The organism is Pseudomonas brassicacearum subsp. neoaurantiaca (assembly GCF_013608025.1).
Taxonomy (GTDB): Bacteria; Pseudomonadota; Gammaproteobacteria; order Pseudomonadales; family Pseudomonadaceae; genus Aquipseudomonas.
Genome location: NZ_VDLV01000010.1, coordinates 1 through 57,671, shown reverse-complemented (window position 1 = coordinate 57,671; position 57,671 = coordinate 1). Strand labels below are relative to the sequence as shown.

The following is a 57,671-nucleotide window of genomic DNA, read 5'->3' as shown; positions in this document are numbered from 1 at the left end:
CGAAAGTCATCATCAACTCGCGCACCGGCACCATCGTGATCGGCCAGAACGTCAAGGTTTCGCCGGCCGCCGTGACCCACGGCAGCCTGACCGTGACCATCACCGAAGACCCGATCGTCAGCCAGCCGGGCCCGTTGTCCAACGGCCAGACCGCCGTGGTCCCGCGTTCGCGGGTCAATGCCGAGCAGGAAGCCAAGCCGATGTTCAAGTTCGGCCCGGGCACCACCCTGGATGAAATCGTCCGGGCGGTGAACCAGGTCGGCGCGGCACCGGGCGACCTGATGGCGATCCTTGAAGCCTTGAAGCAGGCCGGCGCGTTGCAAGCCGACCTGATCGTGATTTAAGGAAAACGGTCATGGTGGATATGCGCAAAGGCGCCTTGGTCAGCGGGGATTCGGGTTCCTACTCGGACTTGAATCGCCTCAACCAGCTCAAGGTTGGCGACAAGAACAGCGACGGCAACCTGCGCAAGGTGGCGCAGGAATTCGAGTCGCTGTTCCTCGGCGAAATGCTCAAGTCCATGCGTTCGGCCACCGAGGCCCTGGGCAAGGACAATCCGATGAACACGCCGGAAGCCAAGCAGTACCAGGAAATGTACGACCAGCAGTTGGCCGTTTCCATGTCCCGCGAGGGCGGCGGTATCGGCCTGGCTGATGTGTTGCTGCGCCAGATGTCCAAGAACAAACCGTTGGCGCCCGGCGAAGCGGCGACGCTGTCGGCGGCCAAGCAGCAGGAAGCGCTGGACAAGGCCACCAAGGCTGCGGTGCCCACGCCTGTGGCGGCCGGAACGCTGCCCGACGGGCCTTTGTCGCGCAGCAATGGCCAGCGTCCGCTCTGGGCCTCGCGCGCCGTGAGCACGCCGCACGGGGCGGGCGAGGGCGAACACCGCAACGACATGGAATTGCTCAACCAGCGCCGCCTGGCCTTGCCGCCAAAATTGGCGGATCGCTTGCTCGCCGGCCTGGTGCCTTCGGCGTCGACTCATCTCGACGCCCCGGCGCAGAACATCTTGCCGGACCGCGCTGTCGCTGCCGTGAAGCCGGCCACCGGCGAACTGGCCAACGGCGATTGGCTGGCCGCACTCAAGGCTGCCGAGCCGAAAGGCGACATGCAGGTCTATGGCCGCGCCGTGGCCCAGCCGCCCCTGGCACCGGCCCGCAAGGCCTTCCGCGATGCCGACGAATTCGTCAACGCCATGCTGCCAATGGCCAAGGAAGCCGCCGACCGTATCGGCCTCGACCCACGCTACCTGGTGGCCCAGGCCGCCCTGGAAACCGGTTGGGGCAAATCGGTGATGCGCCAGCCCGATGGCAGCAGCAGCCACAACCTGTTCGGCATCAAGGCCAGCAAGAACTGGACGGGCGATTCGGCGCGGGCGATCACCAGCGAATTCCGCAATGGCGAGATGGTCAAGGAGACGGCCGAGTTCCGTTCCTACGCCTCGTATCGCGACAGCTTCCATGACTTGGTCAACCTGCTGCAAAGCAACAATCGCTATCAAGCTGTGCTCAAGTCTGCCGATAACCCGGAACAGTTTGTACGCGAGTTGCAGAAGGCCGGTTACGCCACCGACCCGAACTACGCCAGCAAGATTTCGAACATAGCCCGGCAGATGACGAGTTACCAAAACTACGCCTCGGCCGGTGCCACAACGACTTTATAAGGTCTGAACCATGAGTTTGCTCAATATCGGGATGTCGGGTCTGTCCGCAAGCCAGACCGCACTGGTGACCACGGGTAACAACATCGCCAACGTCGATACCGCTGGGTATTCGCGTCAGCAGACCGTGCAGACCACCAAGGCGTCGAACCAGTACGGCAACGTGTTCATCGGCTCCGGCACGACCCTGGCGGATGTGCGCCGGGTCTATAACTCGTACCTTGAAGCGCAACTGAAGACCACCACCTCGCTCAACAGCGATGCGGCGGCCTACCAAGGTCAGATCACCCCGCTCGATTCCCTGCTGTCGGACAGCGGCACCGGCCTCAACGGCGCGCTGACCAAGTTCTTCGCCTCGGTACAGAACGTCAACGCCAAGCCGGGCGACGACGCGTCCCGCCAGTTGCTGCTCAGCGATGCCCAGGCCTTGAGCAACCGTTTCAACTCGGTTGCCAGCCAGTTGACGGAGCAGAGCCAGAACATCAACGGCAACCTGTCGAACATGGTCGAGCAGATCAACAATCTGGCCACCACCGTCGCCCAGTTGAACAAGAAAATCGCCGAGGTCTCCAACGCCGGCGGCGCGCCGAACGACCTGCTCGACGCCCGCAGCGAGACCATTCGCCAACTGTCTACCTTCACCGGCACTCAGGTCGTCGAGAACGGCAGCAGCCTGGACATCTACCTGGGTTCCGGCCAGCCACTGGTGATGGGCAATATCACCAACAAACTCGAAGCGGTGCCGGACAAGAACGATCCCGGCCGCATTGGCATCCAGCTCAACAGCGGCTCCAGTGTCATGGACATCACCCAGGTCATGACCGGCGGTGAAATCGGCGGCCTGATGCGCTACCGCAGCACTGTGCTCGACCCGGCCATGAACGAGCTGGGCCGCGTGGCGCTGGTCGTCGCCGACCAGATGAACAGCATCCAGGCCTCGGGCATCGACAAGAACGGTGCGTTTGGTTCCAACCTGTTCAGCAGCATCAACAGCGCTGCCCAGATGAGCCAGCGCAGCGTCGCCTCGCTGGGTAACAGCGCAGGCTCCGGCAACTTCAACGTGTCCATCGAAGACACCGGCAAGTTGACCACCAACGACTACAAGATCACCTTCACCAGCGCCACCGACTACACCGTACAGCGCTTGCCGGATAACACCTCGATGGGGGCGTTCAACACCGCCACCACGCCGGCACCAGTGGTCGATGGCTTCTCGCTGACCTTCGCCAGCGGCACCGCGGCCGCGGGCGATTCATTCAAGATCACCCCGACCCGCAACGCGGCGGGCAGCATCAAGACCGAGATGACCGACTCCAAGCGCCTGGCCATCGCCGCGCCGCTGGGCGCTGCCCTTACACCAGGCGACAGTGGCACGCTGACCATCCCGTCCAGCGGCCAGCCGACGATGACCACCAAGCTGGACATCTACGACGAAGCCACCACCAGCATCATCCAGAACGGCATCAAGACTTCGATGCCGGTCAAGGTGGTGTTCGGGGCGATTTCTGCCGGTGGCAGCAGCCAGGCCTATCAATTACTTGACGCTAAGGGTGGCCTGATCAGCAGCGGCACGATCCAGCCCGGCCAGAGCAACACGCTGAGCCTGAGCGTTCCGCTCAAGGATGCCACCGGTGCCGCGATCATGGACTCGTCCGTACCGCCGGTGCAGCGCACCGTCACGTTCGACATGTCGATTGCCGGCGCGCCGTCCGATGGCGCGGGTATCAATATCAGCCTCAGCCAGCCCGGCAGCCTGGACAACCGCAACGGAACGGTATTGGCCGGCTTGCAGACCGCGAAGACCGTGGACACCAACACCGCCAGCAAAGGCATCTCCCTGAACGATGCCTACGGCAAACTGGTGGAAGGCGTCGGCGCCAAGGCCGCCCAAGGCAAGCTCGACAGCGCCGCCACCGGCGCGATCCTGGACAACGCCAAGACCGCTCGCGACTCGCTGTCGGGCGTGGACCTGGATGAAGAAACCGGCAACCTGGTCAAATTCCAGCAGTACTACACCGCGTCTTCGCAGATCATCAAGGCGGCGCAACAAATTTTCAGCACACTGATCAACAGTCTTTAAGGAGCCGTAGCCCATGCGCATTTCTACTTCTCAGTTCTACGAAAGCACGGCTGCGAACTACCAGAAAAACTTCGCCAAGGTGGTCAAGACCAGCGAAGAAGCCAGCAGCCTGGTGCGTGTGAACACCGCCGCTGATGACCCAGTGGGGGCTTCGCGTCTGCTGCAACTGGGTAACCAGGCCTCGATGCTGTCCCAGTACGAAGCCAACGTCACCACCATCAAGGCCACCCTCGGCACCACCGAAGCGGTGATGACCAGCATCGGCAACGTGCTGCAGCGCGCCAAGGAATTGGCCGTGAGTGCCGGTAACGCCGCGTACACCGACTCAGACCGCAAGGCAGTCGCTTCAGAACTGGGCTCGATCGAAGACCAATTGCTGAGCCTGATGAACACCAAGGATGAAAACGGCAAGTACATCTTCGCCGGCTCCAAGGGCGATGTCGTACCGTTCACCCGCAACGACGACGGCACCTACAGCTACAACGGCGACCAGGTCACCCTGGACCTGCCGATCGGCGACACCATGTCCATGGCCACCAACAGCACCGGCTGGGAAGCGTTCCAGCAAGCGGTCAACACCAGCCGAACCCAGGTCACCATGACCGCGCCGGCGGTGGATGATGGCCGCGTGGTGTTGACCAACGGCCAAGTGTCGTCCAGCGTTTCCTACAGCAGCCAGTTCCGCAGTGGCGAGCCGTACACGGTGGAATTCGCCAGCGGCACCCAGTTGAAAATCACTGATTCGGCCGGCAACGATGTGACCGCCGAAGCCAGCAAGGGCGGTGCCATCGACCCTAACAGCCAAGTCGGGCAGACCGTGAAGTTTCGCGGCGTCGACCTCACGCTGAACGTCAACCTGCACGCGGGCGACGTGGCTGGCACGGTGTTGCCCGGACATACGTTCACTCTGGCCGCCAAACCGGACAGCTTCACGCCGGCCCGCAGCCCGGGCAACGCCACCGTGACTCAAATCACGGGTAGCCAGATCACCGATCCGACGGCTTACCATGCCAGTTTCCCGGCGGGGTCGGCGGTGCTGAAGTTCACCAGTCCCACGGACTTCGACTTGTATGCCGCACCGCTGACTTCTGACAGCAAACCTGTATCCAGCGGTACCCTGGCAGGCAACGTCGCTACCGCATCCGGCGTGAGTTTCACACTCAACGGGGCGCCGGCCGCCAACGATCAGTTCAGCATCGCGGTCAACACCCACGAGACGCAAAACATCCTGGACACCGTGAACCAGTTGCGCACTGCGTTGAACACGCCGGCGGCGGGCGACAACATCGCTATCCAGAAACTGAACGCGGCATTGGCTTCAGGTATTGGTAACCTGGCCAGCGGCACTGACCAGTTGACCAGTGCGTTGAGTTCGGTCGGTGGACGTGGCCAGTCGCTCGACACCCAGAGCGACACCAACCAGAGCTTCGTCCTGGCTAACTCGCAGACCCAGTCGGCGATTCGTGATTCTGACCCGGCGGAAGTGATGACGCGCCTGACCTTGCAGCAGACTATGCTCCAAGCGTCGCAGTTGGCGTTCAGCAAAATCGCTCAACTGGGCTTGTTCAACAAAATCTGATCCAGGGCGGGGACCGTGACGCCAAGCGCGGTCCCTTGGCCCGTTCCTTAATATGATTCAGGACGTCCTGCTCTCGCCTGAGTTGGCGCCCACCGGTTGAGAGCCAAGCGTGTGAAATCAGCTCCTCTTGTCAGCATTGCCATCCCCGCGTACCACTCACGCTTTTTCCGCCTCGCCTTGCAAAGCGCGCTCGAGCAGACTTACGAGAACCTTGAAATCGTCATCTGCGACGATTGCCGCACCGATGAAATCGAGCTGATTGTCCGGGAGCTTCGCGCAAGCTCCAATGTTGCGGTGCGCTACCTGCACAACCCTGAGCGGCTGGGGTTCCAGCAGAACCTGTTGCGCTGCCTCGAGGAATCCCGGGGTGAGTACATCAAGTTTCTGTGCGATGACGATCAACTGCTGGCGTTCTGCGTCCGTCAACAGGCCGTCATCCTGCAGGAGCATGAACAGGTATCGCTGGTGATCAACAAGCATCATTTGATCGATGCAGACAATTACGCCTTGCCGATTCGCGTCGAGAACACTGGCATCACCCAGTTCGATGCGCTGTTCAACGGCAGCGACATGCTGGCATATTTTGAAAAGACCACCCGTAATATCCTGGGCGGTTTAAGTGGCGCAATGATGCGTCGCACCGATGTCGAGGCCTTGCTGCCAGCGTTGGCGCGGCCCGGTGAAGGCTTCGAGGCGGTCCTGGATTTTGCCTTGTTCATCTGCCTGCTGCGCCGGGGTCACCTGGTCCAGTTATACGCCGAGGGAAGTGGCCAACGGTTGCATCCGGAGCGCCTTGCGCGTCAGCACAAGATGCTTGAGGCGGCCACGGTCGAATTGAACTGGCTCAAGGAAATGCTCACCCAGCGCAGCGGCGAGCCGGCGCCAGCCAGTGGCTGGGTGCGTTACCAGGCGCTGGATCGAAGCCAGGACCAGGGGACGTCCGAATGGGAAGAAATCAACGTCTACTCGATCATCGCGACTCGGCAGGGCGTCATCGGCTCGCAAGTCGGCACTGACATCGAGAGCTACGCGGATCTCTATGTGCAGTGGTTGGCATGTCGGCGTTTCAGCCCATTGCGCAAGCAAGTCTTGTCCCGGCAGATCGCGCGCTGGGCTTATCGTCCGACGATCGTCCCCGTCATCATTGACGAGCAGGACGATCCTCATGCGTTGGGTATCACCCTGCAGAGCATCGCTGACCAGGCTTATGCCTGCGAATCGGTGCTGCTGTTGTCCAACGGTCGCCAGGTGATGGACAACCATGTCCTGCGTCTCGGCCTGCAGGCGGACTGGGTCCAGCAGCTCAATGGGCTGTTGCCGCAACTGGACGGGGCCGACTGGTTCTATCTGCTGCGTGCCGGCGATCGCTTGACGGAGTCAGCGCTCCTGGTCATGGCCGATCGGATTGTCAGCTCGCCGGGTGCGGCCTGTATCTATAGCGATGAAGGCGCGCTGGTGGACGAAAAATCGGCGGAGCCGATCTTCAAGCCCGACTTCAATCTCGATTTGATGCGCGGTTATCCCTACGTCGGCCGAACACTGGCTTTCGAGCGCGCTCGATTCCTGGTCTCGGGTGGATTTGATTCGAGCCTGGGGGAATTGGCGCCCCACGACTTGATCTGGCGATTGGTTGAAACGGATGGACCGCAGGCGATTGGACATGTTCCGGAGGTCCAGGTCGAGTCGGCGTTTTCGTTCGCCCAATGGCTGTCGCTGCCGGAAGTCATCGAGCAGAACGCCCGGCTGATCAGTGTTCATCTGCAGCGCATCGGCGTGCCGCACCGGCTTCACCCCGGGCCGCTCCTGGCGTTGATACCGCGTATCGAATACCTGTTCACCGAGCGGCCACTGGTGTCGATTATTATCAGCGTCAAGGATGATCTGAGCGCCTTGGAGCGTTGCGTCGACAGCCTGCTCAGTACGACGGCTTATCCGAACTACGAGATCATCATCGTCGACAACGCCAGTGAAAGCACCGAGTTGCAGCATTGGCTGCGGGCCATGGCCGAGCTGAGCAGTGAGAAGTTGCGAATATTCTTCCATCCGGGAAGCGCCAGCGAAGCCGTCATCCGCAATTTCGCCGCACAGCAGGCCCGTGGCGAATACCTGTTGCTGCTCAGTCCCAATTGCATCGTGCTGGAGGCCGCCTGGCTGGACGAACTGCTCAATCATGGGCAGCGTCCTGAGGTCGGTATCGTCGGGCCCCGCACACTCAACCTGCAGGGCCGGGTCATCGACTCCGGGATGATCATGGGGCTGGACGGGTTGGCGGGCAGGGCGTTCGTCAACGAATCGGTGACGTCTGGCGGCTATATGCAACGCTTGCAGACGGTGCAGAACTGGAGTGCCGTTGGCGACCATTGTCTGTTGGTGCGCAAGCAGGTTCTGGAGGAGGTCGGCGGGTTCGATGAATCGATCACAACGCAGCGCATCAATTCTCTGGAACTCTGCCAGCAAGTCGGAAAAAACGGTTACTTGATTGTTACGACACCTCACAGTGATGTGGTGCTGGCGCCCGGCTTGGAAGCCAGTCGTGATCCGTCGTGGAAGGCGCGCCTGGAGCATGAACAAGAGGCGTTCTATCAGCGCTGGTTGCCCCGGGTCGCCAACGATCCTGCCTACAACCGTAACCTGACCCTGACTGGGAAAAGCTTCAGTCTTGAGCCTGGGCCACGTACCGGCTGGAATCCGTTGATCACCCGCAACGTGCCGTCGATCCTGGGAATGGCGGTCAATACCTCGGCAGTGGGGCATTACCGAGTCAGCCAGCCGTTGTTCGAACTGGAAGCGGCGGGTCGAATCGTCGGGCGTGTGGCCTACGATACGCCCTCGATCATCGACATCGAGCGCCAGTCACCCGATGTGATTATCCTGCAAGGGCGCTATAACGTCGGTAAATTCAAGGACATTGCCCAGGTCAAGACTTACTCCAATGCCATGCGCATCTATGAATTGGATGACTACATCGCCAGGGTCCCCGAAAAAAACGAACACCGTCGCAATATGCCGGACAACCTCGAGGACTTGCTGCGCCAAGGGATCGCCCAGTGCGATCGGGTCGTGGTGTCCACCCATCCGCTGGCGGACGCCTTGTCCAGCATGCACCACGACATCCGCGTGGTGCCGAACATGCTGGCGGCCGGCCTGTGGCATCAGCTCCGCAGCCAGCGTGCAACCTCCGGCAAGCCGCGTATCGGTTGGGGAGGCGGCACCAGCCACCGTGGTGACCTGGAGCTTATCGCCGATGTCGTCCGGGAACTGGCTGACGAGGTGGAGTGGGTTTTCTTTGGCATGTGCCCGGATATGCTCAAGCCCTTTATCCATGAGTTCCATCCTGGCGTGAGCCTGGCGGCCTATCCGGCGAAGCTTGCCAGCCTGAACCTGGATCTGGCCTTGGCACCCTTGGAATTTCATATTTTCAACGACTGCAAAAGCAACCTCCGACTGCTGGAGTACGGTGCGTGCGGCTATCCGGTCATTTGTTCGGATACCGAGGCTTACCGAGGGCACTTGCCTTGCACCCGGGTCCTCAGCAACAGCACCGAAGAATGGCTGGAAGCGATCCGTATGCACCTGGCGGATCCGATTGCCAGTTACCGGATGGGCGATGAATTACGTGAAGTGGTGTTGCGCGACTTCGTCTTGCGCGGCGATAACCTGCAGTACTGGGCCAATGGTTGGTTGCCGGATTGACCAGGTTCAATCTCGAATTCCCGGTGTCGCTGATGCGGCCACCTACCCGTTAAGGAATGAATATGCAAAGCAATGTCCCAACAGGATCGACTGCACTGTTGAATGAACGGTTTACCCTGGTGCTGCTCGCTCACGACCAGTCGACTGCCTTGCGGCGGGCGTTGCATTATTACAGTGAGAGTTCATTCACCTTGCTGGTCGTCGACTCATCGAGCCGGGTCGACACTGGGATCACGGCAGCATTCTCGGACGTGCAATACCTACACGCGCCCACGGCGAGTGGCTTTGGTGACAAGGTTCGCCAGGCTGTCGAGCACGTCGTCACGCCTTACCTGGCTGTCGCCGATGCCGAGAGTTTCCTGCTGCCCCTGGCACTTGAACAGGCGATGGATTTCCTGGAAGCGCACGGCGAGTACGGGGCCTGCCAAGGCTACAGCGTGGCGTTCGAGGCCCATGCCGACCGTGTCGACTATTACTTGCTCGACCGCAAGGGCTGCGAAGATTACTCCGGCCCCTCGGCTGAAGCCCGGCTGAGCGCATTTGCCGAAGATTGCCCCGCACTGGTAAATGCCCTTACGCGCACCGAAACCCTGCGACGCAGCTACGCGTCGTTGCCCGCCGGTTTTGACTCGCAGTTACAGGAGGCCGGCCATTCCTATGGGGTGGTGGCGGATGCGAAGGTCCGCTTGCTGGACATTCCCTATGGCGTCCATGAACGCAGTCGCGTGAGGAAGCCGCAAAGCCAGGTCGCCATGACGCCGGGTACCCAGGACATGCGAGCGGTTGCCGAGCAGGAGCGTTTGGCCATAACGCTGGCCGCCGCCTTCGGCGCGGGTGCTTCGGTGCGAGAACATGCCCGGGGCATCGTCAAGAAGCTCGCTGAGCGTTCGGTGCCTCCGTCGGGAAAACTGTTCGAGTCGACCTGGGATTCCCGGCGTGCTGAGCCGGTTCGTCGTTTCGAACCCACGCAGTACGTTGAGTTGCCCTTTTATAACCAGGCTTTTTTCGACGTGCTCGCCACACTGGAATTCCTGCTTCATGCCGCGCCGAGCGGGCAGGTGCAGTTGAAGGAGCTGGAAGCGGCCATGCTCAAGCAAAAGGAGCTTTCCCGCCCCCAGCGCAACACCAGCGCCGAGCCGCTTGATGAACAGTTGGCGAGGGCATTCCTGAGCTATGCGTTCAACCAGGACCTGGTGAAGCAACTGCTGGGGCTCATGCAGGCCAAGGGTGACACGCGCTACGTGCAGATGCTCCAGGCCTGGGACCAACGGCTCAAGGCGGCAGCGTTCGAAAATACCGCGCGGTTGTTCGACGACACACGTTCCGGCCGATTGCTGCGCTGGCTCGAGGCGCGTGAGCCGAGCGCGCGTGAAGCCCAACAAGTGTCAAAATACCTGGCGGCTCGCAAGGGTGGACCTACGTTCGGCATTTTGATCCTCGACCTGGAAGCCGATATCTTCAAGATGCAGGCCACCTTCGACAGCATCATCAATGGCTACTGCCGGGCGTTCAAGATTGTGGTGTTCACGACCGGCGACCTGCCGGCCGAGACGACGCCGCAGAGCGTGCTGCATTTCGTCAAAGTCAACGAAAGCAACTACGTCGATAAGATTAACCAGGTCGTCAGCCAGAGCGATTGTGACTGGATGGTCATGGCCGAGGCCGGCGATGAATTGACGCCGGGTGGCCTGTTCCGCGCGGGTGTCGAGCTGCTGGACGCGCCATGCCAGGCCGTGGCTATGGACGAGTTCCAGCGTCAGCCTGACGGTACGCTGGCCGATGTCTTCCGACCAGGATTCAACCTTGACTTGCTGCAAAGCAACCCGGCAATGATGGGTCGTCATTGGTTGATACGTCGTGAGACGTTGGTAAAGCTCGGCGGTTATTCGCGCGAGTTCAAGAACGCGATGGAGTTCGACCTGCTGTTGCGCCTGATCGAGCAGGACGGCCTGGAGGGGCTTGCTCATCTGGATGAACCTCTGCTGATCTGCCAGGCGCCCGTGGTGGAAGACAACGCTGATGAGCGCAAGACATTGCTGCGTCATCTGGCGGTTCGTGGTTATCAAGCCGACGTGAGCGCAGTCGTGCCGGGGACCCATAAAATCGATTATCGCTTTGCCGAGCGCCCCATGGTGTCGATCATTGTCCACGGCGTCGATGATCTGACGGTGTTGCAACGTGGCTTGCTCAGCGTACTGCAACGCACCCGGTACCAGCGCTACGAAGTGCTGGTGCCCACCATGGCGGCAAACCATCCCGTACTGCGCACTTGGCTTGACGGCCAGGGGCACCAGGCCAGTCGCGTCCGGTTGCTGGATATTGATGCGGGCGTCGCAACGGGGTCTCTGATCAACGCTGCGAGTCAGGAAGCCAAGGGCGATTACCTGGTGGCGCTCGCGGCCGACAGCGAGGTGGTCAACGTCAACTGGATCGAATCACTGCTCAATCAAGCCTTGCGGCCGGAAGTCGGCGTTGTCGGTGCCAAGCTCGTCGAACGCGATGGACGAATCACCCAGGCCGGTCTGATCCTGGGCTTGAATGACAGCGTCGGCTCGGCCTTCGTTGGCGAGTCGAAGACCGCCCGGGGCTATATGAACAGGTTGGTGGTCGAGCAGAATTGTTCGGCAGTGTCTTTTGGCTGCCTGATGATTTCCAAGCAGTTGTTCGAAGCGGCTGATGGCATTGACACAGGATTGTTCGATGATGCCCTGGGTGACGTCGACCTCTGCCTCAGGGTTGGCCAGGCCGGTTATCTGACCGTATGGACGCCCCATGTGCAGTTGATCCAGCCCGGCGTGCTGGCAAGTACGCCGCAGGCGCTTGCGGCGCTGCGTGAGAAGTGGTCCGGGGCGTTCGCCCAGGATCGCTTCTACAATGGCAACCTGGCGCTGCAAGGCGCGGGTTTCGCCTTGGGGCCGGTGCGCAACGTACCTTGGACCGACTTGCTGAACTGACCGCCGCATAACACGCCTCTTGCGAGGCGTCCTCTTGGCGCCGACAGGTTGAACCTGTCGGCGCTCTCGCCGAAATCCTCCACTTTTCTCAAGATTCCGGGCCGGTGCCTGCACCCGTTGCAGCGAATGTCGCCGCTTCGCTTGTCATGAAAAAATGCCTCTTCAGGACAAAACGGCGTGACGCATAGGTCATAAAGTGCATCTTCACTGTATTGTATTCCCCGGAGTGGAGGCCCGTGCGTACGCCTGGCACGGCTTCTGCCCTTGGAAATCAACCATTTTGAAGCGCCCCTGAGCTTTTGGGGGTGAACCTAGTCGCAGTTTATGATCGGGAAGCCATGATGATTGGCATAAAAAGCATAGCGAGTTATGTGCCGACCGCTGGTGTGGATAACTACGCTCAGGGTGCCAAATTCGAGAAGGATGAAGAGTTCATCCTTGGCAAGATCGGTTCGGCGTTCCTGCCTCGCAAAGACGCAGACCAGGAAACTTCGGACCTGTGTGTCCAAGCAGTCAACGCATTGTTTGCCAACAACCCGCAGCTTTCGCGCGAATCCATCGACGCGCTGATCGTCGTCACCCAGAACGGTGATGAGGAAGGCCTGCCGCACACGGCTGCCATCGTGCAGGACAAGCTCGGGCTGCCGACCCACGTGGCGGCGTTCGATATCTCGCTGGGCTGCTCGGGCTACGTCTACGGCATCTATGCCTTGAAGGGCTTCATGGAGGCCGCAGGGCTGAAGAATGGGTTGCTGGTCACCGCCGATCCGTACTCGAAAATCGTCGACCCAGAAGACCGCAACACCACCATGCTGTTCGGCGATGCCGCCACGGCCACGTGGATGGCCGAGGGCGCCAACTGGCAATTGGGCAAATCCAAGTTCGGCACCGACGGTTCCGGTGCGCCGCACCTGAAGGTCAGCGACGGTGTGTTTTTCATGAACGGTCGCCAGGTCTTCAACTTTGCTTTGTTGAAAGTGCCCGCTCATTTGCATGAGCTGTTGGACGAGTCGTCGCTGCAAGCCAGCGACATCGACGCGTTCTGCATTCACCAGGGCAGCGCGGCGATCGTCGATGCCGTGGCACGGCGTTTCGAGGGCGAGCCTGAGAAATTCATCAAGGACATGGTCGAGACCGGCAATACCGTGTCGTCGAGCATTCCGCTGCTGCTGGAGAAGCACGTCCTGGATGCCGACTGGAAGCGCGTCGCGATCAGCGGTTTCGGTGTGGGCCTGTCGTGGGGATCGGCGATTCTTTATCGCGATTGATCGAATCCTGTTCATCCCAATAGCGCTTCAGGTTGACCTGAAGCGCTTTTTTTTGCCCGTGACGCTGCCCTGCGATTTATTGACGCCATTTTCCAAGCTTTTTTTGCCGCTAACCCCTTGTTTCTCAAGGGGTGGCAGTCTGCTAGTAAATTTTTTGAAAAAAGCCCTCAAGCAAGTTCCCAACCCGACGATAACTATTACGAAGGTTCTCTAGGCCACACCCCCGGCGGTTGCCAAGGGCCGGAAGCCGCAGTACCCAACCAACGAGGAATTCGTCATGGCTTTAACAGTAAACACCAACACAACTTCGCTGAACGTTCAGAAGAACTTGAACCGCGCTTCCGACGCTCTGTCCACTTCGATGACTCGCCTGTCTTCCGGCCTGAAAATCAACAGCGCCAAAGACGACGCCGCCGGCCTGCAGATCGCTACCCGTATGACCTCGCAAATCCGCGGTCAGACCATGGCGATCAAAAACGCCAACGACGGTATCTCCATGGCGCAGACCGCTGAAGGCGCGATGCAAGAGCAGACCAACATTCTGCAGCGTATGCGCGAACTGGCCATCCAGTCCCGTAACGACAGCAACAGTGCAACCGACCGTGTCGCTCTGAACAAAGAGTTCTCGCAGATGAGCGACGAACTGACCCGTATCGCCAACAGCACCAACCTGAACGGCAAGAATCTGCTCGACGGTACTGCTAGCACCATGACCTTCCAGGTCGGTTCGAACACCGGTTCTGACAACCAGATCTCCCTGACCTTGAGCGCCAGCTTCGACGCTGCAAGCCTGGGTGTTGACTCGGCAATCACCATCGTTGGTTCCGACAGCGCTACTGCTGAAACCAACTTCTCGGCCGCAATGGACGCAATCACCAGCGCGATCGACACCATCAACAGTGCTCGTGCTGACCTCGGTGCTGCTCAAAACCGTTTCGCCAGCACCATCTCCAACCTGCAGAACATCAACGAAAACGCCAGTGCTGCACTGGGTCGCGTACAAGACACCGACTTCGCTGCTGAAACTGCCCAGCTGACCAAGCAGCAGACTCTGCAACAGGCTTCCACTTCGGTTCTGGCCCAGGCCAACCAACTGCCATCCGCTGTACTGAAGCTGCTTCAGTAATAGCCGGATGAGTTTTAGCGGGGGAGTGCGCTTGCGTGCTCTCTCGCTTTTTCCGTTCAAGAGGTGATGGACATGGATATGAGCGTGAAGCTGAACTTGTCTTATCCAGCGGCGAAGCCGGCACCTACAGTGGCCGACAAGCCCGTGGAGAAGCCTCAAGCCGACGTTGCTCCCGTGACGCCGGTCAAGCAAGCGCCTAAAGACGCTGCGGCCGAGCAGGAAAAACTCAAAAAGGCCGTTCAGGAAATCGAGAAATTCGTCCAGTCGGTCAAGCGTAACCTGGAGTTCTCTATTGATGAGCCTTCAGGCAAAGTAGTGGTCAAAGTGATTGCCAGTGGTTCCGGTGAAGTGATTCGCCAGATCCCGAACGAAGAAGTCCTGAAACTGGCCAACAGTTTGAATGATGCAAACAGCTTGTTGTTCAGCGCCGAAGCCTGACAACCGGCACGAATTCTGTTGTTATGTTCTTTTGGGCGTTGTAAAGGTCAAAAGGCCGGCGACACACTGAAGGGAGTCCCACATGGCAAGTCCAATTCTACCTGGCTTGGGTCTAGGCTCGGGCCTGGATACCACTGCAATCGTCAAGGCGCTGGTCGATTCCGACAAGGCCGCCAAGCAAGGTCAGATCACTCGCGCGACGACGACGACTACCAACAGTATCTCCGGGGTCGGAACCCTGAAGTCATTGTTGGCAGCCTTCAATACCGCCATGAAGGACTTGGGCAGCACAACCAGCCCGCAGTTCGCGGGTTTTGCTGCGACCTCTTCGGTACCCGGTGTTCTCACGGCGACCGCCAGCAACTCGGCGGTGAATGGTACTTACTCGATCAAGATCACCAACCTCGCCACGGCCTCGAAGGTCACGTCGGCGGCGTTTGCCGGTGGGACGACCAGCGCCATTCCTACCGGGACGATGACCATCTCGCAGAAGGGGGTCGACTACAATCTCAATGTGCCGGATGGTTCGACCCTGCAATCGGTTCGCGACGCGATCAATGCCGACTCTTCGCTCAAGGCTGCCGGTGTCAGTGCGAACATCGTGACCGACTCTTTCGGATCGCGCCTGGTGCTGGGTTCAACTACCACCGGCGCAGGTTCCGATATCTCGGTGAGCGGTATAGCAGGGCTGGAGATCGACGGCACGAATGTCGTGGGTGCCGGCACTGATCCGTTGACCGCCACTTCGGCGGGCGCTATCGGTGCCTTGGCCCAGGATGCCAATTTCACCGTCGATGGCATGAAACTGACGAGCAAGAGCAACACTGTGAGCACGGCAATTTCGGGGCTGACCTTGAATTTGCTCGGCGTTGCGGGCGATGCCACCTCAACGGTTACCGTGGCGCCGAACAACGATGGCCTGAAAGCCTCGATCCAGAAGTTCGTCGATGCTTATAACGCCATTGCAAACAGCATCACCGCGCTGACCAAGCCGTCACTTGACGATGATGGGAAGCCGACGGTGCCGGCCAAATTGACGGGTGACGCGTTGCCTCGCTCGCTCCTGGCAGCGATTCGAACGCCCTTGTCTGAAACCGGCGCTGGAGACAAGTTGACCTCGCTGGCCCAGTTGGGTATCACCACTGATCAGAAGACGGGTGCGTTGAACTTCGATAGCGTCAAGTTCAGCGCAGCGATGAACGATAAAAAGCTCAGCGGTGAAGTCCAGACGTTGTTCACGGGCACCAACGGCCTGTTGGAGCGCATGGGCAAGGCGATCGAGCCCTTCAGCCAGACGGGTGGCATTCTCGACCAGCGGAACACAGCGCTGACCAGGACCCAGACCCGCTTGAAGGCCGATCAGGAGGCTCTGGATCGTCGGGTCGAGACCCTGACCGCAGTGCTGACTAAGAAGTACAACGACATGGATACCTTGGTCGGCAAGCTGAAGGCCACTGCGAGCAACATCACCTCGATGTTCGAGGCGCTGACGGCACAACAGAAAAATAGCTGATTTCGATCGACGAAAAAGCCCGGCAACGTTTTGACAACGTTCCGGGCTTTCGGCTTTTCGGTCTAAAGTTTTTTGACGCAGCGTCGATACGCTGTTTATACGAACCGAAGATTTTTGATGAGGTAGAACATGAATCCGATGTTGGCCCTTCGCCAATACCAGAAGATTGGCGCCCAGGCGCAAACCTCCGAAGCAAGTCCCCATCGTCTGGTGCAAATGCTCATGGAAGGCGGCTTGGATCGTATCGCCCAGGCCAAGGGTGCGATGGAGCGCAGGGATATTGCAAACAGAGGCATCCTGATCAGCAAGGCCATCGGCATTGTCGGCGGCTTGCGAGAAGGCCTGGACCTGGAAAATCGGGCCGAGTCGGTTGCTGAACTGGATACTCTTTACGCTTACATGATGAAGCGTTTGGCTGAGGCCAACGTCAAAGCCGATCCGAAGATCCTCGACGAAGTCGCTGATCTGCTTCGCACGGTCAAGGAAGGCTGGGATGCCATTGCCACGCCTGGACCGCAATTCTGAGGAATATGCTCATGAGTCTTGTCTTGCAGCGAATCGAACAAACCCGTGAGGCCCTGGTTGATGCCCTGGCTGAGCGGAACTGGGAGGCCATCGGTCAATTGGACCTGGCGTGCCGTTCCTGCATGGAAGACGTCTTGAGCGAGTCCGAGGTGGACGAGGCGGCGTTGCGTAACAACCTGGAAGAATTGCTGGGGGTGTACCGGCAGTTGCTGGAGGCGGCGACGGGAGAGCGTCAGGCAATCGTCGATGAAATGTCGCAGATTCATCAGGCACAGAACGCGGCGAAGGTTTACCACTTGTTCGGATGATTTAATTTTCATTTAATCCGAACAAAGTGCGCCATAAATTTGACTGTGCACGATTTTTTGACTTAACTAGTGGCTGTTTACAGATTTCAGGCGTCTACAGGCATGACAAGTCTGCAAGCGTCTAGCTTGCCCCCAAATTCGGGCACTGAGTTGACTAGGGAAGTTGCTATTGCATGTGGCGTGAAACCAAAATTCTCCTGATCGATGACGATAGCGTCCGCCGCCGCGACCTGGCGGTGATCCTGAATTTTCTTGGCGAAGAAAATTTACCCTGCGGTAGCCATGATTGGCAGCAGGCTGTCGGCTCTTTGTCGTCCAGTCGTGAAGTCATTTGTGTCCTTATTGGGACCGTAAATGCTCCCGCTTCGCTTTTGGGCTTGCTAAAGACACTCTCAACCTGGGATGAGTTCCTTCCAGTTTTGTTAATGGGCGAAAATTCTTCCCTTGACTTGCCTGAGGACCAGCGCCGCCGGGTACTTTCCACCTTGGAAATGCCGCCAAGCTACAGCAAATTGCTCGATTCGCTGCACCGTGCCCAGGTTTATCGCGAGATGTACGACCAGGCCCGCGAGCGCGGTCGGCACCGTGAACCCAATCTTTTCCGCAGCCTTGTCGGCACCAGCCGTGCGATCCAGCACGTGCGCCAGATGATGCAGCAGGTGGCCGACACCGACGCCAGCGTGCTGATCCTGGGCGAGTCCGGCACCGGCAAGGAAGTGGTCGCGCGCAACCTGCATTACCATTCCAAGCGCCGCGAAGCGCCGTTCGTGCCGGTCAACTGCGGTGCGATCCCGGCCGAGTTGCTGGAAAGCGAATTGTTCGGCCACGAGAAGGGCGCGTTTACCGGTGCAATCACCAGCCGCGCCGGGCGTTTCGAACTGGCCAATGGCGGCACGCTGTTCCTCGATGAGATCGGCGACATGCCGCTGCCGATGCAGGTCAAGCTGCTGCGCGTGCTGCAAGAGCGTACGTTCGAGCGCGTGGGCAGCAACAAGACCCAGAGCGTCGACGTGCGGATCATCGCCGCGACCCACAAGAATCTCGAGAGCATGATTGAGGTTGGCAGCTTCCGCGAAGACCTCTATTACCGTCTCAATGTATTCCCGATCGAAATGGCGCCGTTGCGCGAGCGGGTCGAAGACATCCCGCTGCTGATGAACGAATTGATCTCGCGCATGGAGCATGAGAAGCGCGGTTCGATCCGCTTCAACTCGGCGGCGATCATGTCCCTCTGCCGCCATGGCTGGCCGGGCAACGTTCGCGAGCTGGCGAACCTGGTGGAGCGCATGGCGATCATGCACCCCTACGGTGTGATCGGCGTCGCTGAGCTGCCGAAGAAATTCCGCTACGTCGATGACGAAGACGAGCAAATGGTCGACAGCCTGCGCAGCGACCTGGAAGAGCGCGTGGCGATCAACGGCCATACGCCGGATTTCACCAGCAACGCCTTGTTGCCGCCGGAAGGCCTGGACCTCAAGGACTACTTGGGCGGCCTGGAGCAAGGGCTTATCCAGCAGGCCCTCGACGATGCCAACGGTATCGTGGCCCGCGCGGCGGAGCGCTTGCGTATCCGCCGTACGACCCTGGTAGAAAAGATGCGCAAGTACGGCATGAGCCGGCGCGAAGGAGATGAACAGGCGGATGATTGACGCCTGTTTTGCAACCGCCTGATTTCCAGGCGGTTTTTTTTCGGCACGGGTATTGCTACAGCCCTCGCAACGTTCCGTTTAACTGACGGTCAGCCAAGCGAGAGAGCACGATGACCCAAGCCGCCCTGATGTCGCCTGTCCCCGAGCCGGGACACATGCCGTCCGCCGAACAGGCTAGCCGGCTTGGACTTGAACAGGCGTTTTCGCTGTTTAACCAGATGTCCAGCCAGTTGACCGATTCCTACAGCCTGCTTGAAGCCCGGGTGACCGAGCTCAAGGGTGAGCTGGCGGTGGTCAGTGCCCAGCGCATGCAGGAACTGGCGGAAAAAGAACGCCTGGCCAATCGGCTGCAAAACCTCCTCGACCTCTTGCCTGGCGGCGTCATCGTCATCGATGAGCACGGTTTCGTGCGCGAAGCCAACCCGGCGGCGTGCGAGCTGCTCGGCCTGCCATTGGAGGGCGAGCTTTGGCGGCACGTCATCGCCCGCTGCTTCGCCCCTCGCGAAGACGATGGCCACGAAATCTCCCTCAAGGACGGTCGCCGTCTCTCTATCTCGACCCGTTCGCTGGATGCCGAGCCAGGGCAGTTGGTGCTGCTCAATGACCTGACTGAAACCCGTCACCTGCAAGACCAGCTTGCGCGCCACGAGCGCTTGTCTTCCCTTGGGCGGATGGTGGCGTCGCTGGCCCATCAGATCCGCACGCCGCTGTCCGCCGCGTTGCTCTACGCCAGTCATCTGACCGAACAGCAATTGCCGATGGACACCCAGCAGCGCTTCGCCGGTCGCCTGAAGGAGCGCCTGCATGAGTTGGAGCATCAGGTGCGCGATATGTTGGTGTTCGCCCGGGGCGAGTTGCCGTTGACCGACCGCGTGACACCCAAGGCGTTACTGCAATCCTTGCAGGCCGCAGCGTTGACCCATGTGCAGGATCTGCCGATCCGCTGGCAGTGCGACAGCCATGTGGGCGAGGTCTTGTGCAACCGTGACACCTTGGTGGGCGCGGTATTGAACCTGATTGAAAATGCGATCCAGGCCAGTGGCGGCGACGTCCGGTTGAAGGTTCATCTGTACACCCGTGGCAGCACGTTGCGCCTGTGTGTCAGCGACAGCGGCAGTGGCATCGATCCAACCGTATTGACTCGCCTGGGCGAACCGTTTTTTACCACCAAGGCCACTGGGACGGGCTTGGGCCTGACCGTGGTCAAGGCTGTGGCGCGTGCCCATCAGGGAGAATTGCTGCTGCGCTCGCGGCTGGGGCGTGGCACTTGTGCGCTGATCGTCCTGCCGCTGTTTTCCAGTGCGCCAGGGGTGGAGTGAAGGCAATGGCGATCAAGGTTTTGCTGGTGGAGGACGATCGTGCGCTGCGCGAGGCGCTGGCCGATACGCTGCTGTTGGCCGGGCATGATCACGCCGCCGTCGGTTCGGCGGAGGAGGCGCTGCTGGCCGTTGCGCGCGAGCCGTTTAGCCTGGTGGTCAGCGACGTCAACATGCCGGGCATGGACGGTCACCAGTTGCTCGGATTGCTGCGTGCGCGCCAGCCTCAATTGCCAGTCCTGTTGATGACGGCCCACGGTGCGGTCGAGCGTGCGGTGGATGCCATGCGCCAGGGGGCGGCGGATTACTTGGTCAAGCCGTTCGAGCCCAAGGCGCTGCTGGACCTGGTGGCGCGTCATGCCCTGGGAATCCCGGCAGTCGAGGGTGAAGGGCCAGTGGCCATCGAGCCGGCCAGTGCTCAGTTGCTGGACTTGGCCGCGCGGGTGGCACGCAGTGACTCGACCGTGTTGATTTCCGGCGAGTCGGGTACGGGCAAGGAGGTGCTGGCTCGCTACATCCATCAGCAATCCCGTCGCGCCAACGAACCGTTCATTGCCATCAACTGCGCGGCGATTCCCGACAACATGCTCGAGGCAACGTTGTTCGGGCACGAGAAGGGCTCGTTCACCGGCGCCATCGCGGCCCAGGCCGGCAAGTTCGAACAGGCGGACGGCGGCACCATCCTGCTCGATGAGATTTCAGAAATGCCCCTGGGCCTGCAGGCCAAGCTGTTGCGGGTGTTGCAGGAGCGAGAAGTGGAACGGGTCGGCGCTCGCAAGCCCATCAGCCTGGACATTCGAGTCGTGGCAACCACCAACCGTGACTTGGCGGGCGAGGTCGCGGCGGGGCGTTTCCGGGAAGACCTTTATTATCGGCTGTCGGTTTTTCCGTTGGCCTGGCGTCCGTTGCGCGAGCGCACCGCCGATATCCTGCCGCTGGCCGAGCGCCTGCTGGCCAAGCACGTCAATAAAATGAAGCACGCCACGGCGCGACTGTCCGCCGAAGCCCAGGCTTGCCTGATCGCTTATCCCTGGCCTGGTAATGTCCGTGAGTTGGATAACGCCATCCAGCGGGCCTTGATCCTGCAGCAGGGCGGCTTGATCCAGCCTGAGGATTTTTGCCTGGCCGGTCCGGTGGCTTGCGCGCCGTTACCCGTCTTGCAGCCAGCACCAGCGGTGGTTCCACCAGTGGAAGTGGCGGAGTCCGCGGGTGCGCTGGAGGACGACCTGCGTCGGCGCGAATTCCAGATGATCATCGATACCCTGCGTGCCGAGCGCGGCCGTCGCAAGGAGGCGGCCGAACGCCTCGGGATCAGCCCTCGCACCCTGCGCTACAAGCTGGCGCAGATGCGTGACGCGGGGATGGATGTGGAGGCTTACCTTTTCGCCAGTTGAATAGTCGCCACCAATCCTTGTGGGAGCGAGCTTGCTCGCGATAGCGGTGGGTCAGTCAAAATTGATGGCGGATTTGATGGCATCGCGAGCAAGCTCGTTCCCACAGTGGAGCGGTGTGCGCAATTGTTTCTGCCGGCCATCGAGCTGGCACCCTTGTTGCTAATACCTACGTACCCGCTGAGTAAGTGTCAAAAAAACGCGGGCCGCCAGAGAGAATAGACCATGAGCCAAGGTATTGAATTTAATCGATTGATGTTGGACATGCGCTCCATGCAAATGGACGCCATGGCCCAGCCGAAATCGGTCGCGGTCCCCCAGGTGGGTGGCAGCAGCTTTTCCGACATGCTCGGTCAGGCCGTCAATAAAGTGAACGATACCCAGCAGGCTTCGAACCAGTTGGCCAGTGCTTTTGAAATTGGCAAAAGTGGCGTCGACCTGACGGACGTAATGATCTCTTCGCAGAAAGCCAGTGTCTCGTTTCAGGCGTTGACCCAGGTACGCAACAAACTGGTTCAAGCCTACCAAGACATCATGCAGATGCCGGTCTAAGGAAACTATTGAGTCATGGCAGAAGCAGCCGTTGATAACGTTCCAGCCAAGGCCACTCCGGTAGACGGCAAACCGCCGTTGTTCGGTCTGTCTTTCCTGGAAAACCTCTCCGAGATGACCATGCTGCGTCAGGTTGGCCTGTTGGTCGGCCTGGCTGCCAGCGTGGCGATTGGTTTCGCCGTCGTGTTGTGGTCCCAGCAGCCAGACTACCGTCCGTTGTACGGTAGCCTGGAAGGCATGGATGCCAAGCAAGTCATGGAAACCCTGGCTTCTGCCGACATTCCCTACACCGTCGAACCCAACTCTGGCGCCTTGCTGGTCAAGGCCGACGACGTGGCGCGCGCGCGTCTCAAGCTCGCTGCCGCGGGCGTGACACCCACCGATGGCAACATCGGTTTCGAGATTCTCGACAAGGACCAGGGCCTGGGCACCAGCCAGTTCATGGAAGCGACGCGTTATCGTCGCGGCCTGGAAGGCGAACTGGCGCGCACCATCTCCAGCCTCAACAACGTCAAGGGTGCCCGTGTGCACCTGGCGATCCCGAAAAGCTCGGTCTTCGTGCGCGATGAGCGCAAGCCGAGTGCGTCGGTCCTGGTTGAACTGTATTCCGGCCGCTCCCTGGAGCCAGGCCAGGTCCTGGCCATTATCAATCTGGTGGCGACCAGCGTTCCCGAGCTGAGCAAGTCGCAGATCACCGTGGTCGACCAGAAGGGCACCCTGCTCTCCGACCAGGCGGAAAATTCCGAACTGACCATGGCCGGCAAGCAATTCGACTACAGCCGCCGCATGGAAGGCATGCTGACCCAGCGTGTGCATAACATCCTGCAACCGGTCCTGGGCAATGGCCGCTACAAGGCCGAAGTCTCGGCGGATGTGGATTTCAGCGCGGTCGAATCGACCTCCGAGCAGTTCAACCCGGATCAGCCGGCGTTGCGCAGCGAGCAGTCGGTGAACGAACAGCGCACTGCCAGCAATGGCCCGCAAGGCGTGCCGGGTGCCCTGAGCAACCAGCCGCCATCGCCGGCCAGCGCGCCGCAAACCACCGGTGGCGCCACCGCCGCCGCGGGCATGGTGCAGCCAGGCCAACCGCTGATCGATGCCAACGGCCAACAGATCATGGACCCGGCCACCGGCCAGCCGATGCTCGCGCCGTACCCGGCCGACAAGCGTCAACAATCCACCAAGAACTTCGAGCTCGACCGTTCCATCAGCCACACCAAGCAGCAACAGGGTCGCTTGAATCGCCTGTCGGTCGCCGTGGTGGTGGACGATCAGGTCAAGATCAACCCGGCCAACGGCGAAACCAGCCGTGCGCCGTGGAGCGCCGACGAATTGGCGCGCTTCACTCGCCTGGTACAGGACGCCGTCGGTTTCGACGCCAGCCGTGGCGACAGCGTCAGCGTGATCAACGTGCCGTTCTCCCTGGAGCGCGGTGAAGAAATCGCCGACATTCCGTTTTATTCGCAACCCTGGTTCTGGGATGTGGTCAAGCAAGTATTGGGTGTGCTGTTCATCCTGATACTGGTATTCGGTGTGTTGCGTCCGGTGCTCAACAACATCACCGGTGGCGGCAAGAACAAGCAGTTGGCTGGCTTGGGTGATGTAGAGCTGGGAGGCATGGGCGGCCTGGATGGCGAATTGGCCAACGATCGCGTCAGCCTCGGCGGGCCGCAGAGCATCCTGCTGCCAAGCCCGAGCGAAGGCTATGACGCTCAGTTGAACGCCATCAAGAGTCTGGTGGCAGAAGATCCGGGTCGTGTGGCCCAGGTCGTGAAAGAGTGGATTAACGCAGATGAGTGATAATCGAGCCGCTGTTGCCAAATTGTCCCGGGTCGACAAAGCCGCGATCCTGTTGCTGTCCCTGGGTTCGACCGACGCCGCCCAAGTGCTGCGCCACATGGGGCCCAAGGAGGTCCAGCGCGTCGGCGTGGCCATGGCCCAGATGGGCAACGTGCACCGCGAGCAGGTCGAGCAGGTCATGAGCGAGTTCGTCGACATCGTTGGCGACCAGACCAGCCTGGGCGTCGGCTCCGACGACTATGTGCGCAAGATGCTCACCCAGGCCCTGGGCGAGGACAAGGCCAACGGCCTGATCGACCGGATCCTGCTGGGTGGCAACACCAGTGGCCTGGACAGCCTGAAGTGGATGGAGCCACGCGCAGTTGCTGACGTGATCCGTTACGAGCACCCCCAGATCCAGGCGATCGTGGTGGCGTACCTCGACCCGGACCAGGCAGGCGAAGTGCTGGGCAACTTCGACCATAAGGTGCGCCTCGACATCATCCTGCGCGTGTCGTCGCTGAACACCGTGCAGCCGGCGGCGCTGAAGGAATTGAACCAGATCCTCGAGAAGCAGTTCTCGGGCAACTCCAATGCTTCGCGCACCACCTTGGGCGGTATCAAGCGCGCGGCGGACATCATGAACTTCCTCGACAGTTCGATCGAAGGTCAATTGATGGACTCGATCCGCGAAGTCGACGAAGACCTGTCCGGTCAGATCGAAGACCTCATGTTCGTGTTCAACAACCTGGCCGATGTCGACGACCGCGGTATCCAGGCACTGTTGCGCGAAGTGTCCTCCGACGTCCTGGTGCTGGCCCTCAAGGGATCGGACGAAGGCGTCAAGGAAAAGATCTTCAAGAACATGTCCAAACGGGCGGCCGAACTGTTGCGCGACGACCTCGAGGCCAAGGGCCCGGTGCGTGTCAGCGACGTGGAAACTGCACAGAAGGAAATCCTCACCATCGCCCGCCGTATGGCCGAAGCCGGAGAAATCGTGCTCGGTGGCAAGGGCGGCGAAGAGATGATCTAAGGTCGTTATGTCTGCCAAGAGTGATGGTTCACCCAGCGACCTGATCCGCGCCCGTGACGTCGGTGGTTTCGACGTCTGGTCGCTGCCCAGCTTCGACCCTCATGTGCCCGAGCCCGAGCCGGAACCGGTGGAAGAACTGCCGGAGATGGAAGAGGTGCCGCTGGAGGAAGTCCAGCCGCTGACCCTCGAAGAGGTCGAAAGCATTCGCCAGGAGGCCTACAACGAAGGCTTCGCCATTGGCGAAAAAGAAGGTTTCCACAGCACCACGATCAAGGTTCGTCAGGAAGCCGACGTGGCGCTGACGGCCAAGCTGCGCGCATTGGAATCGCTGATGCTCAACCTGTTCGAGCCCATTGCCGAGCAGGACACGCAGATCGAAAAGTCATTGGTCGGGCTGGTGCAGCACATCGCCCGGCAAGTGATCCAGCGCGAGCTGGCCATCGATTCGAGCCAGATCGAACACGTCATGCGCGAAGCCCTCAAGCTGTTGCCGCTGGGCGTGGGCAACGTGCGGCTGTACATCAACCCCCAGGACTTCGAACTGGTCAAGGCTTTGCGCGAGCGCCACGAGGAAACCTGGCGCATCGTCGAGGATGAAACCTTGTTGCCGGGCGGTTGCCGCGTGGAAACCGAGCACAGCCGCATCGACGCTACCGTCGAGACCCGCATCAGCCAGATCATGGCCAAGCTGTTCGACCAACTGCACGAACAGGCTTTGCACCCGGCCCCCGCCGACTTGAGCCTGGAGTTGCCGGACGAACCCAAGCCGGCCGTCATTGTCGATCCCGACAGCGGCGAACCGATCACACCTGAAGTGGCAGGCCACGATGCGCCTTGAGCGAACCAGCTTCGGCAAGCGCCTGGGCAGCTACGCCGAGGCCACCGAACTGGCCGGCCAACCGATCCTGGAAGGTCGCCTGTTGCGCATGGTCGGCCTGACCCTCGAAGCCGAAGGATTGCGTGCGGCCATGGGCAGTCGCTGCCTGGTGATCAATGACGACAGCTATCACCCGGTGCAGGTGGAAGCCGAGGTCATGGGTTTTTCCGGTAGCAAGGTATTTCTGATGCCGGTCGGCAGTGTCGCCGGCATTGCCCCGGGTGCCCGTGTGGTGCCGTTGGCCGATACCGGCCGCCTGCCCATGGGCATGAGTATGCTCGGTCGCGTGCTGGACGGCGCTGGTCGGGCGCTGGACGGCAAGGGCGGCATGAAGGCCGAGGATTGGGTGCCGATGGACGGCCCGACGATCAACCCGCTCAAGCGCGACCCCATCAGCGTGCCGCTGGATGTGGGCATTCGTTGCATCAACGGCTTGTTGACCGTCGGCCGCGGCCAGCGCCTGGGCCTGTTCGCCGGTACCGGCGTGGGCAAGAGTGTGCTGCTGGGCATGATGACTCGCTTTACCGAGGCCGACATCATCGTGGTGGGGCTGATCGGCGAGCGGGGCCGCGAGGTGAAGGAATTTATCGAGCACATCCTCGGCGAGGAAGGGCTCAAGCGCTCCGTTGTCGTCGCTTCGCCGGCGGACGATGCGCCGCTGATGCGCCTGCGCGCTGCGATGTATTGCACGCGCATCGCCGAATATTTCCGCGACAAGGGCAAGAACGTCCTGTTGCTGATGGACTCGCTGACCCGCTTCGCCCAGGCCCAGCGGGAAATCGCCCTGGCCATCGGCGAGCCTCCGGCGACCAAGGGTTATCCGCCTTCAGTGTTCGCCAAGCTGCCGAAGCTGGTGGAGCGTGCCGGTAACGCGGAGAAGGGCGGCGGCTCCATCACCGCTTTCTACACCGTGCTGTCCGAGGGTGACGACCAACAAGACCCGATCGCCGACTCGGCCCGAGGCGTGCTCGACGGCCACATCGTGTTGTCCCGACGCCTGGCCGAGGAGGGGCATTACCCTGCCATCGACATCGAAGCGTCGATCAGCCGGGTCATGCCGTCGGTCATTAGCGCCGAGCACATGAAGCGCGCCCAACAATTCAAGCAGTATTGGTCCCGTTACCAGCAAAGTCGTGACCTGATCAGCGTCGGAGCGTATGTGCCTGGCGGGGATCGTGAAACCGACACGGCGATCAACCTGTATCCGTCCATGGCGGTGTATCTGCGCCAGGCGCTGAACGACAGCATCGGCATGGGCGCCAGCGAAGCGCACCTGCAAACCATTTTCGCCCCTGTTTCCGGCACGTAACCGGTCATGGCCACGAGTCGTGCGGCGCGCCTGGCGCCAGTGGTGGACATGGCGGAAAAGGCTGAGAAAACCGCTGTCCAGCGACTGGCCTATTTCCAGGGGCAAGTGGCCGTTGCCGAAAGCAAGCTGGCGGACCTGGAGAATTTTCGCCTCGAATACCAGGAGCAGTGGATCGCCCGAGGCAGCCACGGCGTTTCCGGGCAGTGGCTACTGGGCTACCAGGGATTCCTCGCGCAGTTGGGCACGGCCATCGACCAGCAGCGCCAGAGCCTGGTCTGGCACCAGAACAACCTGGAGAAGGCCCGCCAGAGCTGGCAAGAGGCGTTCGCCCGCGTCGAAGGGTTGCGCAAACTTGTACAGCGCTACATCGACGAGGCGCGGCAGTTGGAGGACAAGCGTGAGCAAAAACTGCTGGATGAATTGTCCCAGCGCTTGCCGCGCCAGGATCCATATTGATAACGGCGGTAGAGTTTTGTCGGGTGGGTGATTTGAAACCTTGCTCATACCTCTACCAAGTGCTAAACCTTGTACACGTATGTCCATGACAAGGAAGTGAATATGTCTGTCATTACCGAAGTATCCCCGGATGGGCAAAAGCTGACGATCTCGATCAAGGGCCGCTTCGATTTTGGCCGGCACCAGGAGTTTCGTGAGTCTTATGAAAAGCTCAACACGAAACCCGAGTCCATCGTTGTGGATCTGAAAGAAGCCACTTATCTCGACAGTTCTGCCTTGGGCATGCTCCTGCTGTTGCGTGATCATGCCGGCGGCGACGAATCGGATATCCGCGTCGTCAACAGCAGCAGCGACGTCAAGAAAATCCTCGCGATCTCCAATTTCGACAAGCTGTTCGACATCAGTTGATCGCCATGCAATCGTCGCCGGAGCCGCTGACGATCCTGATTGCCGAAGACAGTGCCGCTGATCGACTGCTGTTGTCGACCATTGTCCGTCGCCAGGGCCATCACGTGCTCACCGCGGCTGACGGTGCCGAGGCGGTCGAGGTCTATCTGCAACAGCGTCCGCACCTTGTGTTGATGGACGCGATGATGCCGGTCATGGATGGCTTTGAAGCGGCGCAGAAGATCAAGCAGTTGGCCGGGGATCAACTGGTCCCGATCATCTTCCTCACCTCGTTGACCGAAAGCGAAGGGTTGGCCCGTTGCCTGGAGGCCGGTGGCGATGACTTCCTGGCTAAACCCTATAACCAAGTCATCCTGGCCGCCAAGATCAAGGCGATGGACCGTTTGCGTCGGCTGCAGGCCACGGTGGTGGAGCAGCGTGACCAGATCGCCCGGCACCACGACTATCTGCTCAACGAGCAGCGGGTCGCCAAGGCGGTGTTCGACAAGATTGCCCACTCCGGTTGCCTGAGCGCGCCGAACATCCGTTACCTGCAATCGCCCTACGCCTTGTTCAACGGCGATCTGCTGTTGGCCGCGTTCAACCCGGCGGGCGACATGCATATCCTGCTCGGCGACTTCACCGGCCACGGACTGCCGGCGGCGGTGGGGGCGATGCCGCTGGCGGAGGTGTTCTACGGGATGACCGCCAAGGGCTATGGCCTGGCGCAGATTCTTCGGGAGATGAATGCCAAGCTAAAACGCATCCTGCCGGTGGACATGTTCTGTTGCGCGACGCTGCTGTGCCTGAGTTTCCAGCGTTGCACCGTGGAAATCTGGAACGGTGGCATGCCCGACGGTTATCTGCACGACAGCCTCACTGGCGTGCGCACACCATTACCGGCTCGGCATTTGCCGTTGGGTGTGCTGACGCCTCAGTTGTTCGACGACCGCACCGAAGTCCACCCGATGTCGGTGGGCGATCGGGTGTTCCTGCTGTCCGATGGCGTGATCGAGACCAGTGATCGCGACGACCAGCCGTTTGGCGTCGAGCGGTTGCAGCAGGTATTTTCGGCCAACCGTGAGCCCGACCGCCTGTTCGAAGATATCCAGCAAGCCCTGCAGGATTTTCGCGGCGAGGCCCGTGACGACTTCAGCATGATCGAGGTGCGTCTCGTCGCGCCGACGCAACTCAATCCGCCGCCTCCGGTCTATTCCGATAGTGGCCAATCCAGTCCGCTGGACTGGTCGGTGAGCTTCGAATTTCGGGCGCAGACGCTCAAACGGTTCAACCCGATGCCCTACCTTTTGCAGTTGCTGCTTGAGGTTCATGGGCTCAGGGCACACAGTGGCGCCCTTTACAGCGTGCTGTCGGAGCTGTATTCCAACGCCCTGGAACATGGGGTGCTGGGGTTGGACTCAAGCCTCAAGCGCGATGCGACCGGGTTTGCCCGGTATTACCGGGAGCGCAACGAGCGCCTGGATGCGTTGAGCGATGGTCATGTGCGAGTGCATTTGCATGTCACCCCTCATGGTGACGGTGGCTGTCTGGTGATTGAGGTCGAGGACAGCGGCAAGGGCTTCGATGTTGCGAAGGTCATGGCGCGACCACTGGACCGTGACCGATTATCGGGGCGTGGCGTGAGCCTGGTGCGCCAGCTATGCCAACGGGCCTCTTGGTCCGACGATGGTCGTAGTGCGCGCGTGGAGTTTTTCTGGGAGGCTCTGGCATAATCGGAGCCAATCTTGATCAGGGAGCGAGCAAGTGAGTGAAATTCATCTCGATCGCGACGTGCTCAGCACGTTGAGGGAAGTCATGGAGGACGGGTATCCGGAATTGCTGGACACCTTCCTCGAAGATTCCGAAGCACGCCTGCGTGTGCTGCATGAAGCCAGGGACGCCGAAAAGCTGAGCGCTACGGCCCACAGTTTCAAGGGCAGTAGCAGCAACATGGGCGCCCTGCGCCTGGCTGAGCTGTGTGGTGAACTGGAGCAACGTGCCAAACAGCCGTCGCTGGGAGGCATCGAAAGACTGGTCAATGAAATTGACAGCGAGTTTGCCTTCGTCCGCACGCTTTGCCGCGAAGAGCGTGAAGGCTTTCATTGCTGAAACGATGGCGTTCGACGCGTTGGCCCGCCCCTTGCATTGTCCTGTCTCGACTGCATCTATGATTCCAGTGCAGCGGAGACCATTTTATGCCTGTTACGCCCAATACACTCCTCCAGGCCACCGCCCCGGCCAAGCCGCAGGCCGCCGTCAATCCACTGGCAGCGGGCCCGGAAGCCGGGGATAAAGCCTCCAGCTTCGCCCAGGTCTTCGCCAAGCAGGCACCCGTCAAATCACCGGCGGTACCTGAACCTTCGGTGAAGCCGGGGCGCGACAAGACTTCCGATACCTCCGTCAAAAAGGATGCCGACAGCGACACCGCTGCCGCTCCGGAGCCGGTGGTTGCCGATAGCGGCAAACCCTTGCCCGCCGACAAGCCGGCCGCTGCCGACGACAAGGCCGCGCGGGATGACGATACCGAAGCGGCCGGGACGCCTGTAGCGGACGCCGCGCCTGTCGATCCAACCCTCGATCCTGCGTTGTTGCCGGTTGTTCCGGTGACCACTGCCGAGGTTCAGCCCGCCCCCGTGGTGATCGCGACCGATGCTCAAGTCACCGCTGCGGTTGCGGCTGCCGGTGTTCCGACGTTAGTGGCCAGCGCCCCGGCGCCCGTGACTGATCCGGAGTTCGACCCGCAGGCTGATCCGCTCGACGCGCTGCCAGCCTTGCGGTTGGCGATGGAGCAGGGCGGCCATGTGTCGGCTTCCAGCCAGGCGCAGCCCAAGGCTGCCCCGGCGGCTTCGCCCGATGGCGAGCCGACCTCGGCTCAGACTTTCGCGGCCGGCATGGCCAGCATGCTCACCGTGCAAGCCGACCAGGACAGCACCGGTGCCGGCAGCCAGGGCGGTGACAAGGCGTTCAGCGGCCTGATCAGCGAGGGCCTCAAGGATCTGACTTCCGCTTCCAGCGATACGCGCGTGGACGACTTTGCCAATCGCTTGGCGGCACTGACCCAGGCGGCCACGCCGAAAACCGCCAACGCGGTGCCGGTCAACCAGCCTATCGCCATGAACCAGAGCGGCTGGACCGAGGAAGTGGTCAACCGGGTGATGTACTTGTCGAGCGCCAATCTCAAGGCGGCCGACATCCAGTTGCAACCGGCCGAGCTCGGGCGCCTGGACATCCGAGTGAACATGGTTCCGGACCAGCAGACCCAAGTCACCTTCATGAGCGCCCACGCTGGCGTTCGCGAAGCCCTCGAAGGTCAGATGCATCGCTTGCGCGACAGCTTTGCCCAGCAGGGCATGGGGCAGGTCGACGTGAACGTGTCGGATCAATCCCGGGGTTCGCAGAACCCGGACCAGCAAGCCCAGCAGCAGGCCCAGGCTGGACGCGCCACGTCCTCCGGCGGACGCGTGGATTCGGTGGATGAAGCCGCTCCCACCAGCATCGCTGAAGTGGCTGCCAGCACGACCAGCGTCATTGGCACCAGCGCGGTGGACTACTACGCCTGATTCAACGCACTAGACCCTGTGGGAGCGAGCTTGCTCGCGATAGCGATGGATCAGTCACCCGCAACGGTGACTGAAAGTCCGCTATCGCGAGCAAGCTCGCTCCCACAATGGTTTAAGGTTGTCCTCGAAATTGCATCGACGTCATTTCTCTTCTGGCATAACACTTGCTCCTGCCTAGCCATGCAACAGTGAACCCCCCGATTAGTGACGGATTATTGGCATGGCGAAGAGTGAAGCAGCAGCTGTAAAAGACCCTGCAACCAAAGGCAAACTCAAGATGATCATCCTGATCGTGGTGGGCTTGCTGTTGGCGGTGGGTGTTTCCGTGGGGGCGACCTGGTATTTCATGCACAGCGCCCAAAGCAAGCCGGCACCCGCTGCAGAAGCCGCTCCGGTAGGCAAGCAACCTGCGATTTTCGAGCCCATGGCCCCGGCCTTCGTGGCCAACTACACCGTGAACGGTCGTCAACGCTACATGCAGGTCAGCATTACTTTGCAGGGTCGCAACCAGGCGGACCTGGAAGCATTGCGGGTGCACATGCCGTTGATCCGCAATAACCTGGTGATGCTGTTTTCCGGACAGAGTTTCGACACCCTGGCCACTCCGGTGGGCCAGGAAATGCTGCGTCAGAAAGCCACGGCCAGCGTGCAGGAAGTGGCCCAGAAAGAGCTTGGCAAAGTGGTGATCGAACAGTTGCTCTTCACTAACTTCGTATTGCAGTAGGAAACACGACATGGCCGTGCAGGACTTGTTGTCCCAGGACGAAATCGACGCGCTGTTGCACGGTGTCGACGACGGCCTGGTGCAAACCGAAAACGCTGCTGACCCGGGCAGCGTCAAAAGCTACGACCTGACCAGCCAGGACCGCATCGTTCGCGGACGCATGCCGACCCTGGAAATGATCAACGAGCGTTTCGCCCGCTACACCCGTATCAGCATGTTCAACATGCTGCGCCGCTCGGCCGACGTGGCTGTGGGTGGCGTGCAGGTGATGAAGTTCGGCGAATACGTGCACTCGCTGTACGTGCCCACCAGCCTCAACCTGGTGAAGATCAAGCCGCTGCGTGGTACGGCGCTGTTCATTCTCGACGCCAAACTGGTGTTCAAGCTGGTGGATAACTTCTTTGGTGGCGACGGTCGTCACGCCAAGATCGAAGGTCGCGAATTCACTCCGACAGAGCTGCGCGTCGTGCGCATGGTGCTGGAGCAGGCCTTCATCGACTTGAAGGAAGCCTGGCAGGCGATCATGGAAGTGAACTTCGAGTACATCAACTCGGAAGTGAACCCGGCCATGGCGAACATCGTCGGCCCCAGCGAAGCCATTGTGGTTTCGACATTCCACATCGAACTCGACGGTGGCGGCGGCGACTTGCACGTGACCATGCCCTATTCGATGATCGAGCCCGTGCGCGAAATGCTCGACGCCGGCTTCCAGTCGGACCTCGACGACCAGGACGAGCGCTGGATCAACGCCTTGCGCCAGGACGTGCTGGACGTCGACGTGCCGATCGGCGCGACGGTTGCCCGGCGCCAGCTGCGTCTGCGGGACATCCTGCACATGCAGCCGGGGGACATCATCCCTGTCGAGATGCCGGAAGACATGATCATGCGCGCCAATGGCGTGCCGGCCTTCAAGGTCAAGATGGGCTCTCACAAAGGCAACCTGGCGTTGCAGGTGATCGAGCCGATCGAACGCCGCTGAGCGGTGTCAACTTTTTAAGTTTTCGTTTTTAACCGATTTATGCCCGCCGAGGAAACATGATGGCTGACGATATGAATACCCAGGATGACCAGGCGCTGGCCGACGAGTGGGCTGCGGCCCTGGAAGAAACCGGCGACGCCGGGCAGGCCGACATCGATGCGTTGCTGGCAGCCGATACCGGCGCCCACGCGTCCAACCGCTTGCAGATGGAAGAGTTTGGCAGCGTGCCAAAAAGCAACGAGCAGGTGACGCTTGACGGTCCGAACCTGGACGTGATCCTCGACATTCCGGTGTCGATTTCCATGGAAGTGGGCAGCACCGACATCAACATCCGCAACCTGCTGCAACTCAACCAGGGCTCGGTAATCGAGCTCGATCGCCTGGCCGGTGAGCCGCTGGACGTATTGGTCAACGGCACCTTGATCGCCCACGGCGAAGTGGTGGTGGTCAACGAGAAGTTCGGCATTCGCCTGACGGACGTGATCAGCCCGAGCGAACGCATCAAGAAGCTGCGCTGAATGAAAGGCTTTTTCGCCGCAGCCTTGATGCTGCCGTTCAGCGTGCTGGCGGCCGAGCCGGTGGCCAACGCGGCCGTTACGCCGGCCAGTGGCAGCGGCATGGCCGGGCAATTGGCGCAACTGGTGCTGGGCCTGCTCCTGGTGCTCGGGGTGATTTTCTTCCTGGCGTGGATGCTACGGCGCGTGCAACAGGCGGGGCCCGCCGGCAAAGGTCAGGTCATCGACATCATCAGCTCCCGGGCGTTGGGCCCGCGGGACCGGTTGGTGCTGGTGCAGGTTGGCAACGAGCAGATCCTGTTGGGGTTGAGCCCCGGCACGATCACTGCGCTGCACGTCCTCAAGGAACCGGTCCAGGTGCCTTCCGCCGAGCAGGCCACCCCCGAATTTGCCCAGCGGCTCATGGAACTACTGGGTAAAGATCAGAAGGATAAGAAGTAATGCCGTTGCGCATTCTGTTGGCGTTGGGCCTGATGCTGGCCGCGCCGTTGGCGTTTGCCGCCGATCCGTTGTCGATCCCGGCGATTACCCTCGGCACCAATGCCGAAGGGGCACAGGAATACTCGGTCAGCCTGCAGATCCTGCTGATCATGACCGCGCTGAGTTTCATCCCGGCGTTCGTCATGCTGATGACCAGTTTCACCCGGATCATCATTGTCTTTTCGATCCTGCGCCAGGCGCTGGGGCTGCAACAGACGCCGTCGAACCAGATTCTCACCGGCATGGCGCTGTTCCTGACCATGTTCATCATGGCGCCAGTATTCGACCGGGTGAACCAGGACGCGCTGCAACCCTACCTGGCGGAAAAACTCAGTGCCCAGGACGCCGTGGCCAAGGCCCAGGTGCCGATCAAGGATTTCATGCTCGCCCAGACCCGCAGCAGCGACCTGGACCTGTTCATGCGCCTGTCCAAGCGCACCGATATCGCCAGCCCCGACCAGGCACCGCTGACTATCCTGGTGCCGGCGTTCGTGACGTCCGAGTTGAAGACTGCGTTCCAGATCGGTTTCATGATTTTCATCCCGTTCCTGATCATCGACCTGGTGGTCGCCAGTATCCTCATGGCCATGGGCATGATGATGCTGTCGCCGCTGATCATTTCCCTGCCGTTCAAGATCATGTTGTTTGTGCTGGTGGATGGCTGGGCGTTGATTATCGGCACCCTGGCGGGCAGTTTCGGCGGTGTCTAGACCACTTTTGCGGATAACACGATATGACGCCTGAAGTTGCGGTAGACCTGTTCCGCGAAGCCCTCTGGCTGACCACCACGATGGTTGCCATCCTGGTGATCCCGAGCCTGCTGGTGGGCTTGTTGGTGGCGATGTTCCAGGCCGCCACGCAGATCAACGAACAGACCCTGAGTTTCCTGCCGCGCCTGCTGGTGATGCTGGTAACGCTGATCGTCGCCGGCCCCTGGCTGGTGCAAACCTTCATGGAATACATCCTGCAGTTGTACGGCAGTATTCCCCAGTTGATCGGCTGACCCGATGTCGATGCTCGCGCTGACGGACACCCAGATCAGTAGCTGGGTGGCTTCGTTTGTCCTGCCGTTGTTTCGCGTCACCGCGGTGCTGATGAGCATGCCGGTCTTCGGCACGACCTTGGTGCCGCGCCGCGTGCGCCTGTATTTCGCCCTGGCGATCACCGTCGTGATTGCGCCCGGGCTGCCGCCGATGCCACCGGTCACTGCGCTGGACCTCAGTGCGCTGATGCTGGTCGCCGAGCAGATCCTCATCGGCGCCTTGCTGGGCTTTTCGCTGCAGTTGTTTTTCCAGGCGTTCGTGGTCGCCGGGCAAATCATTTCGATTCAGATGGGCATGGCGTTCGCCTCGATGGTCGACCCCACCAACGGTGTGAACACCGCCGTCATCGGGCAATTCCTGACGATGCTGGTGACCTTGCTCTTTCTCGCCATGAACGGGCACCTGGTGGTCTTCGAGGTGTTGACCGAGAGCTTCACCACATTGCCCGTGGGCAGTGCGATGCTGGTCAATCATTTCTGGGAAATCGCCGGCAAGCTCGGTTGGGTCCTCGGCGCGGCCATGGTGCTGGTGTTGCCGGCGATCACCGCGTTGCTGGTGGTCAACATCGCCTTCGGCGTGATGACCCGGGCGGCTCCGCAGTTGAACATCTTCTCCATTGGCTTCCCGCTGACCCTGGTGTTGGGCATGGTGATTTTCTGGGTCAGCCTCGGGGACATCCTCAACCAGTACCAGCCGCTGGCCACCCAGGCCTTGCAGTTGTTACGCGACATGGCACAGGCGCGCTGAACCATGGCCGAGAGCGAAAGCGGTCAGGACAAGACAGAAGACCCCACGGAGAAACGCAAAAGGGAATCCAGGGAAAAGGGCGAGATCGCCCGTTCCAAGGAGCTCAACACCCTGGCGATCATGTTGGCTGGCGCCGGTGGCTTGCTGATCTACGGTGGCGGGCTGGCGTTGGATCTGTTGGAAATCATGCGGCTGAATTTCTCCCTGCCACGAGACGTGTTGCTGACCCCCGGCGCGATGACGCAATACTTGCTGCATTCGGGCAAGATCGCGATCGTTTCGATTCAGCCGATTCTTGTGTTTTTGCTGTTGGCGGCGTTCATCGGTCCGATCTCCCTGGGCGGATGGTTGTTTGCTGCCGGTAGCCTGGCCCCTAAATTCAGTCGGATGAACCCGGCGGCCGGCATCAAGCGAATGTTTTCAACGTCGGCATTAATGGAGTTGCTGAAGGCGTTCGGGAAATTCCTCCTGGTGCTGTCCGTTGCGCTGACGGTATTGCAGGCCGACATCGATGATGTGCTGCGCATTGCCCATGAGCCGCTGGAACAAGCCATTATCCACAGCGTGCAGCTGGTGGGCTGGAGCACCTTGTGGATGGCGTGCGGGCTGATTCTGATCGCTGCCATCGACGTGCCGATCCAGCTCTACCAGAGCAAGCAGAAGTTGATGATGACCAAGCAGGAAGTGCGCGACGAGCACAAGGACTCGGAGGGCAAGCCGGAGGTCAAGCAGCGGATCCGCCAGTTGCAGCGCGAGGTTTCCCAGCGCCGGATGATGGCGGCGATTCCCGACGCGGACGTGGTTATCACCAACCCGACCCACTACGCCGTCGCGCTCAAGTACGACCCCGACAAAGGCAACGCACCGGTCCTGCTGGCCAAGGGCAGCGATTTCCTGGCGTTGAAGATCCGCGAGATCGCCGTCGCCAACGAAGTGATGCTGCTTGAATCCCCGGCATTGGCGCGGTCGATCTACTACTCCACCGAGCTCGACCAGGAAATCCCGGGAGGCCTGTACCTGGCCGTGGCCCAGGTCCTGGCGTACGTCTACCAGATCCGCCAGCACCGCGCCGGCAAGGGCAAGCGCCCCGAACCGCTCAAGGACCTGCCGATCCCGCCGGATTTGCGCCGCGATTCCTGATTCCGACAGACGCAAAGCCTGTGGGAGCTGATGCTGCTCAATCCAGGCAATCGATGAACCCGTGGCGAGGGAGCTTGCTCCCGCTGGGGCGCGAAGCGGCTCCAAAACCTGTCAGTCGGGGAGCATCAGACACACCGTACCCGCCGGTTTACGACTGCTTCGCAGCCGAGCGGGAGCAAGCTCCCTCGCCACAGGTACATCAGTTTCTCAAGCGAACCGCATTACCTGTGCTGGCAAGCTCGCTCCCACAGGGTGGGAATGTGCGCCAAGTCGCTCTATTTCAGTCTCCCGCAAAAGTTGGAAAGCTTCTTGCAATACCCCGCCTGCGCCCCTCTCGGGCGTCAAAAGTTTGCTTCACAGGAACGGGGAATATTGGTGGATCGCTCTCAGTTACTCAGCACCGCGCGCAGCAACGTCGTAGACCTCAGCCGGGGTAATCTGGGCGTGCCGCTGTTGCTGCTGGTCATGCTCGCCATGATGATGCTGCCGGTGCCGCCGTTCCTGCTGGACGTGTTCTTCACGTTCAACATCGCCTTGTCGATCGTGGTCCTGCTGGTCTGCGTATACGCCCTGCGGCCGCTGGATTTCGCTGTGTTCCCGACCATCCTGCTGGTGGCGACACTGCTGCGCCTGGCGCTGAACGTCGCGTCCACCCGGGTGGTCATGCTCCACGGCCAGGACGGCCATGCCGCCGCCGGTAAGGTGATCCAGGCCTTCGGTGAAGTGGTGATCGGCGGTAACTACGTGGTCGGTATCGTAGTTTTCGCCATCTTGATGATCATCAACTTCGTCGTAGTGACCAAGGGCGCCGGGCGGATTTCCGAGGTAAGCGCGCGTTTCACCCTCGACGCGATGCCCGGCAAGCAAATGGCGATCGACGCTGACCTCAACGCCGGCCTCATCGACCAGAGCCAGGCCAAGCTGCGCCGTCTGGAAGTCGCCCAGGAAGCCGAGTTCTACGGCTCCATGGACGGTGCCAGCAAATTTGTGCGCGGCGACGCCATCGCCGGCCTGCTGATTCTGTTCATCAACCTGATCGGCGGCATGGCCGTCGGTATTTTCCAGCACGGCATGTCCTTCGGTGACGCCGGCAAGGTTTACGCCTTGCTGACCATCGGTGACGGTTTGGTGGCGCAATTGCCATCACTGTTGTTATCCACAGCCGCAGCCATCATGGTGACCCGCGCCTCGGGCTCCGAAGACATGGGCAAGCAGATCGGCCGGCAAATGTTCGCGTCGCCGAAAGCCTTGGCGGTTGCCGCCGGCCTGATGGCGGTGATGGGCCTCGTGCCGGGCATGCCGCACGTTTCTTTCTTGACCATGGCGGCCCTCGCGGCCGGCGGCGCCTACCTGTTCTGGAAGAAGCAGAACGTGCAGAAGGTACAGGCGCTGGAAGAGGTCAAGCGTCAGCAAGAACTGCTGCCATCGCCGGCTCGCGCCATGGAAACCAAGGAGCTGGGCTGGGATGACGTGACGCCGATCGACATGATTGGCCTGGAAGTCGGCTACCGCCTGATTCCATTGGTCGACCGCAACCAGGGCGGCCAATTGCTGGCGCGGATCAAGGGCGTGCGCAAGAAGCTGTCCCAGGATCTGGGCTTCCTGATGCCCACCGTGCACATCCGCGACAACCTCGACCTGGCGCCGAGTGCCTATCGCCTGACGCTCATGGGCGTGATTCTGGCCGAGGCGGAGATCTACCCGGACCGCGAACTGGCGATCAACCCAGGTCAGGTCTACGGTTCGCTCAACGGTATTACCGCCAAGGATCCGGCTTTCGGCCTGGAGGCGGTGTGGATCGAAATCAGCCAGCGCGCCCAGGCTCAGTCCCTCGGCTATACCGTGGTGGACGCCAGTACCGTGGTGGCGACGCACTTGAACCAGATTCTGTACAAGCATTCCAGCGAGCTGATTGGCCACGAAGAAGTCCAGCAATTGCTGCAAGTACTGGCCAAAGGCTCGCCGAAGCTGGCTGAAGAACTGGTGCCAGGCGTGGTTTCGCTGTCGCAGTTGCTCAAAGTGCTGCAGGCGCTGTTGGCTGAACAAGTGCCGGTGCGCGACATTCGCAGCATCGCCGAGGCGATCGCCAACAACGCTTCGAAGAGTCAAGATACCGCCGCCTTGGTGGCTGCGGTGCGGGTCGGCGTATCCCGTGCAATCGTCCAAAGCATTGTAGGTACTGAGTCTGAGCTGCCTGTGATCACTCTGGAACCAAGGTTGGAACAGATATTGCTCAATAGTCTGCAGAAGGCAGGACAAGGCTCGGAAGAGGGTGTTCTGCTGGAGCCCAGCATGGCCGAGAAGCTGCAACGTTCATTGATCGACGCAGCCCAGCGGCAAGAGATGCAAGGCCAACCGGTGATCCTGCTGGTGGCCGGTCCGATTCGCGCGATGCTCTCGCGATTCGGGCGCCTCGCGGTCCCGGGGCTGCATGTGTTGGCGTACCAGGAAATACCGGACAACAAGCAAGTGACCATCGTTGCGACAGTAGGGCCCAACGGCTGAGGTAGTGGTTTATGCAAGTGAAGCGTTTTTTCGCCGCCGATATGCGTCAGGCCATGAAGCTGGTACGTGACGAGCTGGGCGCTGAAGCAGCCATCATTGGCAATCGCCGGATCGCTGGCGGTGTCGAGCTGACGGCTGCGCTGGATTACAAATTGTCGGCGCTGGCCCCGCGCGTTCCGAACATGGAACTCGAGGATGAGCTGCGCAAGACCCAGTCGCGCATTGCCAGCGCCCAGGCCGAATTGAGCCTGCGCAGCAGCGAAGGCGCGGCGAGCGCTGGCACCAATCGTCAATTGTTTGCGGGCCAGCCACTGACCGCAGGCCTGCCGCTGACCGCCGCCGAACCGTTGGTCGAAGCCACGCCGGCCGAGCCGCGTCGCCCGGAGCCGGCACCCGCCGCGCCTGCCCGGGGTGTCGACCCGCGCGCCCTCGACTCGATGCGTTTTGAACTCAACAGTCTGCGCGAACTGATGGAAGTCCAGCTCGGTTCGCTGGCCTGGAACCAACTGCAAGGCAGCCGTCCAGCCCAGGCCAACCTGTGGCGTCGCCTGCAACGCATTGGCCTGTCCGGCCCGTTGGCGCGTGACCTGCTGGCGCTGATCAACGGCATCGACGAGCCTCGCCAGGCCTGGCGCATGCTGCTGGCGCACCTGGCGCGGATGATCGCCACACCGGAAGTCGAGCCACTGGAAGAAGGCGGAGTGATTGCCATGGTCGGCCCGGCCGGCATGGGCAAGACCACCACCCTGGCCAAGCTCGCGGCCCGTTATGTCCTCAAGTACGGCGCCCAGAGTATCGCCCTGGTGAGCATGGACAGTTTCCGTATCGGCGCCCAGGAACAACTCAAGACTCTGGGTCGTATCCTCAATGTGTCGGTGACCCATGTGGATCCGGGCCAATCCCTGGCCCAGGCGCTGGAACCGTTGATGCGCAAGCGCGTCGTGCTGATCGACACCGCTGGCCTTCAAGCCAGCGATCCGGCCCTGCGCATGCAGCTGGAAAGCCTGGCCGGACGTGGCATCAAGTCAAAAAATTATCTCGTGTTGGCAACCACCAGCCAGAAACAGGTTCTAACCGCCGCATACCACAGCTACAAACGCTGCGGGCTGGCCGGCTGCATCCTGACTAAGCTGGACGAAACGGCAAGCCTGGGCGAGGTGTTGAGCCTGGCGATCGGTCATGAACTACCGGTGGCCTACCTGACCGACGGGCCGCGGATCCCGGATGATTTGCATCTGCCGCGCCGTCATCAATTGGTCAGTCGTGCCGTGAGTGTGCAAATGCAGGAAGAACCCAGCGAGGAAGCCATGGCTGACATGTTCGCTGATATCTACCACAGCCCGACCAAGCAGGTTGGCTGAGGTATTCATGAATATTTTTTGTACCTACATCGATGGTCTGCCATGCATTGTTCCATATGTGAACGCGCAGCCAGTAATGTGGCCTCCGTCTAAGTAAGACAAGGTAAAGAACGAACATGGGCAGCATGCATCCCGTACAGGTGATCGCGGTGACCGGCGGCAAAGGTGGCGTCGGGAAGACTAACGTGTCAGTGAACTTGTCCCTGGCCCTGGCAGAGCTAGGCCGACGGGTCATGTTGCTGGACGCCGACCTGGGCCTGGCGAACGTCGACGTGCTGCTGGGGCTGACACCCAAGCGCACCCTGGCGGACGTGATCGAAGGCCGCTGCGAACTGCGCGACGTGCTTCTGCAGGGGCCCGGCGGGATTCGCATCGTGCCGGCCGCTTCCGGCACCCAGAGCATGGTGCACCTGACCCCGGCGCAGCACGCTGGCCTGATCCAGGCTTTCAGCGACATCGGCGACAACCTCGATGTGCTGGTGATCGACACGGCTGCCGGCATCGGTGACTCGGTGGTCAGTTTTGTCCGCGCCGCCCAGGAAGTCCTGCTGGTGGTCTGCGACGAACCGACATCCATCACCGACGCCTACGCCCTGATCAAACTGCTTAACCGCGACTATGGCATGAACCGCTTCCGCGTTCTGGCCAACATGGCCCAGAGCCCGCAGGAAGGGCGCAACCTGTTCGCCAAGTTGACAAAGGTCACGGATCGCTTCCTGGACGTCGCCCTACAATACGTCGGCGCAGTGCCTTACGACGAAAGCGTACGCAAGGCGGTCCAGAAGCAACGTGCCGTATATGAAGCCTTTCCACGTTCCAAATGCGCGCTGGCGTTCAAGGCGATCGCCCAGAAGGTCGATACCTGGCCACTGCCGGCCAACCCGCGCGGGCATCTGGAATTTTTCGTCGAGCGTCTTGTGCAACAAACAGCAGGGCCCGTGTTATGACAGCCAGCGGTTACAACCATCTCTACAAAAAATCGGCACGGGACGCCCAGTACGAATTGATCGAGCGTTACGCGCCATTGGTCAAGCGCATCGCCTATCACTTGCTGGCACGCTTGCCGGCCAGTGTCCAGGTCGAAGACTTGATCCAGGCGGGCATGATTGGCCTGCTCGAAGTGGCGAACAAATATGACGCCAGCAAAGGCGCGAGTTTCGAAACGTATGCCGGTATCCGCATTCGCGGCGCCATGCTCGATGAAGTCCGCAAGGGCGATTGGGCGCCGCGTTCGGTGCACCGCAATACCCGTATGGTCAGTGACGCGATTCGCGCGATTGAAGCGAAAACCGGGCGTGACGCTAAAGATCATGAGGTTGCGGCCGAACTCCAATTGAGTCTCGACGATTATTACGGGATTTTGAACGATACCTTGGGCAGCCGCCTGTTCAGTTTCGACGACCTGTTGCAGGACGGTGAACACGAAGGGCTGCATGAGGATGGCGCAAGTGCTCACATGGAGCCATCGCGCGATCTGGAAGATGAACGCTTCCAGAGTGCGCTGGCGGAAGCGATTGCCAATTTGCCGGAGCGTGAGCGACTGGTCTTGGCGCTGTACTACGACGAAGAGCTGAACCTCAAGGAAATCGGTGAGGTCCTGGGGGTCAGCGAATCGCGGGTCAGCCAGTTACACAGCCAGTGCGCGGCCCGTTTGCGGGGGCGTTTGGGGGAGTGGCGAGCACGCTGACAGGCGGTGCGGAGATGCTGCGAGCGGGGCAGGCATGGCAAATGCCACGCCAGTCTCCATCCGTTGTGCTCCAGACCGTTGTCGAGTGTTGTGCCGGATTGATTGAAATGGCGCGTTCAGGTGCTGGGCGCGTTTAAGACTGCTTGGAGGTCGAATTGGACAAGAACATGAAAATCCTCATCGTTGATGACTTCTCAACGATGCGGCGGATCATAAAAAACCTGTTGCGTGACCTTGGGTTCACCAACACGGTCGAGGCCGACGATGGCACCACTGCCATTCCGGTTCTCAACAGCGGGAGCATCGACTTTCTGGTGACTGACTGGAACATGCCTGGCATGACCGGTATCGACTTGCTGCGCCATGTGCGCGCCGACGAAAAACTCAAGCATCTCCCCGTGCTGATGGTGACTGCCGAAGCCAAGCGCGAGCAGATCATCGAAGCGGCCCAGGCCGGTGTAAACGGCTATGTGGTCAAACCCTTCACGGCCCAGGCGTTGAAAGAGAAGATCGAAAAAATCTTCGAACGCATCGGTTAACGGCGCCACGGGGGAGCTATGGACAACGAATCTTCAATGGGCGATTTCGAATCGACCCTGAAAAAACATGCCCGCGAACTGGTCGACAGCCTTGAAAAGGGCCGCTTCGGCGATGCGGTTCAAATGATTCATGAGCTCAACCAGACCCGCGATCGTGGTCTGTACCAGGAAGTCGGCAAGCTCACCCGTGAACTGCACAGCGCGATCGTCAATTTCCAGATCGATCCGAACATGCCGCAGGCCGAGGAAGTCTCGCAGATTACCGACGCGACCGAACGCCTTGGCTATGTGGTCAAGCTGACCGAAGCCGCGGCGAACCGCACCATGGACCTGGTGGAAAGCGCAACGCCCCTGGTCAACGGCCTGAGCGAGGAAGCCCAGGCGTTGAGCACCGATTGGGGACGGTTCATGCGTCGCGAAGTCGGCGCCGAGGAATTTCGGGAGCTGGCCCGTCGGGTCGACGGTTTCCTGACACGCAGCAGCGCCGAGAACCGCGCCGTCGCAAGCAACCTCAACGACATTCTGCTGGCCCAGGATTACCAGGACCTCACCGGTCAGGTCATCAAGCGCGTGACCCAACTGGTCACCGAAGTGGAAAGCAATTTGCTCAAGCTGGTCCTGATGGCAAGCCAGGTTGACCGCTTTGCCGGCATCGAACACGACCGTGAAGCGATGCTTGCTGAAAAAGATCCACAAAAACATCTCTCTCAGGGTGAAGGTCCGCAGATTCATGCCGATAAAAGAGAAGACGTTGTGTCCGGTCAGGACGATGTGGACGATTTGCTGTCCAGCCTTGGATTTTGATTTAGCCCTATTTTAGGAGCAGCCATTAATGAGCTTCGGCGCCGATGAAGAGATCCTTCAGGATTTCCTGGTTGAGGCCGGCGAGATTCTAGAGCAACTGTCCGAACAGCTGGTCGAGCTGGAAAGCCGACCTGATGATGCGGATCTGCTCAATGCAATTTTTCGCGGTTTCCACACTGTAAAAGGAGGCGCCGGCTTCCTCCAGCTCAACGAGCTGGTGGAGTGCTGCCACATTGCCGAGAACGTGTTCGACATCCTGCGCAAGGGTGAGCGTCGCGTCGACTCGGAACTGATGGACGTGGTGCTCGAAGCGCTGGATGCGGTCAACAGCATGTTCAGCGAAGTGCGCGAGCGCTCGCCGATCACCCCGGCCACCCCCGAGCTGCTCGCCGCGCTGTCGCGCCTGGCCGAACCGCAGTCGGCTGACGAAGCCGCACCGGTCGCCGAGCCTGTGGTGGAAGAACCGGTCGCCGAGGAATCGGGCGACATCACCGATCATGAATTCGAATCGCTGCTGGACTCGCTGAACGCCGTCAAGGCCGAAGCCGAGGCGCCTGCCGCACCTGCTGCGCCTGCCGCCGATGCCGCTGCCGGCGATGAAATTACCGACGACGAGTTTGAGTCGCTGCTTGACCAACTGCACGGCAAGGGCCAGTTCGCCCCCGATGCGGTCGCCGCACCGGCGGCCCCGGCTGCGCCAAAGGCAGCAGGGGATGACTCCGACATTACCGACGACGAATTCGAAGCCTTGCTCGACCAGTTGCATGGCAAGGGCAACTTTGCTGTCGATGCGCTGGATTCGGCCATCGCCTCCGCGCCGAGCCCGGCCAAGCCAGCGGCCGCGGCCGCCGGCAGTGACCTGATCAGCGATCACGAATTCGAATCGCTGCTCGACGAATTGCATGGCAAGGGCAAGTTCAGCGAGGTTGGCAAGGCTTCCGCCGCGCCAGCCGCTGCAACCGCCGCCGCGACGGTCGCACCTGCCGCCAAGGCTGCGCCCAAGCCGGCCGCCAAGGCACCGGAACCAAAGGCCGAGACACCGAAACCGGCTGCTGCCGCCGCTCCGGCGCCAGCCCGTGCTCCGGCGGCTGCGCCTGCGGAAAAACCAGCCAGCGAAGCCGAGACCACGGTGCGGGTCGACACCGCGCGCCTGGACGAGATCATGAACATGGTCGGCGAACTGGTGCTGGTGCGTAACCGCCTGGTACGCCTGGGCCTCAACAGCCAGGACGAAGCCATGTCCAAGGCCGTGTCGAACCTCGACGTGGTCACGGCCGACTTGCAGACCGCGGTCATGAAGACCCGGATGCAGCCGATCAAGAAAGTCTTCGGGCGCTTCCCGCGCCTGGTTCGCGACCTGGCTCGCCAGCTCAAGAAAGAAATCAACCTGGAACTGGTGGGTGAAGAGACCGACCTCGACAAGAACCTTGTCGAGGCCCTGGCCGACCCGCTGGTCCACTTGGTGCGCAACGCGGTCGACCACGGCATCGAGTCGCCGGAAGAGCGCGAAGCTTCGGGCAAGGTCCGCAGCGGCAAGGTGATTCTGGCCGCCGAGCAGGAGGGCGACCACATCCTGTTGTCGATCTCCGACGACGGCAAGGGCATGGACCCGAACGTCCTCCGAGCCATCGCCGTGAAGCGTGGCGTGATGGACAAGGACGCGGCCGATCGCCTGAGCGACACCGAGTGCTACAACCTGATCTTCGCCCCGGGTTTCTCGACCAAGACCGAGATCTCCGACGTGTCGGGTCGTGGCGTGGGCATGGACGTGGTGAAAACCAAGATTTCCCAGCTCAACGGCTCGATCAACATCTACTCGACCAAGGGCCAGGGTTCGAAGATCGTCATCAAGGTCCCGCTGACCCTGGCGATCATGCCGACCCTGATGGTGATGCTGGGCAACCAGGCGTTCGCCTTCCCGCTGGTCAACGTCAACGAGATTTTCCACCTCGATCTGTCGCGCACCAACGTAGTCGACGGCCAGGAAGTGGTCATCGTGCGGGACAAGGCACTGCCGCTATTCTACCTCAAGCGCTGGCTGGTCAGCTCCGCCGCCCATGTCGAGCAGGGCGAGGGCCATGTGGTGATCCTTTCGGTGGGCACCCAGCGGATCGGCTTCGTCGTCGACCAGTTGGTGGGCCAGGAAGAAGTGGTCATCAAGCCATTGGGCAAGATGCTCCAGGGCACCCCGGGCATGTCCGGCGCCACCATCACCGGCGACGGCCGCATCGCGTTGATCCTCGATGTGCCAAGCATGCTCAAGCGCTACGCCGCCCGGCGTATTTGATTCTGGAGGGGCGCGGCCCGACGCCGCGCCTCGTCTAACGGAGTGTTTATGGTAGTTAAAGTCCTGGTGGTGGACGATTCGGGGTTTTTCCGCCGCCGCGTCTCGGAAATTCTTTCGGCGGACACGAGCATTCAGGTCGTCGGTACGGCGACCAACGGCAAAGAAGCGATCGATCAGGCCCTGGCGCTCAAGCCGGACGTGATCACCATGGACTACGAGATGCCGATGATGGATGGCATCACGGCGGTGCGGCATATCATGCAGCGCTGCCCGACCCCGGTTTTGATGTTCTCCTCCCTGACCCATGAAGGCGCTCGGGTCACCCTCGATGCGCTGGACGCCGGGGCGGTGGACTTCCTGCCGAAGAACTTCGAGGACATTTCGCGCAACCCGGACAAGGTCCGCCAGTTGCTGTGCGAGAAGGTCCACAGCATTTCCCGCAGCAACCGCCGCGTCAGTGCCTACAGCGCACCGGCGCCTGCGCCGACTGCTGCGCCCGCGCCCGCGCCCGCGCCAGCGCCGACGCCTTCGGCGTCGAGCAACTTCAATCCGGCACCGGTCCGCAGTGCTCCGGCACCTGCTCCTGCTCGCCCGGCGCCAACCAGTCCGTCGTCGCCAGCGCCCAAGCGCAAGGCCTACAAACTGGTCGCCATCGGCACGTCTACCGGTGGTCCGGTGGCACTGCAACGGGTCCTGACCCAATTGCCGGCCAACTTCCCGGCGCCGATCGTATTGATCCAGCACATGCCCGCGGCCTTCACCAAGGCGTTTGCCGAGCGCCTGGACAAACTCTGCCGCATCAGCGTCAAGGAAGCCGAGGATGGCGACATCCTGCGGCCAGGCCTGGCGCTGCTGGCGCCAGGTGGCAAGCAGATGATGATCGACGGTCGTGGCGCGGTGAAGATCCTGCCGGGCGACGAGCGCTTGAACTACAAGCCTTGCGTGGATATCACCTTCGGTTCCGCAGCTAAATCCTACGGTGACAAAGTTCTGGCGGTGGTCCTCACCGGCATGGGCGCCGACGGTCGTGAGGGCGCCCGCTTGCTCAAGCAGGGCGGCAGCGCGATCTGGGCCCAGGATGAAGCCAGCTGCGTGATTTATGGCATGCCGATGGCGATCGTCAAAGCCGACCTCGCCGATGCGGTCTACAGCCTGGACGACATGGGTAAACATCTGGTCGAGGCGTGTCTGTAATGGATGTTCTCAGCCTGATCGGCATCATCATGGCGTTCGTCGCCATCATTGGCGGCAACTATCTGGAAGGCGGCCACCTCGGCGCGCTGGCCAACGGTCCTGCCGCATTGATCGTGCTCGGTGGCACCGTCGGCGCTGCGCTGTTGCAGTCGCCCATGAGCGCCTTCAAGCGGGCCATGCAGGTCCTGGTGTGGATTCTGTTCCCGCCTCGTGTCGACTTGGCCGGCGGCATCGACCGCGTGGTGAATTGGAGCCTGACCGCTCGCAAGGAAGGCCTGCTGGGGCTGGAAGGGGTGGCCGATGCCGAACCCGACAGCTACTCACGCAAGGGCCTGCAGTTGCTGGTGGACGGCGCCGAACCCGAAGCGATCCGCAGCATCCTGGAAGTGGACTTCTACACCCAGGAAGCCCGCGACATCGAAGCGGCGAAAGTCTTCGAAAGCATGGGCGGCTACGCGCCGACCATCGGCATCATCGGTGCGGTCATGGGCCTGATCCATGTGATGGGCAACCTGGCCGATCCCTCGCAACTGGGCAGCGGCATCGCCGTGGCCTTCGTCGCTACCATCTATGGCGTGGCGAGTGCCAACCTGGTGTTGCTGCCGATCGCGGCCAAGCTCAAGTCCATCGCGCTGCGCCAGTCGCGCTACCGTGAAATGTTGCTGGAAGGCATCCTGTCGATCGCCGAAGGTGAAAACCCGCGCTCCATCGAGTTGAAGCTCCAGGGCTTCATGGACTAAGGCCATGGCACGTCGCAGAAATCACGAAGAACACGTCAACCATGAACGCTGGCTCGTTTCCTACGCGGACTTCATCACGTTGCTGTTCGCCTTTTTCGTGGTCATGTATTCGATCTCTTCGGTCAACGAAGGCAAGTACAAGGTCATTTCCGAAGCGTTGATTGGTGTCTTCACCGATTCCGACCGGGCCCTCAAGCCTATTCCCATTGGCGAGGAGCGTCCCAAGACCGTCACCCCCGCCAAGCCGCTGGTCAAGGACGCCGAACAGGTCGACGCCGGCATTGCCGGTAGCAGCGATCCGTTGAAAAGTATTGCGGATGACATCAGCGCCGCGTTCGGCGACTTGATCAGCTCCAACCAGATGACCGTGCGTGGCAACGAGTTGTGGGTAGAAATCGAACTCAATTCCAGCCTGCTGTTCGGCAGCGGCGACGCCATGCCCAGCGACATGGCATTCAACATTATCGATAAGGTCGCGGCGATCCTGAAACCGTTCGACAACCCGATCCACGTCGAAGGGTTCACCGATGACCAGCCGATCCGCACCGCGCAGTACCCGACCAACTGGGAACTGTCTTCGGCCCGCTCGGCGAGCATCGTGCGCATGCTCGCCATGCAGGGCGTCAATCCCAGTCGTCTGGCGTCGGTGGGTTACGGCGAGTTCCAGCCGGTGGCCAACAACGCCACCGCAGAAGGGCGCGCGCGCAACCGGCGGGTGGTGCTGGTGGTCTCGCGCAACCTCGATGTGCGTCGCAGCCTGACCGGTACCGGCACCGCCAATGCAAAACCGGATGCGGCATTGAAGCGGGCTGGCACACAAACTGCACCGACCCCGGTCAAGTCGCCGGGAAGACAGAACGCCGTCAATTCTCCGTCACCGGCTTTATAACCGAGCTATTTCTCGGTCGAGCGCGTCTCGACCGGGAGGAACGATCCGAATGAGAGTCTGGGCAGTCGCCAATCAAAAAGGTGGTGTGGGCAAAACCACATCCTCCATCGCTCTAGCTGGTTTGCTGGCTGAGGCGGGCAAGCGCGTGGTCATCGTCGATCTGGACCCTCACGGCTCGATGACCAGTTATTTCGGCTACGATCCCGACAGCCTGGAGCACAGCAACTACGACCTGTTCCTGCACAAGGGCACCGTGCCCGAAGGCTTGCCGGGACAATTGCTGCTGTCCACCAGTGATGAGCGGATTTCCTTGTTGCCGTCGAGCACGGCCTTGGCCACCCTCGAGCGCCAGTCGCCGGGCCAAAGCGGTCTGGGCCTGGTGATCGCCAAGAGTCTGGCGCAGCTGTGGCAGGATTTCGATTACGCGATCATCGACAGCCCGCCGTTGCTTGGGCTGCTGATGGTCAACGCTTTGGCCGCCAGCCAGCAGTTGGTGATTCCGGTGCAGACCGAACACCTCGCGGTAAAAGGCCTGGAGCGCATGGTCAACACGCTGGCGATGGTTAACCGTTCCCGCAAGCAATCACTGGCGTTCAATATCGTGCCGACCTTGTTCGACCGTCGCACCCAGGCGTCCCTCGGTACCCTGCGGGTATTGCGCGACATGTACCCGGACGACATCTGGCAAGGCTACATTCCGGTCGATACCCGCCTGCGCGACGCCAGTCGTGCCGGTGTGACGCCGTCGCAGTTCGATGGCAAAAGCCGTGGCGTACTGGCCTATCGCGCGCTGCTCAAGCATCTGCTGGCCCAGCAGCTCGTTCCGCAGCAGGTGGCTTAAGGTGAGCAGTTTCTCCATGAACGGAGCGTTCGCTCCCCGGTCCTCAAGTCCTGGCGCATTCATGCCGATAACCTTTTCAAGTGGCGCACAGTTCTCATGAACCGGCCGATCAAGACAACCTCGCGTCCGCAAATGGCCCTGCAGTCCTATCTGGATGGGCTCTTGCAGGAAGCGACCGAAGAATTGCCAGCGCCGCCGAGCGCGGTCGAGGCATTGCCCGAGCCCGTCGAGGCCGAGGTGGTGCTGGATGAGTTTCAAGCGGCCGTGCTCGAAGAGCAGGCCCGTGATGCACAAGCGTCGGTGATTGTTGCTGCGGTCGAGGCGCCGTTCATCAAGCCTCAGGTGGCGGTAATGGAAGCCCCCGCGCCGATCCTGGCGTCGGTCTCCACCGTCGCACCGTTGCTACAGGGACTGGTGACACCGGTGGTGGAAATCCACTTGCCGCCGAGCAACACACCGCCGCCGGTGCAGGTCGATGACCGTCCGGCGTGGGCCGCCGAGCCGTTTGAGTGTCTGTTGTTTGATGTGGCCGGATTGACGCTGGCGGTGCCGCTGGTTTGCTTGGGGTCGATCTATTCCCTGGCCGGCCAGGAGTTGACGCCGTTGTTTGGCCAACCGGAGTGGTTCCTCGGAATCCTGCCGAGCCAGGCCGGCAACCTGAAGGTGCTGGATACCGCGCGCTGGGTCATGCCGGACCGTTATCGCGATGATTTTCGCCAGGGACTGCAGTACGTGATTTCGGTGCAGGGTTACGAATGGGGATTGGCGGTGCACCAGGTCAGCCGTTCGCTGCGCCTGGACCCGAACGAGATCAAATGGCGCAGCCATCGAGGGCAACGGCCATGGCTGGCCGGTACGGTGATCGAACACATGTGCGCCTTGCTGGACGTTTCCGAACTGGCGGAGCTGATCGCCAGCGGCGGGGCAAAACACCTGGACGGCGGCAAGCCGGTCCGGAAACCGAAATAAGACAACCGGTGGCGTCAGGCGCCGCCGGACAGAACACACACCGCCACAGGCGGTTTTTCGAGGGGTCAGGGTATGAATGATAAGGCGTCGTCTCTCAAGGGTTCCGAAGATCCGATCTTGCAATGGGTGACGTTCAAGCTCGATAACGAAACCTACGGCATCAACGTGATGCGCGTGCAGGAAGTGCTGCGCTACACCGAGATCGCCCCGGTTCCGGGTGCGCCAAGCTACGTGCTGGGCATCATCAACCTGCGCGGTAACGTCGTGACCGTCATCGACACCCGCCAGCGTTTCGGCTTGAACTCCACCGAGGTCAACGACAACACCCGTATCGTGATCATCGAGGCCGACAAGCAAGTGGTCGGTATCCTGGTCGACAGCGTGGCCGAAGTGGTTTACTTGCGTCAGTCGGAAATCGAAACCGCGCCTAACGTCGGTAACGAAGAATCGGCGAAGTTCATCCAGGGCGTCTGCAACAAGAACAATGAGTTGCTGATCCTGGTCGAACTGGAAAAAATGATGAGCGAAGAAGAGTGGTCGGAACTGGAGAGTATCTGATTTGATTCTTGAGGTAGCAGTCATTGTCCTGTTCCTTTTCTGGGCAGGCACGCTGGCGATGTTTTTGTCCTACATACGTGGCCAGCGGGATATCGCCGCTCAGCAGGCCCAGGGCGATGCGCTGCGCGACCAGCGCATCAAGGACCTGGCCAAGCGTGTCGACGACTATCAGAACGGCACCGTGCGCATGGGCGAAGCACTCCATGAGCTGCGTGCCGTGGTCGCGCCGTTGCCGGATAAGTTGGCGCAACTGGAACAGCGCGACCCCTCCAGCCTGTCCTTTGCCCAAGCCGCCCGACTGGTCGGCATGGGCGCCAGCATCGACGAACTGACCCAGGCGTGCGGCCTGACCCAGGCCGAGGCGGAATTGATGAGCAAGTTGCACAAGGGCGGCTGATCTTTAGCTATCACCCAAGACCAATGTGGGAGCGAGCTTGCTCGCGATAGCGGTGTGACAGTCAATAGAGATGTTGAATGTGAGTCCGCCTTCGCGAGCAGGCTCGCTCCCACAGGTTTTTCTGGCGGGTGCATCGATCATCCCAGCCAAGCCACCTGTGGCGAGGGAGCGTGCTCCCGCTGGGTTGCGCAGCGACCCCAGGCTTTTTACGACTGCTGCGCAGCCGAGCGGGAGCACGCTCCCTCGCCACGGGATAGTGCCTTCAGCGACTAGTAATCATCCCCACGTTCCGTCACATCTTTCTCCACACTCTGCGCATGCGGATCAAACCCCTGGGGGAACTTGCCCTTCAGGTTCCAGGCAAACGCAATGATCTCGGCAATCGTGCGGTACAACTCTTCCGGGATGCTGTCCCCGAGTTCCATCCGCGCCAGCAGCTTCACCAACTCGGCATTTTCATAAATCGGCACTTCGCTTTCGCGAGCGATGCGGAGGATTTCCTCGGCCAGGGCTTCGTCGCCCTTGGCGGTGAGGGTCGGTGCGTGGTGGCCGTCGTACTTGAGGGCGATGGCCTGGCGGGGTTCTGTGTTCATGCGGTTTCGTCCACCCAGCGTTGCTCCAGCCGAGTCTTGGGGCCCTGGGGCGGGGTGCCGAGGTGGCAATCAAGATCGCCAACATTCAACCCGCACGTCACCAGCCGTTCACGCAATGCGGTCAGGTTCCGCTCGATCAGGCTCGCGGTGTATGGCCGTTCTGCCCAGAGCTGGCTGGACAGGCTGCCACTCAGCAATTGGGCCTGGATCTGCAGCGGCCCCAGCGGTTCCATGTCGAATGCGAGCTCGACCCGCCAAAGCTGCTGTTTCGGTTCGGGTTGTTCGCGGCGCTCGTCCGGTTGTTCCCGGGCGGCGGTTTCCTCACGCTGGAACTTGACCTGCAGCGGCACGATGTCCTGCAGGTTGCGCATCGGAATTTCCAATTGCCACGTACTCATCAGCCGACCGTCGTCGGTCAGCCCGGTTTGCTCCAGGCTCGACAATTGATGGCTTTGCAGGCGTGACACGGCGGCCGCTGCGAGGCGCAGCAAATGCTCAACGTCGCCTTCTTCGTCTTGTCCTTTCAATAGTCGCGAGGGCAGCGGAAAACTGGTGGGTTGTGGCTTGGCGCTGACCTGGCCAAGCATCCCCAGGGCGCTGCGGACAAAGCTAGGCAGGGCCTGGGCCAGTGTGTTGGCGGCGATGATGGCAGAGAGGTTGGTGGAGGCGGGCAGGGCGGGCGTCAGTTGGGCGATCAGTTTCAACAGGTCGCCCTTGAGGTCCGGCGCCAGGCTTGGCGGTTGTCCGGCCAGCAGTTTGCTTTCGAGGAACGCGCCGCTGGCGACCATGGCCTGGGCCAGGCCCTTGGGCGTCATCAATTGCTGGATATCCGGCAGACCGGCCAGCAGGCGCGTCACCGCAGCGCGGAGCTCGGGGCCGGTGTCATCAGTGGCGGGTAGGTTCTGCAGGGTGTTGAGCAGGCTGTCCAGCGAACCCTGCCGGCTCATCTGCGTCACCAATTGCTGGCTCACCGCCAGTTGTTCCTGGCGATTGCTCAAGGGCACGAATTTCAATGTCTGCGCATCTTGCACTTGTGCGCTCAGCAGCATGCCGATCCGCAGGGGTTGTGGACTGTCGATGTCCAGGGTACTGCCGGCCTGGGCGGTGTTGAGCAGACTCACCAGCGAGCGATACACCGCCGGTTGCCCCGGCAGTTGCGGTAACGCCTGGCTGGTCAGCACCTTGCCTTGCAACAAGGTGCCCACGGGCAGTTGCGCCGTGTCGATTCGGGTCAGGGTGGCGACACTGGAGGCGAGGGCCTGCTGCACGGTAATAGCCAGGTTGCTGGCGGACGGCTGGGTCACGGCCAGGCTGGTGCCTTGGGGCAATGGCTGGGTGCTTGTGGCCTGTACGGTGGCTTGGCGACCGCTTTCCAGCGTGACCTTGAGCAGCAACTGAAACGTCTGGTCCGCCTGCTTGAGCGACAGCACCTCGGCCTGGGCCGTCTGGCCAGGGCCGATCAGCCCTTCGGCGGGTGCCAGCAACTTGAGCAATTCGCCCGTCACCGCGGGCATTCGCGTCGTTGCCGTGACCTGGGGCAGTGGCGGGATGTTCATGTCGCCTGTCATTAGCGGTCTTACCTTGGAATCAGCCCAGAGGGGGCTTCACATGTATAATGCCGCCCGCCTTCCGGAGAGTGGCAAAAACCTTGCAATTGTTTGACCCAGCTCTGTGGAACAGGCCTTCAATGCATCTATGCTGCACTACTTTAACGGCCGCTGCATGGCCGACTTGAACCGTATAAGGCCCGCGATCCCTTGACCAGTCCTCTCCTGCAAACCGTCGGCCTCGCCTGTGAGCGAGACTTGCGGCTGCTCTTCGAAAATCTCGAATTGAGACTCTCGCGTGGCGATATGGTGCAGATCAGTGGCCCCAACGGCAGTGGCAAGACCAGTCTGCTGCGCCTGCTGGCCGGGTTGATGCAACCCACTGCCGGCGAGATCCTGCTCAACGGCCAACCGTTGCATAGCCAGCGCAGCGAGCTGGCACGCAATCTGTTGTGGATCGGCCACGCCGCCGGCATCAAGGACCTGCTGACCCCTGAAGAGAACCTCAGTTGGCTCTGCGCGCTGCATCGTCCGGCCGGACGCGAGGCGATCTGGCAGGCGTTGGCGGCAGTAGGATTGAAAGGCTTCGAGGACGTGCCGAGCCATACCTTGTCGGCCGGCCAGCAGCGCCGCGTGGCCCTGGCGCGGCTGTACCTGGACAGCCCGCCGCTGTGGATCCTCGACGAGCCGTTCACCGCCCTGGACAAGCAAGGCGTGGCGCAGCTCGAAGAGCACCTCGCCCGGCACTGCGAGAACGGCGGCATGGTGCTGCTGACCACCCACCACACCTTGGCCCGGATGCCCTCCGGTTATCGCAGCATTGACCTGGGGAACTGGGCGGTATGAGTGTCTTTGGCCTGTTGCTTGCCCGTGAAGCGCGCCTGTTGTTCCGGCGTCCGGCCGAACTGGCCAACCCGTTGGTATTCTTTGCAATCGTCATCGCCTTGTTCCCGCTGGCGGTCGGCCCCGAGACTCAATTGTTGCAAACCTTGTCGCCGGGACTCGTCTGGGTGGCGGCGCTTTTGTCGGTGCTGCTCTCGCTGGACGGGCTTTTCCGCAGTGATTTCGAAGACGGTTCCCTGGAGCAGTGGGTCCTTTCGTCGCACCCCCTGGCCCTTCTGGTTTTGGCCAAGGTACTGGCACACTGGGTTTTTTCCGGGCTGGCGCTGGTGCTGCTCTCGCCGTTGCTGGCGATGATGCTGGGTTTGCCCGCCGCCTGCATGCCGGTGCTGTTGTTGTCGCTGTTGTTGGGCACGCCGGTGCTGAGCTTGCTCGGCGCGGTGGGCGCGGCGCTGACGGTTGGGCTCAAGCGCGGCGGCCTGTTGCTGGCCCTGCTGATCCTGCCGTTGTACATACCGGTGTTGATCCTTGGCAGCGGCGCTTTGCAAGCCGCACTGCAAGGCATGCCGGCAACCGGTTATCTGCTGTGGCTTGGGAGCCTGACCGCCCTGGCGATAACCCTGACACCCTTTGCAATAGCCGCTGGCCTGAAGATCAGCGTCGGCGAATAATAACGATGCCTGGTCAAGAAATGACCACTTCTTAGGAAGGTAAAGGCAGACCCGGCGGTTCGCGATGCGAGCCGCAACCGTGATGGAAACAGCAATGAACTGGACCTGGTTTCACAAGCTCGGCTCACCCAAGTGGTTCTACGGCATCAGCGGCAGGATGCTGCCCTGGTTGAGCGTCGCCGCCCTGTTGCTGATCGGCATCGGCGTGGTCTGGGGCCTGGCCTTCGCGCCGCCGGACTACCAGCAAGGCAACAGCTTCCGCATCATCTATATCCATGTTCCGACGGCGATGCTGGCCCAGTCGATCTATGTGATGCTGGCGGTCTGCGGCGTGGTCGGGCTGGTGTGGAAAATGAAACTGGCCGACGTCGCCTTGCAATGCGCCGCCCCCATCGGCGCGTGGATGACCGCCGTGGCGCTGGTTACCGGGGCCATCTGGGGCAAGCCGACCTGGGGTTCATGGTGGGTCTGGGATGCGCGACTGACGTCGATGCTCATCCTGCTGTTCCTGTACTTCGGTCTTATTGCGTTGGGCAACGCCATCAGCAATCGTGACAGCGCCGCCAAGGCTTGCGCGGTACTGGCGATTGTCGGGGTCATCAATATCCCGATCATCAAGTACTCGGTGGAGTGGTGGAACACCCTGCACCAGGGCGCGACCTTCACCCTGACTGAGAAACCGGCGATGCCAGTGGAGATGTGGCTGCCGCTGCTGCTGACCGCGCTGGGTTTCTACTGCTTCTTCGGCGCGGTGTTGCTGCTGCGCATGCGCCTGGAAGTGCTCAAGCGCGAGGCCCGGGCCAGTTGGGTGAAAGCTGAAGTACAGAACAGCCTGGAGGCCGCTCGATGAGTTTTGCGTCATTCGGCGATTTCCTCGCCATGGGCCATCACGGCCTGTATGTCTGGTCGGCCTACGGCATTTGCCTAGCGGTGCTGGCCCTCAACGTGGCGGCGCCGATCCTGGCCCGCAAGCGGTATCTGCAACAAGAGGCGCGTCGTCTGCGCCGGGAGAACGGTCAGTGAATCCGCTGCGTAAAAAACGTCTTGTCATCATTCTGGCGATCCTGGTGGGGGTCGGCGCTGCGGTCGGCCTGGCGCTGAGTGCCTTGCAGCAGAACATCAACCTCTTCTACACCCCGACCCAGATTGCCAACGGCGAAGCGCCCAAGGACAAACGCATCCGCGCGGGGGGCATGGTGGAAAAAGGCTCGCTGGCGCGTTCCGGCGATTCGCTGGACGTGACGTTCAACGTCACCGACTTCAACAAGACCGTGACCATCACCTATCGCGGGATCCTTCCGGACCTGTTCCGCGAAGGGCAGGGCATCGTAGCCCTGGGCAAGCTCAACGCCGACGGCGTGGTGGTGGCCGATGAAGTGCTGGCCAAGCACGACGAGAAATACATGCCGCCGGAAGTGACCAAGGCCTTGAAAGACAGCGGCCAGTCGGCGCCCGCGCCCGTTAAGGAGGGCTGATCGATGACCACCGGCATTTTTATTCCCGAGCTGGGCCATCTGGCGATGATCCTGGCGCTGTGTTTTTCCCTGGTCCAGGCCGTGGTGCCGTTGCTCGGTGCCTGGCGTGGCGATCGCCTGTGGATGAGCCTGGCCCAGCCAGCGGCATGGGGGCAGTTCGCGTTCATGCTGTTCGCCTTCGGCTGCCTGACCTACGCCTTCATGACCGACGATTTTTCTGTGGAATACGTCGCCAGCAACTCCAACAGCGCCTTGCCCTGGTACTACAAGTTCAGCGCGGTGTGGGGCGCCCATGAAGGTTCGTTGTTGCTGTGGGCACTGATTCTCGCCGGCTGGACGTTTGCGGTGTCGGTGTTCTCCCGGCAGCTGCCCCAGGTGATGCTGGCCCGGGTATTGGCGGTGATGGGCCTGATCAGCACCGGTTTCCTGCTGTTCCTGATCGTCACGTCCAATCCTTTCGAACGCATCCTGCCGCAAGTGCCGATGGATGGCCGCGACCTTAACCCGCTGCTGCAGGACATCGGCCTGATCGTCCATCCACCGATGCTCTACATGGGCTACGTCGGCTTTTCGGTGGCCTTCGCCTTCGCCATCGCTGCATTGCTCGGTGGTCGCCTCGACGCCGCGTGGGCGCGCTGGTCGCGTCCGTGGACCATCGTCGCCTGGGCATTCCTCGGCATCGGCATCACCCTC

At 61.1% G+C, this 57,671-nt stretch carries 55 protein-coding genes (1 of these 55 running past the window's edge); 53 read left to right on the top strand and 2 right to left on the bottom strand.

The window, feature by feature from the left end; genetic code table 11:
• From FHK92_RS07060 to FHK92_RS06830, 47 genes are all read left to right on the top strand, one after another.
• On the top strand, window positions 1-344 hold the 3' end of the coding sequence (locus FHK92_RS07060; protein ID WP_161798353.1) for a flagellar basal body P-ring protein FlgI. 727 nt of this gene lie to the left of the window's left edge; the window shows 344 of its 1,071 coding nt (coding positions 728-1,071); the start codon falls outside the window, past its left edge; it ends in the stop codon at window positions 342-344.
• A 14-nt stretch (window positions 345-358) separates the two neighbouring features.
• Complete coding sequence (gene flgJ, locus FHK92_RS07055; protein WP_181287698.1) at window positions 359-1,663, top strand: flagellar assembly peptidoglycan hydrolase FlgJ; 1,305 nt, start codon at window positions 359-361, stop codon at window positions 1,661-1,663.
• 10 nt (window positions 1,664-1,673) lie between these two features.
• On the top strand, window positions 1,674-3,740 hold the full coding sequence (gene flgK, locus FHK92_RS07050; RefSeq protein WP_181287437.1) for a flagellar hook-associated protein FlgK: 2,067 nt from the start codon (window positions 1,674-1,676) through the stop codon (window positions 3,738-3,740).
• A gap of 13 nt (window positions 3,741-3,753) precedes the next feature.
• The gene (locus FHK92_RS07045; RefSeq protein ID WP_181287436.1) at window positions 3,754-5,319 is read left to right on the top strand and encodes a flagellar hook-associated protein 3; all 1,566 of its coding nucleotides are present in this window, start codon (window positions 3,754-3,756) and stop codon (window positions 5,317-5,319) included.
• A gap of 111 nt (window positions 5,320-5,430) precedes the next feature.
• Window positions 5,431-9,012 carry a glycosyltransferase gene (locus tag FHK92_RS07040; RefSeq protein WP_181287435.1) on the top strand — a complete coding sequence of 1,194 codons (3,582 nt, stop codon included), beginning with the start codon at window positions 5,431-5,433 and terminating at the stop codon, window positions 9,010-9,012.
• Between the two features lie 62 nt (window positions 9,013-9,074).
• Window positions 9,075-11,966, top strand: coding sequence for a TIGR00180 family glycosyltransferase (locus FHK92_RS07035; RefSeq protein WP_181287434.1), 2,892 nt, complete (start codon window positions 9,075-9,077; stop codon window positions 11,964-11,966).
• Window positions 11,967-12,307: 341 nt separating this feature from the next.
• A complete protein-coding gene (locus FHK92_RS07030) occupies window positions 12,308-13,234 on the top strand; it encodes a ketoacyl-ACP synthase III (protein ID WP_181287433.1) in 927 nt (308 codons plus the stop codon).
• Between the two features lie 277 nt (window positions 13,235-13,511).
• Window positions 13,512-14,360 carry a flagellin domain-containing protein gene (locus FHK92_RS07025; protein WP_181287432.1) on the top strand — a complete coding sequence of 283 codons (849 nt, stop codon included), beginning with the start codon at window positions 13,512-13,514 and terminating at the stop codon, window positions 14,358-14,360.
• A gap of 72 nt (window positions 14,361-14,432) precedes the next feature.
• Complete coding sequence (locus FHK92_RS07020; RefSeq protein WP_181287431.1) at window positions 14,433-14,798, top strand: flagellar protein FlaG; 366 nt, start codon at window positions 14,433-14,435, stop codon at window positions 14,796-14,798.
• 82 nt (window positions 14,799-14,880) lie between these two features.
• Window positions 14,881-16,311: a flagellar filament capping protein FliD gene (gene fliD, locus FHK92_RS07015; RefSeq protein WP_181287430.1), complete on the top strand. Its 1,431-nt coding sequence runs from the start codon at window positions 14,881-14,883 to the stop codon at window positions 16,309-16,311.
• A gap of 129 nt (window positions 16,312-16,440) precedes the next feature.
• Window positions 16,441-16,836, top strand: a complete 396-nt coding sequence (gene fliS / locus FHK92_RS07010) for a flagellar export chaperone FliS (protein ID WP_181287429.1) — start codon at window positions 16,441-16,443, stop codon at window positions 16,834-16,836.
• Window positions 16,837-16,847: 11 nt separating this feature from the next.
• A complete protein-coding gene (locus tag FHK92_RS07005) occupies window positions 16,848-17,144 on the top strand; it encodes a hypothetical protein (protein WP_030141089.1) in 297 nt (98 codons plus the stop codon).
• A 173-nt stretch (window positions 17,145-17,317) separates the two neighbouring features.
• Window positions 17,318-18,793 carry a sigma-54 dependent transcriptional regulator gene (locus FHK92_RS07000; protein ID WP_030141088.1) on the top strand — a complete coding sequence of 492 codons (1,476 nt, stop codon included), beginning with the start codon at window positions 17,318-17,320 and terminating at the stop codon, window positions 18,791-18,793.
• 110 nt (window positions 18,794-18,903) lie between these two features.
• Window positions 18,904-20,112: a sensor histidine kinase gene (locus FHK92_RS06995; protein WP_030141087.1), complete on the top strand. Its 1,209-nt coding sequence runs from the start codon at window positions 18,904-18,906 to the stop codon at window positions 20,110-20,112.
• A 5-nt stretch (window positions 20,113-20,117) separates the two neighbouring features.
• Entirely contained in the window at window positions 20,118-21,503 is a 1,386-nt protein-coding gene (gene fleR, locus FHK92_RS06990) for a sigma-54-dependent response regulator transcription factor FleR (protein ID WP_181287428.1), read from the top strand.
• Window positions 21,504-21,725: 222 nt separating this feature from the next.
• Entirely contained in the window at window positions 21,726-22,052 is a 327-nt protein-coding gene (gene fliE, locus FHK92_RS06985; protein WP_003184044.1) for a flagellar hook-basal body complex protein FliE, read from the top strand.
• 15 nt (window positions 22,053-22,067) lie between these two features.
• The gene (fliF, locus tag FHK92_RS06980; RefSeq protein WP_181287427.1) at window positions 22,068-23,852 is read left to right on the top strand and encodes a flagellar basal-body MS-ring/collar protein FliF; all 1,785 of its coding nucleotides are present in this window, start codon (window positions 22,068-22,070) and stop codon (window positions 23,850-23,852) included.
• Complete coding sequence (gene fliG, locus FHK92_RS06975) at window positions 23,845-24,864, top strand: flagellar motor switch protein FliG (protein ID WP_007958288.1); 1,020 nt, start codon at window positions 23,845-23,847, stop codon at window positions 24,862-24,864. Before fliF ends, fliG begins: the two co-directional genes overlap by 8 nt.
• 7 nt (window positions 24,865-24,871) lie before the next feature.
• Window positions 24,872-25,702: a flagellar assembly protein FliH gene (fliH, locus tag FHK92_RS06970; protein ID WP_181287426.1), complete on the top strand. Its 831-nt coding sequence runs from the start codon at window positions 24,872-24,874 to the stop codon at window positions 25,700-25,702.
• Window positions 25,692-27,050 carry a flagellar protein export ATPase FliI gene (gene fliI, locus FHK92_RS06965; RefSeq protein ID WP_181287425.1) on the top strand — a complete coding sequence of 453 codons (1,359 nt, stop codon included), beginning with the start codon at window positions 25,692-25,694 and terminating at the stop codon, window positions 27,048-27,050. The genes fliH and fliI overlap by 11 nt, the downstream gene beginning before the upstream one ends.
• A gap of 6 nt (window positions 27,051-27,056) precedes the next feature.
• On the top strand, window positions 27,057-27,506 hold the full coding sequence (fliJ, locus tag FHK92_RS06960) for a flagellar export protein FliJ (protein WP_003184033.1): 450 nt from the start codon (window positions 27,057-27,059) through the stop codon (window positions 27,504-27,506).
• Window positions 27,507-27,608: 102 nt separating this feature from the next.
• Window positions 27,609-27,914 (top strand): STAS domain-containing protein, encoded by a 306-nt coding sequence (locus FHK92_RS06955; RefSeq protein ID WP_030141081.1) that lies wholly within the window; start codon window positions 27,609-27,611, stop codon window positions 27,912-27,914.
• Window positions 27,915-27,919: 5 nt separating this feature from the next.
• Window positions 27,920-29,626 carry an ATP-binding SpoIIE family protein phosphatase gene (locus FHK92_RS06950; RefSeq protein ID WP_181287424.1) on the top strand — a complete coding sequence of 569 codons (1,707 nt, stop codon included), beginning with the start codon at window positions 27,920-27,922 and terminating at the stop codon, window positions 29,624-29,626.
• Window positions 29,627-29,657: 31 nt separating this feature from the next.
• The gene (locus tag FHK92_RS06945; RefSeq protein ID WP_181287423.1) at window positions 29,658-30,002 is read left to right on the top strand and encodes an Hpt domain-containing protein; all 345 of its coding nucleotides are present in this window, start codon (window positions 29,658-29,660) and stop codon (window positions 30,000-30,002) included.
• Between the two features lie 86 nt (window positions 30,003-30,088).
• Window positions 30,089-31,453 (top strand): flagellar hook-length control protein FliK, encoded by a 1,365-nt coding sequence (locus FHK92_RS06940; protein WP_181287422.1) that lies wholly within the window; start codon window positions 30,089-30,091, stop codon window positions 31,451-31,453.
• 220 nt (window positions 31,454-31,673) lie between these two features.
• Window positions 31,674-32,177, top strand: coding sequence for a flagellar basal body-associated protein FliL (gene fliL / locus FHK92_RS06935; protein ID WP_181287421.1), 504 nt, complete (start codon window positions 31,674-31,676; stop codon window positions 32,175-32,177).
• 10 nt (window positions 32,178-32,187) lie between these two features.
• Window positions 32,188-33,156 carry a flagellar motor switch protein FliM gene (fliM, locus tag FHK92_RS06930; RefSeq protein ID WP_181287420.1) on the top strand — a complete coding sequence of 323 codons (969 nt, stop codon included), beginning with the start codon at window positions 32,188-32,190 and terminating at the stop codon, window positions 33,154-33,156.
• Window positions 33,157-33,215: 59 nt separating this feature from the next.
• A complete protein-coding gene (gene fliN / locus FHK92_RS06925) occupies window positions 33,216-33,674 on the top strand; it encodes a flagellar motor switch protein FliN (protein ID WP_030141075.1) in 459 nt (152 codons plus the stop codon).
• Complete coding sequence (fliO, locus tag FHK92_RS06920) at window positions 33,675-34,112, top strand: flagellar biosynthetic protein FliO (protein ID WP_181287419.1); 438 nt, start codon at window positions 33,675-33,677, stop codon at window positions 34,110-34,112. It abuts the gene before it with no gap.
• Window positions 34,112-34,861: a flagellar type III secretion system pore protein FliP gene (gene fliP / locus FHK92_RS06915; protein ID WP_181287418.1), complete on the top strand. Its 750-nt coding sequence runs from the start codon at window positions 34,112-34,114 to the stop codon at window positions 34,859-34,861. Before fliO ends, fliP begins: the two co-directional genes overlap by 1 nt.
• Window positions 34,862-34,884: 23 nt before the next feature.
• On the top strand, window positions 34,885-35,154 hold the full coding sequence (gene fliQ, locus FHK92_RS06910; protein WP_003199113.1) for a flagellar biosynthesis protein FliQ: 270 nt from the start codon (window positions 34,885-34,887) through the stop codon (window positions 35,152-35,154).
• Window positions 35,155-35,158: 4 nt separating this feature from the next.
• Window positions 35,159-35,941, top strand: coding sequence for a flagellar biosynthetic protein FliR (fliR, locus tag FHK92_RS06905; protein WP_181287417.1), 783 nt, complete (start codon window positions 35,159-35,161; stop codon window positions 35,939-35,941).
• A 3-nt stretch (window positions 35,942-35,944) separates the two neighbouring features.
• Window positions 35,945-37,081, top strand: coding sequence for a flagellar biosynthesis protein FlhB (gene flhB / locus FHK92_RS06900; protein ID WP_181287416.1), 1,137 nt, complete (start codon window positions 35,945-35,947; stop codon window positions 37,079-37,081).
• A gap of 375 nt (window positions 37,082-37,456) precedes the next feature.
• On the top strand, window positions 37,457-39,586 hold the full coding sequence (gene flhA / locus FHK92_RS06895) for a flagellar biosynthesis protein FlhA (RefSeq protein WP_181287415.1): 2,130 nt from the start codon (window positions 37,457-37,459) through the stop codon (window positions 39,584-39,586).
• A gap of 11 nt (window positions 39,587-39,597) precedes the next feature.
• Window positions 39,598-40,947, top strand: coding sequence for a flagellar biosynthesis protein FlhF (gene flhF, locus FHK92_RS06890; RefSeq protein WP_181287414.1), 1,350 nt, complete (start codon window positions 39,598-39,600; stop codon window positions 40,945-40,947).
• Between the two features lie 116 nt (window positions 40,948-41,063).
• Window positions 41,064-41,894 (top strand): flagellar synthesis regulator FleN, encoded by an 831-nt coding sequence (gene fleN / locus FHK92_RS06885; protein WP_003184001.1) that lies wholly within the window; start codon window positions 41,064-41,066, stop codon window positions 41,892-41,894.
• Window positions 41,891-42,634, top strand: coding sequence for an RNA polymerase sigma factor FliA (gene fliA / locus FHK92_RS06880; protein WP_030141068.1), 744 nt, complete (start codon window positions 41,891-41,893; stop codon window positions 42,632-42,634). Before fleN ends, fliA begins: the two co-directional genes overlap by 4 nt.
• A 167-nt stretch (window positions 42,635-42,801) precedes the next feature.
• Window positions 42,802-43,173 carry a chemotaxis response regulator CheY gene (locus FHK92_RS06875; protein WP_003183998.1) on the top strand — a complete coding sequence of 124 codons (372 nt, stop codon included), beginning with the start codon at window positions 42,802-42,804 and terminating at the stop codon, window positions 43,171-43,173.
• An 18-nt stretch (window positions 43,174-43,191) separates the two neighbouring features.
• Entirely contained in the window at window positions 43,192-43,977 is a 786-nt protein-coding gene (locus FHK92_RS06870) for a protein phosphatase CheZ (RefSeq protein WP_030141067.1), read from the top strand.
• Between the two features lie 28 nt (window positions 43,978-44,005).
• Entirely contained in the window at window positions 44,006-46,264 is a 2,259-nt protein-coding gene (locus FHK92_RS06865) for a chemotaxis protein CheA (protein WP_181287413.1), read from the top strand.
• 48 nt (window positions 46,265-46,312) lie between these two features.
• The gene (locus FHK92_RS06860) at window positions 46,313-47,458 is read left to right on the top strand and encodes a protein-glutamate methylesterase/protein-glutamine glutaminase (RefSeq protein WP_181287412.1); all 1,146 of its coding nucleotides are present in this window, start codon (window positions 46,313-46,315) and stop codon (window positions 47,456-47,458) included.
• A complete protein-coding gene (locus FHK92_RS06855) occupies window positions 47,458-48,198 on the top strand; it encodes a flagellar motor protein (protein ID WP_181287411.1) in 741 nt (246 codons plus the stop codon). Before FHK92_RS06860 ends, FHK92_RS06855 begins: the two co-directional genes overlap by 1 nt.
• A 4-nt stretch (window positions 48,199-48,202) precedes the next feature.
• The gene (gene motD / locus FHK92_RS06850; RefSeq protein WP_181287410.1) at window positions 48,203-49,087 is read left to right on the top strand and encodes a flagellar motor protein MotD; all 885 of its coding nucleotides are present in this window, start codon (window positions 48,203-48,205) and stop codon (window positions 49,085-49,087) included.
• A gap of 49 nt (window positions 49,088-49,136) precedes the next feature.
• Window positions 49,137-49,928, top strand: coding sequence for a ParA family protein (locus FHK92_RS06845; protein ID WP_030141062.1), 792 nt, complete (start codon window positions 49,137-49,139; stop codon window positions 49,926-49,928).
• Window positions 49,929-50,024: 96 nt separating this feature from the next.
• Window positions 50,025-50,897, top strand: coding sequence for a CheW domain-containing protein (locus FHK92_RS06840; RefSeq protein ID WP_181287409.1), 873 nt, complete (start codon window positions 50,025-50,027; stop codon window positions 50,895-50,897).
• Between the two features lie 72 nt (window positions 50,898-50,969).
• On the top strand, window positions 50,970-51,455 hold the full coding sequence (locus FHK92_RS06835; protein WP_024778681.1) for a chemotaxis protein CheW: 486 nt from the start codon (window positions 50,970-50,972) through the stop codon (window positions 51,453-51,455).
• 1 nt (window position 51,456) lies between these two features.
• Window positions 51,457-51,852, top strand: a complete 396-nt coding sequence (locus FHK92_RS06830) for a DUF2802 domain-containing protein (RefSeq protein WP_030141059.1) — start codon at window positions 51,457-51,459, stop codon at window positions 51,850-51,852.
• A 269-nt stretch (window positions 51,853-52,121) separates the two neighbouring features.
• On the opposite strand, the gene FHK92_RS06825 is transcribed toward FHK92_RS06830, so the two are convergent.
• Both FHK92_RS06825 and fliK read right to left on the bottom strand, forming a co-directional pair.
• Window positions 52,122-52,445: an EscU/YscU/HrcU family type III secretion system export apparatus switch protein gene (locus FHK92_RS06825; protein ID WP_030141058.1), complete on the bottom strand. Its 324-nt coding sequence runs from the start codon at window positions 52,443-52,445 to the stop codon at window positions 52,122-52,124.
• Complete coding sequence (gene fliK, locus FHK92_RS06820) at window positions 52,442-54,013, bottom strand: flagellar hook-length control protein FliK (protein ID WP_181287408.1); 1,572 nt, start codon at window positions 54,011-54,013, stop codon at window positions 52,442-52,444. The genes FHK92_RS06825 and fliK overlap by 4 nt, the downstream gene beginning before the upstream one ends.
• 189 nt (window positions 54,014-54,202) lie before the next feature.
• Between fliK and ccmA the strand changes: the two genes are divergently transcribed.
• From ccmA to ccsA, 6 genes are all read left to right on the top strand, one after another.
• Entirely contained in the window at window positions 54,203-54,838 is a 636-nt protein-coding gene (gene ccmA / locus FHK92_RS06815) for a cytochrome c biogenesis heme-transporting ATPase CcmA (protein ID WP_030141056.1), read from the top strand.
• Window positions 54,835-55,503: a heme exporter protein CcmB gene (gene ccmB, locus FHK92_RS06810; RefSeq protein ID WP_039593066.1), complete on the top strand. Its 669-nt coding sequence runs from the start codon at window positions 54,835-54,837 to the stop codon at window positions 55,501-55,503. Before ccmA ends, ccmB begins: the two co-directional genes overlap by 4 nt.
• A 94-nt stretch (window positions 55,504-55,597) precedes the next feature.
• Window positions 55,598-56,353, top strand: a complete 756-nt coding sequence (locus tag FHK92_RS06805) for a heme ABC transporter permease (RefSeq protein WP_181287407.1) — start codon at window positions 55,598-55,600, stop codon at window positions 56,351-56,353.
• A complete protein-coding gene (gene ccmD, locus FHK92_RS06800; RefSeq protein WP_007939192.1) occupies window positions 56,350-56,526 on the top strand; it encodes a heme exporter protein CcmD in 177 nt (58 codons plus the stop codon). Before FHK92_RS06805 ends, ccmD begins: the two co-directional genes overlap by 4 nt.
• Window positions 56,523-56,978 (top strand): cytochrome c maturation protein CcmE, encoded by a 456-nt coding sequence (ccmE, locus tag FHK92_RS06795; protein ID WP_181287406.1) that lies wholly within the window; start codon window positions 56,523-56,525, stop codon window positions 56,976-56,978. Before ccmD ends, ccmE begins: the two co-directional genes overlap by 4 nt.
• Window positions 56,979-56,981: 3 nt before the next feature.
• Window positions 56,982-57,671: cytochrome c biogenesis protein CcsA (gene ccsA, locus FHK92_RS06790; protein WP_181287405.1), on the top strand; the 690-nt coding region annotated here is incomplete at its 3' end.

Coding starts and splice junctions, on each gene's coding strand:
- fliA (WP_030141068.1), top strand. CDS start 41,891: ATGACAGCCAGCGGTTACAACCATCTCTACAAAAAATCGGCACGGGAC.
- fliD (WP_181287430.1), top strand. CDS start 14,881: ATGGCAAGTCCAATTCTACCTGGCTTGGGTCTAGGCTCGGGCCTGGAT.
- fliO (WP_181287419.1), top strand. CDS start 33,675: ATGAAAGGCTTTTTCGCCGCAGCCTTGATGCTGCCGTTCAGCGTGCTG.
- FHK92_RS06950 (WP_181287424.1), top strand. CDS start 27,920: ATGCAATCGTCGCCGGAGCCGCTGACGATCCTGATTGCCGAAGACAGT.
- motD (WP_181287410.1), top strand. CDS start 48,203: ATGGCACGTCGCAGAAATCACGAAGAACACGTCAACCATGAACGCTGG.
- FHK92_RS07035 (WP_181287434.1), top strand. CDS start 9,075: ATGCAAAGCAATGTCCCAACAGGATCGACTGCACTGTTGAATGAACGG.
- flgK (WP_181287437.1), top strand. CDS start 1,674: ATGAGTTTGCTCAATATCGGGATGTCGGGTCTGTCCGCAAGCCAGACC.
- fliP (WP_181287418.1), top strand. CDS start 34,112: ATGCCGTTGCGCATTCTGTTGGCGTTGGGCCTGATGCTGGCCGCGCCG.
- fleN (WP_003184001.1), top strand. CDS start 41,064: ATGGGCAGCATGCATCCCGTACAGGTGATCGCGGTGACCGGCGGCAAA.
- FHK92_RS06870 (WP_030141067.1), top strand. CDS start 43,192: ATGGACAACGAATCTTCAATGGGCGATTTCGAATCGACCCTGAAAAAA.
- FHK92_RS07005 (WP_030141089.1), top strand. CDS start 16,848: ATGAGTCTTGTCTTGCAGCGAATCGAACAAACCCGTGAGGCCCTGGTT.
- FHK92_RS07030 (WP_181287433.1), top strand. CDS start 12,308: ATGATTGGCATAAAAAGCATAGCGAGTTATGTGCCGACCGCTGGTGTG.
- fleR (WP_181287428.1), top strand. CDS start 20,118: ATGGCGATCAAGGTTTTGCTGGTGGAGGACGATCGTGCGCTGCGCGAG.
- fliI (WP_181287425.1), top strand. CDS start 25,692: ATGCGCCTTGAGCGAACCAGCTTCGGCAAGCGCCTGGGCAGCTACGCC.
- FHK92_RS06835 (WP_024778681.1), top strand. CDS start 50,970: ATGAATGATAAGGCGTCGTCTCTCAAGGGTTCCGAAGATCCGATCTTG.
- fliQ (WP_003199113.1), top strand. CDS start 34,885: ATGACGCCTGAAGTTGCGGTAGACCTGTTCCGCGAAGCCCTCTGGCTG.
- FHK92_RS07020 (WP_181287431.1), top strand. CDS start 14,433: ATGGATATGAGCGTGAAGCTGAACTTGTCTTATCCAGCGGCGAAGCCG.
- fliN (WP_030141075.1), top strand. CDS start 33,216: ATGGCTGACGATATGAATACCCAGGATGACCAGGCGCTGGCCGACGAG.
- fliF (WP_181287427.1), top strand. CDS start 22,068: ATGGCAGAAGCAGCCGTTGATAACGTTCCAGCCAAGGCCACTCCGGTA.
- FHK92_RS07000 (WP_030141088.1), top strand. CDS start 17,318: ATGTGGCGTGAAACCAAAATTCTCCTGATCGATGACGATAGCGTCCGC.
- FHK92_RS06845 (WP_030141062.1), top strand. CDS start 49,137: ATGAGAGTCTGGGCAGTCGCCAATCAAAAAGGTGGTGTGGGCAAAACC.
- FHK92_RS06865 (WP_181287413.1), top strand. CDS start 44,006: ATGAGCTTCGGCGCCGATGAAGAGATCCTTCAGGATTTCCTGGTTGAG.
- FHK92_RS06825 (WP_030141058.1), bottom strand. CDS start 52,445: ATGAACACAGAACCCCGCCAGGCCATCGCCCTCAAGTACGACGGCCAC.
- ccmD (WP_007939192.1), top strand. CDS start 56,350: ATGAGTTTTGCGTCATTCGGCGATTTCCTCGCCATGGGCCATCACGGC.
- fliE (WP_003184044.1), top strand. CDS start 21,726: ATGAGCCAAGGTATTGAATTTAATCGATTGATGTTGGACATGCGCTCC.
- fliS (WP_181287429.1), top strand. CDS start 16,441: ATGAATCCGATGTTGGCCCTTCGCCAATACCAGAAGATTGGCGCCCAG.
- fliR (WP_181287417.1), top strand. CDS start 35,159: ATGTCGATGCTCGCGCTGACGGACACCCAGATCAGTAGCTGGGTGGCT.
- ccmB (WP_039593066.1), top strand. CDS start 54,835: ATGAGTGTCTTTGGCCTGTTGCTTGCCCGTGAAGCGCGCCTGTTGTTC.
- fliG (WP_007958288.1), top strand. CDS start 23,845: ATGAGTGATAATCGAGCCGCTGTTGCCAAATTGTCCCGGGTCGACAAA.
- FHK92_RS06940 (WP_181287422.1), top strand. CDS start 30,089: ATGCCTGTTACGCCCAATACACTCCTCCAGGCCACCGCCCCGGCCAAG.
- flhB (WP_181287416.1), top strand. CDS start 35,945: ATGGCCGAGAGCGAAAGCGGTCAGGACAAGACAGAAGACCCCACGGAG.
- fliL (WP_181287421.1), top strand. CDS start 31,674: ATGGCGAAGAGTGAAGCAGCAGCTGTAAAAGACCCTGCAACCAAAGGC.
- FHK92_RS06995 (WP_030141087.1), top strand. CDS start 18,904: ATGACCCAAGCCGCCCTGATGTCGCCTGTCCCCGAGCCGGGACACATG.
- FHK92_RS06860 (WP_181287412.1), top strand. CDS start 46,313: ATGGTAGTTAAAGTCCTGGTGGTGGACGATTCGGGGTTTTTCCGCCGC.
- FHK92_RS07025 (WP_181287432.1), top strand. CDS start 13,512: ATGGCTTTAACAGTAAACACCAACACAACTTCGCTGAACGTTCAGAAG.
- FHK92_RS06855 (WP_181287411.1), top strand. CDS start 47,458: ATGGATGTTCTCAGCCTGATCGGCATCATCATGGCGTTCGTCGCCATC.
- FHK92_RS07045 (WP_181287436.1), top strand. CDS start 3,754: ATGCGCATTTCTACTTCTCAGTTCTACGAAAGCACGGCTGCGAACTAC.
- fliK (WP_181287408.1), bottom strand. CDS start 54,013: ATGACAGGCGACATGAACATCCCGCCACTGCCCCAGGTCACGGCAACG.
- fliJ (WP_003184033.1), top strand. CDS start 27,057: ATGGCCACGAGTCGTGCGGCGCGCCTGGCGCCAGTGGTGGACATGGCG.
- flhF (WP_181287414.1), top strand. CDS start 39,598: ATGCAAGTGAAGCGTTTTTTCGCCGCCGATATGCGTCAGGCCATGAAG.
- FHK92_RS06805 (WP_181287407.1), top strand. CDS start 55,598: ATGAACTGGACCTGGTTTCACAAGCTCGGCTCACCCAAGTGGTTCTAC.
- fliM (WP_181287420.1), top strand. CDS start 32,188: ATGGCCGTGCAGGACTTGTTGTCCCAGGACGAAATCGACGCGCTGTTG.
- FHK92_RS06955 (WP_030141081.1), top strand. CDS start 27,609: ATGTCTGTCATTACCGAAGTATCCCCGGATGGGCAAAAGCTGACGATC.
- FHK92_RS06840 (WP_181287409.1), top strand. CDS start 50,025: ATGAACCGGCCGATCAAGACAACCTCGCGTCCGCAAATGGCCCTGCAG.
- FHK92_RS06875 (WP_003183998.1), top strand. CDS start 42,802: ATGAAAATCCTCATCGTTGATGACTTCTCAACGATGCGGCGGATCATA.
- fliH (WP_181287426.1), top strand. CDS start 24,872: ATGTCTGCCAAGAGTGATGGTTCACCCAGCGACCTGATCCGCGCCCGT.